Raw genomic sequence first — 55,313 nt, forward strand, 5'->3', positions numbered from 1 at the left:
CGTCGGGCTCATAACCCGAAGGTCGTAGGTTCAAATCCTGCTCCCGCAATATTGGCTCGGTAGCTCAGTTGGTAGAGCAATGGATTGAAGCTCCATGTGTCGGCGGTTCGATTCCGTCTCGCGCCATTTTTTAAAATCATACGGAAGGGTAGCGAAGAGGCTAAACGCGGCGGACTGTAAATCCGCTCCTTCGGGTTCGGGGGTTCGAATCCCTCCCCTTCCATCCTCTACGGGCATAGTTTAAAGGTAGAACTAAGGTCTCCAAAACCTTCAGTGTGGGTTCAATTCCTACTGCCCGTGTTTAATAGTATGGCGGGTGTGGTGAAGTGGTTAACACACCAGATTGTGGCTCTGGCATGCGTGGGTTCGATCCCCATCACTCGCCTATTTTATATTATTGGGGTATAGCCAAGCGGTAAGGCAAGGGACTTTGACTCCCTCATGCGTTGGTTCGAATCCAGCTACCCCAGTTACTATTTGCCGGCGTGGCGGAATTGGCAGACGCGCTGGACTCAAAATCCAGTGTCCGCAAGGACGTGCCGGTTCGACCCCGGCCGCCGGTATAGTAATAAAGACAAGGTTTTTGAACCTTGTTTTTTTATTTTTCCTCCAATTTTTCTCTCAGAGTTACTTAAAATTACTATTTTTTTAAATAATTATTTTTATCTAGTAAACATTTTTTACTTTATTTTTACTAAATCTTCAATTATTTCACATTATTTTTAACTATGATAGGTCTATACCATTTACAAATTACTTATAAAGGTTTATAATGTATTTGACATAATAAATATTAGAAAATTGTATACGGAGGTTATCATTATGCCTAAATATATTAAAGCTGATCAATTTTTCTATCCTCATGGTGTTCGTCGCGGTGGTTACTTAGAACTTATTGATGGAAAATTTGGTAAGCATGTAGATCAAGTAGCTGAAGGTGCTGAAATTATTGACTATAGTGGTTATAGTATTGCACCTGGTCTTGTGGATACTCATATTCATGGTTTTGGTGGTGTCGATGTTATGGACAATAATATTGAAGGTACGCTTCATACTATGAGTGAAGGGCTTCTTAGTACTGGTGTTACAAGCTTTTTACCAACAACTTTGACATCTTCATATGAGCAGTTATTAGCAGTAACTGAGAATATTGGGGCTCGTTACCAAGAAGCTACTGGTGCTAAGATTCGTGGTATTTATTTTGAAGGTCCTTATTTTACTGAAAAGTATAAGGGGGCTCAAAATCCAGCTTACATGAAGGATCCTCGAATGGATGAGTTTCGTGCTTGGCAGAAAGCTGCTAATGGCCTTCTTAATAAGATTGCGCTTGCTCCAGAACGTGAAGGTGTAGAAGACTTTGTTCGTACTATTACTGGAGAAGGTGTAACGGTTGCTCTTGGTCACTCTAATGCAACATTTGATGAAGCTAAAAAAGCTGTTGATGCTGGAGCAAGTGTATGGGTACATGCTTATAACGGTATGCGTGGTTTGACTCATCGTGAACTTGGGATGGTTGGTGCCATGTATGAATTGCCTCATACTTACGCAGAGTTGATTTGCGATGGTCATCATGTGGATCCTAAAGCTTGTGATATTCTTCTTAAACAAAAAGGTACTGAAAATATTGCTCTTATTACAGACTGTATGACAGCTGGTGGTTTACAAGATGGTGACTATATGTTGGGAGAATTCCCAGTTGTGGTTGCAAATGGGACTGCTCGTCTTAAATCTACAGGGAACTTGGCAGGTTCTATTCTCAAACTTAAAGACGGTTTGAAAAATGTTGTTGAATGGGGTATTGCAAATCCTCATGAAGCAGTCATGATGGCCAGTCTCAACCCAGCAAAATCAGTTCACATTGATGATGTATGTGGACAAATCCGTGAAGGTTACGATGCTGACTTTATCGTTCTTGATAAAGATTTGGAATTGGTAGCAACTTATCTTGATGGGGAAAAACGTTATCAAGCTTAGAAACATAAAGCAGTGACTGGTTTTAGTTGCTGTTTTTTTGTTAGCTGTATTTCTTGTGTGATTTCGTAAATTAGAAAGTCTTTATGGCTGTTACTGAAAACGAGCAAATTTCTTTCATTGTGCAAAAAAATTCGCTATAATATACCATACAAAGGAAATGAAACTATGTATCGAGTTATAGAAATGTATGGGGATTTTGAGCCTTGGTGGTTCATAGAAGGATGGGAAGAAGACGTCATTAGTAGTAAGAAATTCGAAAACTACTATGACGCTTTGAAGTATTATAAATCTTGCTGGTTTGAACTGGAAAAGAAAATTCCACTATATAAGAGTCGAGGAGACTTAATGACCATATTTTGGGATCCGGAGGATAAGCGTTGGTGTGAGGAATGTGATGAGTTTCTGCAACAGTATCATTCGCTAGCTTTACTGGAAGATGGTCAAGTTATACCAGACGAAAAATTCAGACCGGGTTACGAAAAACAAACTGGTTTAGAAATCCACCGAACGTGTCGCATCAAAAAAGATGGAACAACTTTTTAATGAAGTTGTTCTTTTTTTGTATTTTCTTCGAATAATAAACTGAGGAGGGAATATGGTACAAGCACTTGCACAAGAATTGATTAGTCTCGCAAAAAAGGATGGAGCTCAGGATATCTATTTTATTCCCAAGGATAAGGTTTATGAGTTGCATATGCGAATAGGAGATGAAAGGCGTTTGATTAATAGCTATGACTTTGAAAAGTTGGGAGCAGTTATTAGTCACTTTAAATTTGTTGCGGGGATGAATGTTGGAGAAAAGCGTCGTAGTCAGCTTGGGTCCTGTGATTATCAGCATGATGGCAAGGTTTCTTCACTACGCTTATCGACGGTAGGAGATTATCGTGGTCATGAGAGTTTAGTTATTCGCCTTTTGCACGATGAAGAACAAGAGTTGCGCTTCTGGTTTCAAGACCTTAAGGAACTGGAAAAGGGCTTTAGGCAACGCGGCCTTTATCTTTTTGCAGGCCCTGTAGGAAGTGGGAAAACTACCTTAATGCATGAATTAGCTAAGTCATTGTTCAAGGGTAAGCAGGTTATGTCTATTGAGGACCCAGTCGAGATTAAGCAAGAAGAGATGCTGCAATTACAACTCAATGAAGCTATTGGACTGAGCTATGAAAACTTGATAAAACTTTCTCTGCGCCACCGCCCAGATCTTTTAATCATTGGAGAAATCAGGGATAGCGAAACGGCTCGTGCTGTTGTAAGAGCGAGCTTAACGGGAGCTACAGTGTTTTCGACCATTCATGCAAAGAGTATTCGTGGGGTCTATGAGCGTCTTTTAGAACTTGGTGTCAGTGAAGATGAACTCGCAGTTGTTTTACAAGGTGTTTGCTACCAGAGACTAATCGTGGGAGGAGGAATTATTGATTTTGCAAACCAAAATTATTCAGAACACCAGGCAGAAAAGTGGAATGAGCAAATTGATCAGCTTCTTAAAGACGGACATATCACTGCCCTTCAAGCTGAAACGGAGAAAATTAGCTACCAGTAAGCAGAAGAAAATCATTACTCTCTTTAATAATTTGTTTTCGAGTGGTTTTCACTTGGTAGAAATCATTTCCTTTCTTGATAGAAGTCTTTTGTTGGAGAAGGAATATGTTTCACAGATGCGCCTAGGACTATCGAAAGGAAAATCTTTCTCGGAAATGATGGGGAATTTAGGTTTTTCGAGTGCGATTGTCACGCAACTTTCTTTGGCTGAAGTTCATGGAAATCTCCATTTGAGTTTGGGGAAAATTGAAGAATATTTGGATAATCTTGCTAAGGTGAAGAAGAAGTTAATTGAAGTTGCGACCTATCCAGTCATTTTGTTAGCTTTCTTATTGGTGATTATGTTGGGTTTGCGAAATTATCTCTTGCCCCAACTGGATAGTAGTAACATAGCTACCCTAGTGATTAGCAATCTACCACATATTTTTCTTGGACTTACTCTAGTAGTAGCACTCGCATTTTTAACAGGATTGATTTTCTACAGAAAATCTAGGAAGATACAAGTCTTTTCTTTTCTAGCTAGAATTCCTTTTATCGGTGTGTTTATTCAGTATTATCTGACGGCCTATTATGCTAGAGAATGGGGAAATATGATTGGACAAGGATTAGAATTGTCACAGATTTTCCAGATGATGCAGGAGCAGGGAAATCCACTTTTTAATGAAATTGGTTTGGATTTATCTCAGTCATTACAAAATGGTCATGAATTTTCTAAAGTTGTTCAAGATTATCCCTTCTTTAGAAGAGAGTTGGGATTAATCATTGAATATGGAGAGGTCAAATCCAAGTTGGGAAGTGAATTGGAAATCTATGCGGAAAAAACGTGGGAATCATTCTTTACCCGAGTTAATAGGACTATGAACTTAGTTCAACCACTGGTCTTTATTTTTGTAGCCCTACTTATCGTTTTATTGTATGCGGCCATGTTGCTGCCAATGTATCAAAATATGGAGGTAAATTTTTAGATGAAAAAAATGATGATGAAATTAAAAGAAGCAAAGGTAAAAGCTTTTACTCTGATCGAAATGAGGGATACTAAAATTCTTTAAATTCTCCACAAAATTTTGATACATTCTGCCGTGACCTGTACCTTGCTAATCAGTGACCGTACCACGCTTGCTTGCATCTCGTAGTCCATTTTGTAAATATCTCCTTTTTTCAGGATCCTACGCATTTCCTCTTTCTTTTCGTTGTGTTTAAGTGCAGGGTCGTTTTCCAACTCAATTTCCAACCTTGAGCGCATTTCTAGGAATTCAGCCGATTTTCCTTGTAGTTGCTCTAACGTTATGCGATTGTCAATATAAAGGTCGTTTAACCTGCTTATTTTGCCCGTCAGCTCGTTTATTTGTCTTTCGTAGGCCTTTCGGTCTATCTCGTCTTTCTTCGCCTTAAATAGCCCCTCAAAGCTCTCTTTATCGACTTGTAGCTTACTTATTTCTTGCAAGACATAAGCCTCAAGGTCATCCTTGTAGTAAAAGCCTGAGTCGCATTTTTTGTTGCCATTGTAGGTAGTGGCTCCGATTGTTTTTCTAGGGTGTCTTTGGTGGCACTCGTATTTTACAAATCTAGTGCCATCTTTCCTCTTTACACCCATTATGATTTTTAAGGGAGCTAGACAGTAGCCACATTGGCCAATACCTGAAAGCATATACTTTGCCTGGAATGGCCGAGGATTTAAGTTTTCAAGTGCCGTCCTTTGTCTGAACTTTAGTTCTTCCTGTGTCTTGTCATAGGTTTCTTTTGAAATGATAGGCTCATGATTGCCTTTGTAGATTTCTCCCATAAATTGATTATAGCCACAGTACACAGGATTATCTAATATCACTCTGACAGCTCTGTAGTTCCACGGTATCGGTTTTGGGTACTTCTCATTAAGGTCATCCCTGAGCTTAGTGATAGACCTACCTGATAGATAGCTCTCAAAGATGAATTTGATAGCTAGTGACTGGACTGGGTTGATGGTCATGGTGCCTGTTTCTTTGTGGTAATCATACCCATAGGAGGTCTTAGCCCACATCATGGATTTTCCAGCTTTAGCACGTCCTAACTTACCAAGCTGCATTCTTTCCTTGATTTGTTCACGCTCCAGTTGAGCGAACACGGCCAACAGTCCAATCATGGCTTTACCGAATGGAGTAGAAGTGTCAAAGTTTTCTTGAAGACTTAAAAACTCGATGCCATTTTTTATAAAGACTTCCTCGATTAAATAGAGTGTATCTTTCTGGCTTCGACTTAGTCGGTCTAATTTATAAACCAGAACTGTATCAAATTTCTTTTTTTGAGCATCTTTTATCAGTTGTTCGATTGCTGGACGGTTTGTATTGGAACCTGAAAAACCACCATCGGTATATACCTTGTAGACACTCCAGTCTTTGATTTTGCAGTAGGCTTCCAGTTTGTCTTTTTGTTCCTCGATTGAGTAACCTTCTTCTGCCTGGGAAGTGGTAGACACTCTGACATATATTGCCACCTTATTCGTTGTTTTCATTGCTTTTATACCCCCTTTTTGATAAAATGGGTATAGTAAAACGGGCCTTTTAATGCCTTTTACTATACATCTTGCCTCACACTCAGAGTCGCCAAACTTTGCGAGTGTGGGGCTTTTTTTAGTTGTAATAGTCATAAGTGAATTTACTGTATTTTTGAAGATAAGTCTCGATAATATCAAGATCTTCAACTAAAAGATTGTGCTTTATAAAATTAAAATCTTTTTCTGTAAGAAAAATTTTCTTCCTCAGCGATTTTATTTCTTTCTTTGCAACTTCAAATGCGTTATTATAGTCGTCTAAATCGCACTTGTCTGAGATATTCCGAAGCTCTGTAATTATAAAGCTATTCAACATTGGCTGCGTATAGATGGGATTTGGTAGGTATTCGTAGCTGTTTTTGAGGCCAGAACAATCAAATAGCATTGTTTTAATAAAATATTTTAAAGCTATTTTATATTCTTTTTGTTTTTGATATAAATCTCCTAATGCAAGGTTGTTGATTCTTACTAGTCCAAAATGTTGATCGCGTATGTTCTTTACCATATGGTCATCCAAGATTTTAATTTTAATATTATCGTATGAATCTTCAGGGAATCTCATTGAATAATCTTTATACTCTACAGCAGAGATATATTGGTCCTGATGCGCTTTTATTAGATTTTGATTTTCTAGCAATAATTGTTCGCCTAATTCTGTTAGACAGAGGGCTTGTGGTATTCTAGTTTCTAAAATATCAAAGTTATCCATAATTCTCTGGACAAGTTTATCTTTTTTACCGCTCGTTGGCAGTGATTCGTTTTTTAAGATTTCTTTTAATTCTATAACTTTTAGTTTAAATAAGCTTTTTTGTGATTTTTGAAACTCTAACATCCCCATACTAATCAGTTTGTTGCGATGCAGTTGTGGATTGATGTGATAATCATATTCAAAATATGCTGGGAAATCATCGTGAAGACTGTTTTCAATCCAGTATAAGAGGATGATATCTCCTATTTGTAATGAGTTATCATTCTCTTTTGTATTATCTATAATAGGAATGTTCACTGGTTTTTTAAAAGAATTTAGTAAATTTGTCAAAAAGCTCATACGTCACCCTTCTTTAAAATATCAATTTGTTTTATCAGTTCTCGACAGGCATGAAATTACCAACAATTTTTCCAATAATGCGAGGGTCCTCGTCGTAAGGCGCAAACCTATCTTTATATTTTGGATTAAGCGATACTAAACGCAATCCATCAAGTTCACGATAAACTTTTTTGATGTACGTTTGGCCATCCCAATCTATGGCATAAAACGCTCCGTCATAATCAAAACCAGTCTCTTTTATGAGTACAACCTCTCCGTTTTGGAACTTAGGTTCCATAGAGTCACCAAAAACCCAAGAGGCAAAATCATGATCTAAATCTTTATTATAAAAAACAGTATCATAGTTTCCGTCGTTAAAATAAGAGTAACCATTACCAGCCGCCAATTTTTCAAAAACACGGTATTCAAAAAGCTTTTCCTCAATTGTGATTACTTTATTATTTTGCTCTTTCAATTGTTCGTTAGCGTAGTTAAGAACCTTTTGTTTTCTCGGAGTTGATAGTTTGATAACCTTTTCAGTAATTTTGTGAACCAACGGGGAGGTTGGGATTTTCAATTCTTGTTGATTGTCTTCCCATCCCATCAAGTCTCCAGGTGATACATTTAATTTGTCAGCGATTTTTTTTAATACTTCAGGTCCAACCTTTTCAATATCTCCTTTTTCGTACCTAAAAATAGTAGAACGAGAGACACCTACACTTTCTGCAAGCTCGTCCGCAGACATTTTCAACGCTTTTCGACGTTGTTTTATTCTTTCTCCGACATTCATTTTTTTACCCCTTATTATATATTACACAATAATTTTACAACATTAGTCGCAAAAATGCAATATAAAAAGTTTCAAAAATGCGATTTTCTTGTTGACATTTCCTTTTTTATCAGTTATACTTAAAACAACAAGTCGCGTAAATGCGACAAACAGAAAGGAGCAGATATGGTAAATGTATCGAAATTAAAAGGAAAAATTATCGAACGCAATACTACTCAAGAGGCTTTAGCAAAAGATATTGGGATTGATAAGAGTACGTTTTATAGAAAAATGAAACAAAATGGTAGTTTCTCTATACAAGAAGTAAACTTGATTGTTTCTTCCCTCGGTCTTTCAAAAGACGAAGCTTTATCTATTTTTTTTAGCGAAACAGTCGCGTAAATGCGACAAACAGAAAGGAGAGCGTATGACAAATTTTAAAAACTTGAATGTTCAACTAATCTTTCAGAAATGCAACGGATGATTATACAGCGGTCAAGAATGATTTTTTGAGAGATCCAGAACTTGAACCTGCAACAATCGGTATATTGATGGTTATTCTCAGCAATAAAGAAAACTGGCTTGTCTATCCAGAGGAAATAGCTAAACGATTAAATGTTAGTCGTGACATGATAGACCGTCATCTAAAAAAACTAGAGGATGCTGGTTATATGCGAGTTGTCAAAAAAAGCCTCGGTAGAGGTCGAGGAGTTCAGACTTTCAGATTCTTCTCAGATATCAAAATTACCGATTTTCAATTTGAGATTATGTTGCAGAGATTGGAGGATGCTTTACAAAAGTTATCCACAGTTTGATATTTACATTTCCGACTTTTACAAATCTGTATTTTACAAATCTGTATTTTACAAATAAGTAAAATAAGGCACTAATAAATATTAACTAACAACAAGTATTAAATAACAATAAATACTAACTAACAACAAGTCCTACTTCTCTAAATAAATAAAAGAGAGGAAATTTAAAAATTTCTAATTTAGGACTTTGCAAAAATGGGAAAGGAGCAAACATGAAGCAATTAAAACTAAGTATTAAACCCAAACAAGAACCTACTGAGGGTCAATCTCTTAATTCTTCAGGTTATTCAGTAAAAATCAATGACTGGGAGCTTGGCAGAGGGGTAATTGATTTTAAACTAGAAATGCCTGCGGATAAGAAACCAAAAATCACCATCACAGCGATTCCAGATGTAATGGAAATTGATGCGACAGTGATTGCTGAAATTCAGAAATTACAATCTGAATGCGATATAGAATCCTGAGAAATCCTCCTCAAGATGTCCTGAAATTTGACCAGTTGAGATTAGTTTCTTGGCGGTATCTCTAAAATCATCTTGATCAAACTCTTCAGAACGGAAATCATGAGAAGTGCCTACTGGGACAGTCGGTTCTAGCTTAGCAAACTCTAGGATCTTATCAGCTATATTTTTATCAAATGACATTTTTAACCCTCCTTTCTGGTTTCATTATAGCAGAAAAGGGGATAGCAAAAAAGCACCTGACGGCAATCAGGCGCTCAACAAAATTATTCAAGGAAATTATAACATGAAAAATAAAAAAGAGCAATGGAAACCACAAATCGTGAATATCATGGCTGACGGTTCCGTAATTGATGACTTGACAGGGTATACAATCCCAGCAGGTCATTCATACTACAACATTATCAAGCCATTTTATGAGGGGGTGTAACCATGAAACTATTTACTAAATTTAAACTCAACCATGAGAGTTTTTTCAAGGCAATCAATCTTGACTGGAGAGCAGTCGCAATCGAGCTTATGAACGACCTAATTGAAGAGCAAAAGAGCCACTTTGCCACCAAGCAAGAAAACTACGACTTGAAGCAACGATTGGCCATCTACAAAGAAAAAGAACAATTAAACCAAAAGGGAGCACAACAACATGATTAACGTACTAAAAGCAATCAAAACGATCAAGAAAATTGAACAACTTCAGAAAACAATGCACGACTCAAGCGTGGCATTCCTGCTTATGCAAGACATCGGATTGATGCCTGAAAGCGAAAAAGGCAGAGCTAAAGCCAAATCGCTGCATGACGTGAGCCACGTTTTGAAGGATATCTTGGACGGCAAGTCACTGGATGATGCAATGGAGCGACTTTCAATCAAGATTGAAATTAACGAAGAAAGCGAAGAAGTGGAGCAAGAAGAAGATGACAATACTAGAGATTGAGAGCAAGCTCTATCCATGCGTAAACGTCAACGAACGAAAGCGCCTGAAGTGGTACAAAAAACACGACATCAAAAAGTACCTGAAGGAGATTTCTAAACTTTGGAGAAAGTACGAGGACCAATTAGATGGACGGATTTTTTAACTATGACAGGGATATGATGGAGCCACCTGAAGAACGAGAAGAACTCGACCCGAGCGAGTATGTATATATTGGTTGTGGGCAGTATCGCTATGTAGGTGACGAAATATGATCCAGGGACTACACGAAGAAATCGACAAATGGAGAGCCGAGTATATCCATCTTGGCCAAGAACTTGGGAAAATCATCAACGAACAACAAGACATAATTTTGAAATTGCAAAACAAAAACAGACGCTTGAAGCGTGAAAATTGGAATTTGAAGAAAACGAAAGGAAGAAAGAAATGAGTTACGAACAAATATCAGAGTCAACATACTATCAAAATATGAGCTACTGGAACCAAGTTGCACAAAATTATAGAGCGCTAGGTGGTCTAGGAATTTGTGACGATGAAACAGGCGAAGAGCTTTACACAATTTAAAATTTAAGGAGAAAGACAAAATGACAAACGAACTAACACAGAAGCAAGTTACATCAAATGTTGCAACACGAATCGAAGCGATGAAGGGAGAAGGGCTCCTGATTGCACCGAATTATAGCGTTAGCAATGCACTGAGTTCGGCATATTATGCTCTAAAAAACTCCAACAGTGGAAATTTGCTCCAACAATGCACTCAAGACAGCGTTTATAACGCATTATTAGAAATGGTAACCCAAGGACTAAGCCCGGCTAAAAAGCAATGTTACTTTATCAAATATGGCTCTGACGTCCAATTGAGAATGTCTTATTTTGGGACCATTAAAGTTACTAAAGATTTGCAAGAGGTGAAAGACGTTACTGCTAATGTTGTCTACGAAGGGGATACGCTAGAGGTATCAGTTGAAAACGGGCGTAAGAAGTTAGTCAAACATGAGACAGATTGGCAGAACGCAGATAATCCAATAATTGCTGCTTATTGCATCATCACTCGAACTGATGGGGAAGAGTTCTTTGAAGTCATGACTAAAAAACAAATTGACAAGTCATGGTCTAAGGCGAAAACGAAAAATGTCCAAATCGACTTCCCTGACCAGATGGCCATGCGTACGGTTATCAACCGAGCTGCCAAAATGTTTATCAACACAAGCAATGACAGCGACTTGTTCGCTGGAGCAATCAATAACACAATTGCTGACGAGTACGACAATGATCGTCAAATGAAAGAAGCTGAACCAGTGATAGAAGAGGCTGAAACATTAGATAGTATCCTTGGAGCTTCTGAAGAAGTGACTGAAAAACCAAAAAAAGAGGTTATCAACCAGGAGTTGACGACCACAGATACAAGCTACCCAGCAGATGAAGTTCCAGATTTTGATCAAGAAACGGGCGAAGTTTTGGAAGAGGTCAGCTTGTTTGAAGGCAACACCATCAATGTGAAGGAGTAGGATCCATGGAAGAACTAACACAAGAGAATTATTACCAGGACACAAGCTGGTTGACCAACTCACGGTTTAAACGGTATCAGCAATGCCAAGCGAAGGCATTTGCCCTTGATAGTGGCCAGTGGGTAGAAGAGAAGGACGAGACACCTCTCCTACTCGGTAACTACGTTCACAGTTACTTTGAAAGCCCAGAAGCGCATCAGCAGTTCATGGACGAAAATGGCGAGAAGCTACTTGCCAAGACTGGGAAAAATAAAGGAAACCTCAAATCTGACTTTGTAATCGGCGACAAGATGATTGAAAGCCTGAAAGACGATGAAGGGTTCAACCGTTTGTATCACGGTTACTCATCGGATGAAGTTCAAAAAGAATTGATTGTCTATGGCGAAATTGAAGGCGTGCCAGTCAAAGGTAAGCTTGATAGTGTAAATCTAAGTCGTGGGTACTTTGTGGATCTTAAAACCATGAAGTCCATCTACTCTGAAGAATGGAGCGCAGAACTTAAAAAACGAGTTCCCGCTGCAGTCAACAACATTTTGAATTTTGGGTATCACGGACAACTTGGTCTATATCGTGAACTCTTAAAACAAATGACAGGCAATGATTTTAGACCTTACATCGTAGCGGTCAGCAAGGAAGCCGTTCCAGACCGTGAAATCCTAAAAATCGATGATGAATGGCTGGGTGAAGGTTTGGAAAAAATCAAGTCTGAAATCGTCGAAGTTTGGGACGTGATCCAGGGCAAACAGAAGCCTAAGAAGTGCGGACATTGTGACTACTGCAGAAGCCAGAAAAAATTAGATGCAGTCGTCACTCTGAACGACCTGATTGAAATGTAAATAAATTAAACAAGCCGTGCATTCTTGTAAAACTGCGAACTAGAAAGCGTCAAAAACGGTCATGTGACCTTGGACGAGCGACTGCCCGTATTTAGCCAAACTCACAACAACAGAGGCAGTCGCATTTTTTTGAAAATAAAAGAATGAAATTTTTAGATTTATTTGCGGGCATCGGTGGATTTCGTTTAGGGATGGAGTCCGCTGGTCATGAATGTATAGGATTTTGTGAGATTGACAAATTCGCAAGAGCGAGCTATAAAGCAATCCACAACACAGAAGGAGAAATAGAGTTACATGACATCACAACAGTATCAGATGAGTTTATTCGAGGGATCGGAAGTGTGGACGTTATCTGTGGAGGATTTCCATGCCAGGCTTTCTCAATTGCGGGAGCTAGACGAGGTTTTGAAGATACACGAGGAACTTTGTTCTTTGAAATCTGCAGGTTTGCATCTATTCTCAGGCCTAAATATTTATTCCTTGAAAACGTCAGAGGACTCCTCAATCATGACGGGGGGGCTACATTTGAAACCATCATCAGAACCTTGGACGGATTGGGGTATGATGTGGAATGGCAAGTGCTTAACAGCAAGGATTTCGGAGTCCCCCAAAATCGGGAACGTGTGTTCATTATCGGACATTCTAGAAGATACCGTTCCAGATTCTTATTTCCTCTCAGTGGAGAAAATCAGCCAACTAGTAGCCAATCAGTCATGAAAATTGGCAACGTAAATCCATCTGGAAATGGCATGAATGGAGAAGTCTATCAAGCTGACGGCCTAGCTCCTACACTCACAACGAACAAGGGAGAAGGGCAGAAGATAGCCATAAAAAGCAATACTATAAAACAATTTGGGGTATTGCAACCCAATTTTAATCAATGTGGGGTGGTTTACGAAACAGATGGCATCGCGCCAACAATCAGAGCCTATCAAGGCGGAGGACTTGAACCTAAAATCATCCAACGTGGTCATGGTTATAATCAAGGCGGAGAACATGACATCGCTCCCACTCTGACAAGTAATAGCTATCATGAAAATAATGTTTTAAAAATAACAGAGGCAACCTTTCAAGGATATGCTGAAGCAGAAGTCGGAGATAGTGTAAATTTGTCACATCCTAACTCTAAAACACGCAGAGGGCGAGTAGGTAAGCAGATAGCAAATACTCTCTTAACTGGAGAGAGTCAAGGGGTAGTAGAGCCTGATTTTAGGATTAGAAAGCTAACACCTAAAGAATGCTGGAGGTTACAAGGTTTTCCTGATTGGGCTTTTGATAAGGCACAGGAGGTCAACTCTAACAGTCAATTATACAAGCAAGCTGGCAATAGCGTGACAGTCAATGTCATTGCTGCTATCGCAAAAGAATTTAGATAAACAGGAGAAAAATAAATGCTAAATAAAATCGACATACCAGGAACAAGTATCACACTAGAAATCGTAGATAAGAACATCACGATTACAAACAAAATTGAATATGATATGCAGATGCATTTCAGAAATACGGACGCAGATGCTTCTCTTGATACGAACGGCGACGTGTTCGAGCCTCTCTATTGGCTAGATATTAAGGCGACACCGAAGAAACCAACAGAATACCATTCGAGCTTAGGAGTCAAGGCAGAAAAACGCAACTTGACCGAGCTTCAGAAGTTCTTTGAGTTCATTGAAAACAACAAGCGCAATCTCTTTGACATTTGTGGAATTAAGGGAGAGCTACAATGAAATCTCTGACTTTATCGTTAGACATTTCAACTATTGCGACAGGCTGGGCCTTATTTGAAGGCTCGGACCTTGTCGAGAGTGGTGTCTTAAAGCATAAAAGCAAGTCATTCTTTGAACGTGGGCGATTCATGGCTAGCGAATTAAGAACTATTCAATCAAGAGCCTTGCAGAAATACGACTGCCATTTTGAGTCAATCGTAGTTGAGAAGAACTCGGTCATGGGTCCAAATCAACAATCAATGATCAGTATCGGAATTGTAACGGGCATCATCCTTGGACGGTTGATTGCTGACAACGTTTATTTTGGCAACGTTTCGACTTGGCGCAAGTATTGGAAGTTCAGCTACAAAGACCGTAGCAAGAAATCAATGAAGCTGCAGGCGGTTGCTAAAGTATCCGAGAACTTCGACTTGAATGTTAAAGACGACGAGGCAGATGCCATTCTGATTGGCTCTTACTTTGTCAATCAAGGTCACGGATTCGGAGACCTGGAAAGCCACAAGATAAGTTGAGAGGTAGAAATATGAGCTATACTGTCACATTATATTTTAAAGATAGGATAGACGAGACGCACTTTTTCAAAAAAGAAGGGGATGCTATTGAATGCAAGGCTCAGCTTGAGAACGCATATAAGAATAATCAGTCGTATCGAGTCAAGCTCGAAAGGGTGAAATGATAGGTATAAAAGAAAAATTACTCAAAGGTTACAAACATTCGCTGGAGCTAGCGAACCAAAGGATAGCAGAACTATCTGGACCGACTGTCAAATCATTAGCGCATACTCGTTCAGCAGAGCGTGACTTCCTCAAGAAGAGAGTTAAATATTATGAAGATAAAATAAAGGAGTTAGAAGGATGAAAATAGAAGAATTGATTGAAAAATACGAGTATTTGAACCATGACTGCTTCAGAAGGGTTGATACGTCTGAAGTTTTGAGAGATTTAAAACAACTAGACGAACCCGAAACAGGGCACGCAGACGAAGCACCACGCTATGTCAAGAATATACTAGCACGATTACGGGAATTGCCATTGCACGACCGTGAAGTTTGGTTGAAGGTTATCATAAGTGAATTTAAGCAAGATTTCAGTCACGCAAAATGGCGCGAAGGCTACGAGCAAGGTAAAGTTGAGGGCATGGTTGAACGCGATAAAGTCACAATTCCTCAGCTTATTGCGGACTGGATTGAGGAATGTAAAGCAAAAGGGAAAAGTTTGCTTGGAGCTCTATTATACACGCCAGAGGGAGTCAATAGCTGGGTGGGTAACTCAGAAAACCAAGAACTCTTCGCACTCGCTTGGATTTTCGGCTACACAATAGAGAAAGAAAAACGGTACTTTGTGAAGATTAAAGCAACAAAACACTGTTTTTCAAAAGGCGGTAACGGAAGAATATATTTTTCTCTAGCGTACAAAAGCCCTTTTACAAAAAAAGAGCTAGAGAAAGCCGGCTTTGGCTGGGTATTTAATTGTACCGGCATTGAGATCTTGGAGGTGGAAAAATGACACCGAAATTCAGAGCGTGGGATAAACGTTTTTCGGAATTTATGGAAGATTTTTTCGTAAGTGAAGATGGCAAAATCTATAAAAAATCAACAGATACAGGCTATGGGATTGCTATATCAAGGGAAACAAGTAATGAAGTTATTTTAATGCAATCAACAGGGCTCTTTGATAAAAATAACAAAGAAATTTTTGAGGGAGATATAGTTCTGGTTCTTGATAGTCCTTATACTGTTTTTTACGATACCGAAAAAGGAAGTTATCGTTTGAAACCACATGATGATCGCTGGAATGTTGATTATATGTCTAATTTTTCGCATGGTGGAAATTTTGAAATCATCGGCAACATCTACGAAAACAAGGAGCAATTATGATAATTATAAGCACGAATCCTAAAAATCAACTTTTGCAGAAAGTGGAAGAAGAACTTGATTTTTTAGGAATCAATTATGAAGTAAAAAAATCATGGACAGATGAACTCATCAAACAATGCTTTATTAATAATTTTGAATTCTGTTCCGGGCATTATATGAGCCAAATCAGAAAGTTGAATTTTAACCAGGTATTAGAACTGACACAGCAAAACCCTAAAATGTTGAGAAAGTTTATTGTCATAAATGGTAATAAAGCAATTGCAGATTTCCCGAAAGTTGGTCTTATCAGAAAACAGTTGAAAGGTTTGATGAAATGAGCGATGCAAAAAGATTTTATAATCACATAAGAAAGCAATTGGTCTATGTTCCGAACACATCAATTGCCGAAAGATTAAAAAAACATATTTTAGCACATCCAAATTTTAATAGTAGCAGAAGTTTTTTAGATTCTGTGGTTGCAAATTACTGTGTTAACAGAAAGAAAGACAAGTTACCTAGTCTTGAAGTGATTGAATGGCTAGGAAAATTTTTAGATGTAAGCTACAAAAATTCGGAACTTTTGGAGGTGGAAGAATGAACCCAGAACAAATTGACAATGTAAACAAACCGAATCACTATCAAGGTCGGTTTGGAATGGAGTCCATCGATGCTTTAAGAAATTTCATGACAGATGAACAAATGAAAGGCTTTTATCTTGGAAATGCCTTGAAGTATCTATTACGTCATCAAAAGAAAAACGGTCTTGAAGACCTGAAGAAAGCTAGAAAGAACCTTGATTGGTTGATTGAGGAAATGGAGAAAAAGAATGAGACCTAAAAAATATCCATATTCAGGAAAAAAGCAAGAAACCCCGTCGCAATTATTTCCTGCACGACCAATTTTTAACGTGGCTCCAATTGTGGAGGAGGTTAAAGTTGAGCTCGGAGTTGAAGCTAATGTTGGACGTTCATATCCAGAAATGATAATACATCTAGATGTTTCTGGATACGGAAGTGAAGTGCATTCTACGCATATCTTTCCTGGTATCTTCTTGACTGTCGGTGAGTCAATTCAACTAAAGATGCTTTTCTATAAAAGGCTTAGAGAATTTACTACAGATCGTTTCTTGACCTTTAGGGAATCTGAATGGAAGTACTTTATCCGTGACCTGGTCAGCGAATTTGTGCATTAAAAAAGCCAAGGCACTCTCTGCCTCGACAACGTTTTCAATAATATTATTATATCATAAAGGAGATAGAGAGTGAACAAAGCTAAAGAGTTACTTGATGAACTACAGAATTTGGATGAAGAGATACAGAATCGAATAGACGAGCTTGCTAATCTTGAAGCTAGTTTACTTTCTAGCCCTAAAATGAGCATGGATAAGGTTCAAGGTGGTCAGAAGGTTCGATTAGATGAACGTTACATCGATATTTTTAGCATGCAAGATTCCTTGAAAGAGTACATGAAGCAAGCAACTGCTGAAGCCATCCAGCGCAGAATTGAGCTCAGTAAATTGATTGATAAAATACCTAAGCCTGCAAGTCGAACAATTTTAAGGATGGTTTATATTCAGAAAGCAAGCGTGTATGATATGATGGATCATCTTGATTGTAGCAAGACAACTTTTTACAAAAAAAAGAAAGATGCAATCCGTGAATTGGGTGCTGTAGTTGATAAATGCGAACTAATGCAAACTAATGCGAACTAGATTTAAGTGCACTGGTCAATCAATCGTGCTATTATAGTATCATCAAGAATTAAAGCAAAGGCACCTTAGGCAAAATCCTAGAAAAGCTTCTGAAAAACTGCTGGCTTGGGTTACCAGTGGCGATAGAGTAGGATGTTTTAATATCGCAAAAAAAGGCTACAAAAAAATAAAAAAAGAAAAGGTAAGAATATAATATCGATTCTAGTCGAGGTCAGTAGTCGCCTTGCAAAAAGGTCACACATTGTGTGGCCTTTTTGATTTACAAAACGGACAAATAGGAGGTAATAGGTTGGGCAGAGCACGAGACCCGAACCGAGATAAAGCTTTTGAAATTTATAAGCAGAATAACGGAAACATCACTAACCGCAATATTGGCGACATGTTGGGCGTGCCTGAAAAAACTATCTCAGTTTGGAAGTTAAGAGATAAATGGAGTAATTGTAGTACTTCAAAAGATGAATGTAGTACTTCAAAAAGGAAACGGGGAGCGCCGAAAGGCAATAAGAATAGCAAAGGCGGAAGTATAGGTAACCAAAACGCCCTCAAACATGGGCTGTTTGCTAAGTATCTCCCTCAAGAGATATATGAGATAGCACAAGAGCTTTCAGAAAAACAGCCTATTGACATCCTATGGGAAAACATCACGCTGACTTATGCTAATCTGCTACACGCTCAGCGTATCTTGTATGTGCAAGATGTTCATGATACTACTACCATGCTTATTGCCAGTACAGCTAAAGGCAGTGAAAGCTATGAGGTTCACACGGCATGGGACAAGCAAGGAAAAGCGATGGCTGCAATAGCAAGAGCACAGGCTGAACTCAGAAGTATGATAAAAACCTATGATGAGCTTACGCAATCCCCTCTTGCGACCGAGGAACAAAGACAACGGATTGAATTGCTCAAAATCAAGATCGAGAGCAATCAAGGTTCCAAGTCCGATACATCTCTTATGGAGTCTTTGCTTGATGCAGTGAAGGGCGGTGACGAGGTTGAAGATTAAGTTTTCAAATAAACAACTCAAAATCATTCGCAGGCCATTCAACTATGAGCTTGAAGTCAACGAGGGCACACCTCGAAGCGGTAAGACAACCGCTGGTCATTTTAGATATGCCAGGTACTTGATTGAGTCACAAGATGAGAACCATTTGATAGCTGCATACAACCAAGAACAAGCCTACCGCCTTTTTATTGACGGTGACGGAACGGGGCTAATGCACATCTTCGACGGTGCTTGCAAAATCAAGCACGACGAGCACGGAGACCATCTCCTAATCGATACACCAAACGGCACTAAGCGAGTTTACTATAAAGGGGGCGGTAAAGCAAATAGTGTAGGTGCTATCACTGGTATGTCGCTAGGTTCAGTAGTCTTTTGTGAGATAAATCTATTGAATATGGATTTTATCCAGGAAGCATTCAGACGGACGTGGGCTGCTAAGCTCAGATATCATCTAGCTGATCTAAACCCTCCAGCGCCTCAGCATCCTGTTATCAAGGATGTATTTGACGTTCAAAACACCCGCTGGACCCATTGGACCATGGATGACAATCCGATTCTATCCGACGAGCGTAAGCAGTCTATTATTCAATCGCTGAAGAAAAACCCTTACCTCTACAAGAGAGACGTGCTCGGCCAACGTGTCATGCCTCAGGGCGTTATATACGGCCTTTTTGACCTTGAAAAGAACATCAAGGACAACTTGGTAGGCGAACCTATGGAAATGTATTTCAACGGTGATGGTGGGCAATCTGACGCCACCTCGATGTCTTGTAATATCGTTACTAAGCACAGAGAGGACGGAAAGACTTTCTTTAGGCTTAATCGTGTGGCTCATTACTACCATAGTGGTGCTGAAACTGGGCAAGTCAAAGCTATGTCTACCTATGCAGTCGAGCTTCGAGCGTTCATTCAATGGTGCGTTAACAAGTATCAAATGCGCTATACCGATGTCTGGATTGACCCAGCGTGTAGATCCTTACGAGAGGAATTACATAAGCTAGGGATTCAGACAAGAGGGGCTTTGAACAACGCCCATGACGTCAGCAGCAAGGCGAAGGGTATCGAGGTAGGGATTGAACGTGGCCAGAATATCATCTCTTCAGGTCAGTTCCTGCTTATCAATCATTCAGAGGAAGAGTACGACCATTACTATTTCTTGAAAGAGATTGGTCTTTATAGTCGTGACGATAACGGAAGGCCCATTGATAAAGACAACCACGCAATGGACGAATTCAGATATAGTGTCAACGTCTTTTACAAGAAATACGCTAATTTTTAACAGGAGCATAGCATAGAATGGGAATTATACAAACCATTAAAAATCTAATAAAAAGGAGTCAATACAGAATGACGACAGAAAGTCTGGCAAGTATCACAGACCATCCTAAAATCGCAATAACAAGCGCAGAGTATCGACGGATTAACGAGAACCTCAGATACTATCAAAGCAACGCTGGAACGGTTAATTACACGAACACGGACGGCATGATGAAACAGAGAGAAATGACTGTTTTGCCAATTGCTCGGACCGCTGCCAAGAAGATTGCTAGTCTGGTCTTTAATGAGCAAGCCTCGATTAAATTGGACGATAAAGAAGCAAATACATTCATTCAAGAAACATTGAAGAATGATCGCTTTAACAAGAATTTTGAGCGCTACCTTGAGAGTTGTTTAGCCCTTGGAGGTCTTGCCATGAGGCCCTATGTGGATAATGGACGAGTGAGAGTATCATTTGTACAAGCTCCAGTCTTTCTACCGCTTCAGTCTAACACGCAGGATATTTCAAGCGCTGCTATTGTTACTAAGACGATTAAGGCTTCAGGTCAGAAGAACATCTACTATACGTTGATTGAGTTTCATGAGTGGGCGAATGACGGGAAGTACGTCATTACTAATGAGCTATACAAGTCTGACAATCAGAATGTAATTGGCGACCGAGTGCCCCTTGCTGAAGTCTATGAGGATTTAGAAGAACAAGTTGAACTTGACGGTCTAACAAGACCGCTTTTTTCTTATCTCAAACCTCCAGGGATGAACAACAAGGACATCAATAGTCCTTTGGGATTGTCTATCTTCGACAATGCCAAGAGCACGATTGATTTCATTAATACGACCTATGACGAGTTCAAGTGGGAGGTCAAGATGGGCCAACGCAGAGTGGCAGTTCCTGAAAACCTCACAGAGACTCGCATGGTTAATCATGACGGGGACGTCCAACTTGTCAAACGCTTTGACACAGAGCAAAACGTCTACTTGCGTTTATCTACTAGCGACATGGACGGAGGAAGCATCACAGACCTAACAACTGCAATCAGAGCAGATGATTACATCAAGACCATTAACGAAGGCTTGAGCCTATTTGAAATGCTTTTAGGTGTGTCAGCTGGGATGTTTACATTTGATGGTCAGAGCTTGAAAACTGCGACCGAGGTTGTTTCTGAAAACTCTGATACATATCAGATGAGAAACAGTATTGTCAGCTTGGTTGAACAGTCTTTGAAAGAGTTGATTATCTCAATCTGCGAGCTTGGGAGCCTTTATGGATTATATAGCGGCCCAATTCCTCAAATGGAGAAGATTGCAATCAACCTTGACGATGGTGTCTTTACTGATAAGAACAATGAGCTTGACTATTGGACCAAGGCTTTGGCCAGTGGCATTGTCAGCAAGGCTCACGCTATCCAGAAGGCATTCAATATGTCAGAAACCGATGCTAAGAATATGATTCAAGCAATCAACCAGGAAACGATGGACACGGCCAACAGTCAGCGAAGTCAGCAAGATATTGATATTTACGGGGAGTGATTAAATGTCAAAGAAGAGACCACCGATTCAGTTCAATGACGAGCAACTGTTACTTCAAGCGAGCAATGTCGCAGACATCTATCACCAGCTGGCTTTGGATTTATTTGATAACGTGGTCGAGCGTGTGACGGAGCGTGGCACGGTCTATCTTGATAAACAACCGTACATCTGGCAACTCGAGAAGATGCAGCAGATGCACATCTTGAACGAGGAAAACCTAAAAATAATCTCTGAGCGTTCGGGTGTAGCTGAAGAACAACTACGACATATTGTCGAAAATGAAGGCTTGAAGCTCTATACGGACACAAAGCAACAACTCATTGAAGATTTAGGCCGTGGATCCCTGGGAGGTAATAACTACATTCAAGAGATTCTTGCTGATTATGCCAACCAAGCAGTCGACGAACTCCACAACCTAATCAACACAACGCTTCCTAAGGCCATCATCGGCGCTTATCAAGGCATCGTTGAACAATCTGTCGCTCGAGTGGTTACAGGCCTCTCTACGGCTGATAAAGCTATCTCTGACACGGTCATGAAGTGGCAAGAGAAAGGATTTCAAGGTTTCCAAGATAGCGCTGGTCGTAATTGGAAGATAGATAATTACGCACGGACGGTTATCAAGACGACAACTTATCGAACTTTTCGAGAAATGCGAACGAGACCAGCTGAAGAACTGGGCATTGATACCTTTTATTTTTCAAAAAAGGCGTCAGCTCGTAAGTCGTGTGCACCTTTGCAACATGAGATAGTCACGACTGGCCACGCTAGGGTCGAACATGGCGAGAAGATTTTAGCTTTGTCAGATTATGGTTACGGTCGGCCTGAAGGGTGCCTTGGTATTAACTGTGGCCACATGCTAACTCCGTTCATCCCAGGAGCGAACTACAAGCCTGATTTAGGCGAGGACGTCGATTCGGTTAGTCCAGAGCAAGCGATGGATAATGCCAACGCAGAAGCAAAGCAGAGGGCGCTAGAACGGTCTATCAGAGCGAACAAGGAAAAGCTCCACGTCGCTGAGAAATTGGGCGATAAAGAGCTGATAGACAAGTATAAGAGTAAGATAGGCACCCAAAACGCTGCTTTGAAAGACTACGTTGATAAGCACCCATTCCTGAAACGGGATGAGGCGAGGGAGAAATACTATGACGACCCATTTTCTCAAGCTCAAAAAGAAGTAAAACTCAGGAAGAAGATGTCAGAATATCACTACATCAAAGAGGATGAAATACCTGCATTTAAGAAAGTGGGCGGGAAAATCACTAAAGCAGAGCGTAAGGTTATCTATGCAGATGAAAACCCTCAAGGTTTGGGATATATTGGTACACCTCACAGTTTTGCTATCAATAAATACTTGAGAGATAAAAATGTAATGCCGCCTGAGTATCAGAATATAGTTGATACTTTGGATGGGGTCATCAAGAAAAATAGAGCTCTAAAAAATATCAAAGTCAATAGATTTGATGATGAGGGGTACTTTAATTCTATCCTTAGAAAGAACGCTAGTCTTTTGGAAAAACATGATAGCATTGAGTCTGCTCTTAATTCTGGACAAGCTACTTTTGATAATGATGGCTATACATCTACTAGTTATATTCCTAAATACAATTTCTTCCAGGGCAGACCTATTAAAACCATTATCAACATTCCTAAAAATGCTGAAATTTATTTCACTGATAACGATATAGAGAGCGAGATTATTCTTCCAAAAGGTTCAAAATATGATATAATTAACATGAAACGAAAAGAGGATAATGTTATTATTGAAATGAATCTAAGAGAGGAGTAAAATCTATGAATTTGGAAGAAGCGTTAAAACAAGTAAGCAGCTGGAATCTTAAAAAGCCTGCTCCATTAATCCCTTCTGAAATGACTGACGAGGAGCTCTCTCGATTGCGTTTTACATGGGTTTCTCCAGAAGATGAAGAACTTGTCATGAACGAACTCAAAAGACGTGGTCTAGCTTTGTAAACAATTAGCGCTTAGTACATTCTAGGCGCTTTTTTCATGCAATAAATTGCTATAAACCACTATAAACCGTATCAGATTTGATGCGGTTTTTTACTTGACTTTATCCGCAGTCGGTAAAGAACGGAAGATAATACCTAATTTTAGGAGGACAGAAGAATGCCAGAAGACATTCAAACACAAGCTGACCAGCCAGTCAATGCTGGAGAAAACACTGAGTCACAAACTCAAGAGCAACCTGTCAAGACTTTCACTCAAGATGAGGTGACTGGTCTTGTAGCTAAAGAGTCCAAGAAAGCACAAGAGAAAATCTTCAAAAGCCTAGGATTTGATGATGTCAAAAGTGCTAAAGAAGGGCTTCAGCAACTCAAAGAGTGGAAAGACTCACAGAAGAGCGAGGCTGAGAAACAGTCAGAAGCGCTTGCTGCTAAAGAGAAAGAGCTAGAAGCTGCTTTATCAAGTCAACGACTTCTTGAAGCTAAACTATCAGCTCTAACTTTGGGAGTGAATGCTGAGTCTGTGGACGACGTCATCACTCTTTCAAATCGCTTGGTATCCGACGATGTGTCTATTGAAGATGCTATCGGTCAAGTGTTACAAAAATATCCTCAATTTGGGCGCACAGAGCAACCTGAGGAGAAGAAGCCGACATTTTCAGCTGGAGGCAATCCAACGGCTGGAACGAACCAAGAAGACGCCTTTTTGAAGGCTCTAGGATTAAACAACTAACAGGAGATCTATAATGACAATTAACTATATCACTAAACATGAAGGCACTTTTGAAAAGAAATTGATGCAAGGTGCACTTACTAACATTTTGGAAACACCACAGGTAAACTGGTTAGGTGCTAAATCGTTCGAGTTGCCTACAATTTCAGTTACTGGTTACAAGGCACACACACGCTCTAAAGGCTACAACGCTGGTACAGTTTCAAACGACAAGAAAGTTTACACGCTTGGATTTGACCGTGACGTTGAATTCTTTGTGGATTCTGCAGACGTAGACGAAACAAACCAAGAACTTTCAGCTGCAAACGTATCTAATACATTCATCACTGAACACGCAACTCCAGAAGTTGATGCTTACCGTTTCTCTAAACTTGCAACAGAAGCTATCACAGGTACACACTTCAAGTCTGAAGCTGACTTGTCAGAAGTGAATATCTACTCACGCTTGAAGGCTGCCCTTTTGCCAGTTCGTAAATATGGTGCTCAGAACATCTTTGTTTATGTCTCTAGCGAAGTTATGGACTTCTTAGAACGTTCTAAAGAGTTCACACGCTCAATCGCTACTACATCACCTCAAGGCATCGATACTCGTGTCACTTCCCTCGATGGAGTTCAGCTTATCGAAGTTTGGGACGATGCACGATTCAAGACTAAATTTGATTTCACTACTGGATTTGTTAAGGCTGCAGACGGTAAAGACATCAACTTCTTGATCGTTGCTAAACCTGCAGTAATTGCCAAGGCTAAGTTCAACTCTATCTATCTTTTCGCACCTGGTCAACATACAGAAGGCGACGGATACTTGTACCAAAACCGTTTGTATCATGACCTCTTTGTCCTAGATACTAAGAAAGACGGTGTCTACGTTTCTCACAAAGCCTAATAAGGGGGTAATCCATGAAGAAATACGAAAAAGCAAACCAAGTCTACACAGTCCAAGAAGGCAGCTTGCTCGAAGCGCAGTTAGTCGCTGACGGCTTTGAAGAAGTGGTTGACGAGGCAGAGCTCAAAGAGCTACTTGCCACTCATCAACTAGCAGACCTTACTTTGGTTGAGCTGAAAGCTCTTGCTAAAGAGCGAGGGCTTGAAGGCTATTCAAACAAAACGAAAGACGAGCTTTTGGAGGTATTGAATGGCTAAGTATCAGGCAAAGCTGAACGTTTATCTAGCTAAGTCTGACCGTCATTTTGATAAAGGTCAGGTGTATGACCTGGATAAACACGAAGCGCAGGAAATCAACGCACTAGTTGATTGTTTAGAACTCGTTGAGGATCTTGACGAGGAATTAGTTGAGGTGGAGACATCCACCTTTTAAGGAGGTGATTTGATGTCTTATCTAACTAAAGAAGAGTTCACTGAGCTTGGTTTTGAGTGCGAGGGCGACTTTTACAAACTTTTGAAACGTGCTAAGCTCGCAATCGATGCATTTACAAGAGATTTCTATTTCTTGAATAGCTTTGAGAGTGACAATGAAGCACGAAAAAGGGCGGTCAAGCTCGCTACGGCTTATCAGATAGCTTATTTAGACAGTTCAGGAGTCATGACGGCAGAGGACAAGCAGTCTATTGCTAGTATGTCAGTCGGGCGGACGTCGGTTAGCTATCGTACAAGCTCACAGAACGGCTCAGGCTCGCTTTCAGTGGCTGAACGTTATAATTTATCCAAGGACACAGAAAACTGGCTTAGAATGGCTGGTTTTGGCTTTATGAGGGTTGATTATGATAGATAAAAGAATGCTACCTGATTCTGTGACTATCAAGAAGTCAATCGGAGAGGATAAGTGGGGGAAAGAAACCTATTCTGACCCCCTTTTATTATCTCCTTGTAAATTCGACAGGTCCTACTCTCATTCTGGCTCAGGTAATCATCGTAGTGAGCACAATTCCTCGACCGTGATTGTTTATCACAAATATTGCCCCGTGGAGCTCGACAAGAGCTACGTCGGTGGCATTGTCGAAGAAGACGGAGTCAGCTACGTTGTAAAAGACATCATTCCACAGTATCATCCGTTGACGAGTAGGCTTCTAGCTTATGAAATCGAGGTGATTTAGTGGGTGGTGTAAGTGTCAAGATTGACTTAAAAGGTGTTGAAAAGAAAGTATCTCCAGAGAATTTCGCTAAGGGTAAGTTGGCCATAGCTAACCAAATGCTATTGGATATGGAGCCATACGTCCCTAAAAGGAAGGGGGAATTGAGGTCTAGCGGACATGTTCGACAAGACTCGATTATCTATGAAACGCCCTACGCTAGATTGCGTTATTACGGTAAGAAGCGCAAAGGGTTCTTTTCTGAGAAACAAAGAAAGTTCTTCTTTGCGAATAAAGAGAAGCTACTGAGTCAAAAACCAAAGCCTGGAACTGGTCCAAGGTGGGATAAAAAAGCCGCAGCCCTACACTCTAAGAATTGGGCTGATGTCGGATTGAAAGCGATGGGATTGAAATGAACCAAAATAATGACTTTGCAGATGTCTTGCTTGAGCATATCGAGGGTATTGAGGGCATTCAAGAAAAAATCCCGTCTAAACTTGGCTATTTAACCGAGAAAGAGGGGTTAGTAGTCTTTCCTCTTCCTGGTGGAGAGGTTGTAGACGAGGACATGGCTGGAACTCAAACAGTCAGCTTGCCCTTTGAAATTGCTATCAAGTCACGAGATCAGGAATTAAACAATAATACATTGTGGCAGATTAACGCTGCCTTATCAAATATGGACCTAGAATTGCCAAGTAAGAATGGCTCTTACGAGTTTTTAGGTCTGAAAGTCGACAAGCCTTACTTGAATGATTTAGACGAGCAAGGCTTTTACATTTACTTGCTGGACGTAACTGCCAGCCTTGAAATTGAAAGGAAAGAATAATGCCAAAAAATAAAAACGCACTACGAAAACACTACGTTGGACCTTACAAAGAAGCTACTCCAGACACTCCGCCGACCTCAGAGGAATATCTCTGGCTTGCTAAAGGTCTGAAGTCATCTTCACCAGAGAATAACGAAGAAACAGACGATTCTGCGTACTTCGACGGCGACGGAACCAAGGAAGAAATTGTTGTTTCTAAAACAAGAGGACGCACTTTTGAAGGGCATCGTGATTACTCAGATAAGGCACAGAACTTTGTTGCTGACAAAGAAGATGAGGTCGGTGATGATCTCGTTGTTTGGTATAAGGAAGTTTCGTCTGATGGCAAAACTCAAAAAGAGGGATTGGCCCGTCTTTCTGAAATTGAAATTGGAGACGGTGAAGCGTCAGAGCTTGAAACAATCAAATTCAAGATTGCTTGGATTCGCAAACCTAAGAAATCAACTGTAGTACCAGGATAATCTAAAGGCGTGATAATTCACGCCTTTTTATTTTTGAAAAAAGGAGAAAAACAATGGTCGTAATTAAAAAGCTAAGCAATATCATCCCTGTTGATTTTGGGGAGTTTCAGTTTGAATATGTTGTGAATGACAAGGGAGCGAAGGAACTTGATAAGTTCCGCGAAGACTTATCAAAGAACTGGAAGAAAATGGAAAAGCTTTCTGACGAGGAAATTGCAGAAAAAGCAAAAGAACTTGTAGAAGAAGGTTGGACTCAATTATTTGGGACCGATGCATTTGAAAAAGCCTATAAATTCGCAGACGAAGATACAACTATCGCCTTCAATTATCTGATGCAGGCGACTCTTGGGATCCAGAAAGAATATAGAGAGCGCAATTCAGAAGCTGCAATCAAGAAATATTTAGAGGGTTAATTATGCTAGATCTATCACGAAAATTGACAGATGAGTTGGTTATTGGTGATAAGGTCTACTCTCTCAATATGTCCTTCGATAATATCATTAGACTCTTTGAAATGTGGTGTGATGAAGAAATCCCAGAAAATGTCAAACCTTTTTTTGCTTTAAAAATGCTTACTGGAGACGGATTCGGTTCATTATCAATCGAAGATGCCATGGATGTCTTTCAACAGGTCTTTGAGGAGCACATTCAGTTGAAGTCACTGAAAGATGTATCGGTTGAGTACGACTTAGCTGGAAATGTGATGAAAAAAGAACCTTCTACCAAAAGTAATGAACCGCCGGTTTACGATATTTCGCTTGACGGTGATTTCATTTATGCGAGTTTCATGCAAGCATATCGCATTGATTTGCTTGAAGAAAGAGGGAAATTGCACTGGAAGAAGTTTAATGCTCTATTGTCAGGTCTGCCAGAAGGCACTAAATTCGTTGAAGTCATCAAAATCAGGAAGTACAAGCCAAGAAAAGGCGACTCACAGGCTTACATCGATGAAATGATGAAGTTAAAGAAAGAGTACGCACTGCCTGATTCTGAAGAATACGACGATGAAGAAGATGATTATGATTACGACATGGAATAGAAAGGAGGTAGCAAAATGGCAGACGGTAAGGTTGTCATCCAGGTAGATATGGATGGCGATAAGGCTCAATCAGGAGTTGCACGTCTAAAAGGAATGGTCGGAGGGCTGTCCGAAAGCGGAGAGCGATTAGGCTCGGTCTTTAAGTCGGTTTTAGGCGCTAACATCGTTAGTGGTGCTTTGATTTCAGGGATTCAGTCTTTGGGCAGTGCTGTCAAAGGTGTATTTTCTACAGCTTTAGACGAAGGAGCCAAGCTCCAGCAATCATTCGGTGGTATTGATACGCTCTACCAGGGAGCGGAAGATACCATGAAACAATATGCTACTGCTGCGGCTGCTGCTGGTATCTCTGCTAACACATACGCAGAGCAGGCAGTTTCTTTTGGTGCAAGCTTGAAAAAAGCGCTTGGTGGTGATGCCGTGAAGGCTGCTGAGTCAGCCAATAAGGCAATCATGGCTATGGCCGACAACTCAGCTAAAATGGGTACTGACATTGGTTCAATCCAAATGGCTTATCAAGGATTTGCCAAGGGTAACTACACCATGCTTGATAATTTAAAGCTCGGTAGAAAAACCATAGCCGAGTATAAACCTAGTGAAAACGGTGAAACTCTAGCAGTCGCCTAGACAATACCGTGCTAAGCAAGATTTATTCTTGAAAGTGTAACGACTATCGAAACAGAGGAACAAAGTTTCCTTAATGGAGTAGAGTAGGCTCAAGCGAGCCGAAGCGCTAGGGTGCATTTAATGCATAAGAGATAGTCTAATCTCTATGGTGACATAGAGCAGTCTTAAAAAGACGGTTATGATCTAGCGAATCATAGCGAATACGTACCGTGTATGGTGGTACTCAACAAGAAATGCAACGGCTTCTTAAAGATGCCAGCAAACTTGAAAAAGCGATGGGTAAGAAATTTGATATCAACAACTTTGCCGATATCGTAGAAGCCATTGACCTGGTTCAACAAGAATTGGGAGTTGCGGGAGTTGCAGCAAAAGAAGCTGAAACTACTTTTAGTGGCTCATTCTCTGCAATGAAGGCTTCTGCATCTAATTTCTTGGCAAACCTCTCACTTGGCGAAGATATTGGTCCATCTCTGAAGACACTCATTTCTACTACATCAACCTTCCTTTTAGGCAATTTCGTGCCAATGGTAGGAAATATCATGCGTCAGCTTCCTAATGCGATTGAAGTAGCAATGGCAGAGGCTGGCCCTAAGATTGAAGAAGGATTTAAGTCCTTGTTCACGTCGATAGGAGTTGACGAGGGTGTATTTGATTCATTTAAGGACACTTTTCGAGCTGTTGTCGTGACAATCCAGTCACTCTTTGAAGAATTGACAAGCGAGTCCAATGGATTTGGCAATGTTATTCAAGGGGTAGGGAATGTCATTCAAACAGTGAATGTTATCATCCAAAATTTAGCTATGGCTTTTCAGTTTGCACTAGAAGCCTTTGAGAATACAGGAGCAATCAAGAACGCTTATCAAGCTTTTAAAGACTTGACAGATGCAGCTTTAGATCTTGCGACTAAATTGGGAGATGCAATTCCTTGGGATATAGTAGGCGCAGTCGCTGGTCAGGTTGTAAATGCTATTTCAGTGATTGTAAGTTGGATTTCAAAATTAACTCAATCAATTAGTGCGGACGTTTGGAAGGGGCTGATAACAGGTGTTGGAGGGGCAATCCTAGCATTTAAAGGCTTTAACTTCCTAAAAAGTTTCAATCCGTTTGGCTTATTTGCTAAAGGTGCAAAAGAAGGAGCAGACGAAGTTGTGAAGGGTGCGACAAAATCCAAAAGCGTTGTAACCCAGATTTTTAACGGATTGGCTAATATCATCAAAACAACAGGAACAGCAATCAAGACGGTTGCTACAGGGATTGGCCAAGGTATCAAAATAGCCCTCTCTGGATTAGCGCCAGTTATTAAAGCCTTTGGAGCTGCATTGAAAACTGCAGGCATGGGCAATATCCTAGCGCTTGGCGGAGCAGTTGCTATTGCAGCGGTCGGTATTGGTGCTGGTATTGCTATTATTGCTGCAGGCTTAAGTCTCATTGCTAGTCAAGGCGAAGGAGTGGCTACAATCATTAACGCAGTTGGTCAGGCATTTGTTACTGTCGCTACTGCAATCATCAGCACATTTGCTCAGGCTATCGTCACAGTTTCAGGAGTTCTTCCAAATGTAACAAGTGCCTTAGCTCAACTCTCTCCTCTTGTCGTTGCATTTGGTGAAGCTATGGGGGCTGCTGCTCCATTTATTACAGCTTTGGGAGATGCCATTTCAGGAATTGCCACGGCAGTAACTCCGATTGTTGAGATTATAAGTAATGCGTTCGTTTCAGTATCTCAAATTATTGCTGACGCTATCGTTCAAATCGTTGAAGCGATTGCTCCGTTTGCTCCAGCTATAACTGAAATGGTAGTTGCGATTGCTCCGTCAATTGCAGATATTGTTTCATCATTTAGCGATATGTTCTCTCAGATTAGTCCTATCATTGACAGTTTGACAAATTTGCTAAAAACGTTTGGCGAACAAGTCAGCTCAATCTTAGAGAGCGCTGGCGGTGTGGTCGAGTCGTTTGGTTCAGCTATCCGTAATGTGCTAGACGGTGTAGCTGGAATTTTTGATAGTATCGGTAATGCTGCTAAAAATGCAGGGCAAGGCGTGAAGTTGATGGCTGAGGGTATTCAAATCCTTGTAGGACTCAATTTAGCTGACCTTGCAGGGACTTTGACGGTTGTTTCAGCAGGCCTTGCTGCTATTGCTAACTCAGGCATCGCTACGGCTGGTCCTGGATTACAACAGGCAGGAACTGGATTGATGCTGATTGCTACATCAGCTCAATTGGCAAGCGCGGCTATGCAGTCACTACCTACTGCTCTATCATCGCTAAGTACAAGTCTTGGTACATTACCAGAAACATTAGCAAGCGCTGGAGCTTCGATGAGCACCTTTGCTACATCAGCTATGAGCTCGTTTGCAAGCCTTTCTAGAACTGTTGAGGTCGTGACATTGGTCCAAACGGCTGGAACATTGATGGCCACAAACATGCAAGCGAGCATGGCTCAAGTCCTTGTCACAGTGAACAACGGCATGACTTCAATCGTGCAAAGCGTTCGCAATAATGCGAGTCAGATGGTTGAAAGCTGGAGAGTGTCTGGACAGCAACTTGTCAGCGCTACTCAAGGATTTGTGAATTCAGCAAACAATACTCTTTCTCAAATTGGGCGAGGAGTTAACCTTTATTCAAACGGTTCAGCACTCATGGCTGGTTTGAAGTCTGGTATTGACTCAGGTTGGTCTCAGATTACTTCTAGCGTCTCGAATATGGCTCAATGGATTAAAGACCATAAAGGGCCTGTGTCATACGATAGAAGGTTACTTATCGATAACGGTTCAGCACTTATGGCTGGTTTGAATCAAGGTATTCAGACTGGTTGGAAAAATGTCATGGGCAATGTTTCTAGTATGGCAGAAACTATCCAAGATGTAATCAACGATGACTATTCAGATATTGGCTGGCAGATTGGGTTAGGCATTTCAAATGGCCTTAATTCGTCAATGGATAAAGTCACAGGCCATTTGGACGCTATTCGTGATCATGTTAATGATTTTAGCTTGAAATCGAAGAATCTTTTGACAGGTGCTACCGCTACAATGTCAAGCCAATTGAAGGTTGAGACGTTGAGAGGCAAGACACCAATCGATGAAACATCTAGCAGACAAGAAGCCTACATTGCTCACTCTACTAGTCTATTATCAGATGTGATTGATAGTTTGTCTGAGTTGAGAGAGCAAGTCGCACAAGGTCAGACGATGGTCTTGGACACAGGAGCGCTCATTGGTGGCACTGCTTATGCTTATGACGAAGCAGTAGGTAACATTCAGACATTGAAAGGACGGCATCGATTATGATTACTCAAATTAAGGAATATATCCAATTCGGTGATTTTAATAGCAAAGATGCTGGTTGGTATCTTCAAAGTAGGGACGCCCCTACTCCTGACAAAAAGGAGATTGTGGAGCAAATTCCTTATCTACAAGGTGTTTTAGACTTCTCCGATGCACTCGGAGAGGTCTTCTTTGATAGACGAGAAATCACTTATGAATTTAAGTTGCCAAACAAAGACTACCCTGACAGAAAAGTTGCTGAACGGTTCATAAAATCAAGTATGACGACTAAATCAGAAAGTCAGCTATTTGATACTCATGATAAGCGATATTATTGGATTGGAAAAATTAAAAGTATCAAAGTAACAGATGTACCTCTGAAGAAACATTTGATTGCTACAATTGTATTTATTTGTTATCCATTTGCATTTCATGTTGATAATTACTTCGACGATGTCTGGGATACATTCGACTTCGAGAACGATTTCTCAAATTGGACCAAGTGGGATATTAACGGCCGAGAAGAAATTTATTTTGTGAATGGCGGTGATACTTCTGTCAGTCCAACAGTCATCTGCAGCAGTGACATTACATTGATTGATAAAAAAGGTAAAACTTATAAATTTCAAAAAGGTGAGAATAATGACTTTGTTTTATCTATTAAACCAGGTATTAACCGTTTTACTGCCAAAGGAAATGGGACAATTTCATTAAGATTCAATGCAGAGGTGATGGCATGAGTAGTAGAGGAGGTTTTGAAGTATATTTTTGGAACTCTTTTAGAGAAATGTTATCGGATACCGATTTTACAAAAAAGAAGGTCGTTCATAGTCCATATTCTCGGAAAGGGAATAAAGTTCTTTCAGGATCTATCAAACAAGCGCAGAATGCAATCAATGAGTTCACTTTCGTTATTCCGATGCAAAATAATTTGTATCAAAAACTCACCCCTTTCCAATCGATTGTCCAGGTTGTGAATTTATATGACGAGGAAGTCGAATTTGAGGGTAGGGTTCTGAGCGTTTCAAATAAAATGACGAGTACAGGATTTGTCCAAGAGATTGTTTGTGAAGATTTCTTATCATTTCTGCACGACAGCACACAACAATATCAAAAACTAAAAAACTCTGGTGCTGAAGCATACTTGAGAGAAATCTTGAATCAGCATAATGCACAAGTAGAAGATTACAAGCGAATCCATCTTGGAACTGTCACGGTCAAGAGTTTGACAGACAAACCTTGGCGCTATCTTGGATATGAATCAACTTGGGATACAATCAGAGACCGAATTGTATCTAATATAGGCGGATATTTGACTTTAAGACGAGAGAAATCTGGGTTCTATTTGGATTGGACATCTTCTGTTGGGACAAATCAAGAATCTCCTATCCAGCTAGGTAGAAACATCAAGTCTGCATCTCGTGAAATTTCATTCGATGGGATTGCAACTCAAATCATGCCGATTGGAGCAGATGAGAAGAATAGTCAAAATCGAAGCAGTAATAACAAGGAAGAGCAAGGTCCCGATGTTACCAGGAAACAAATCGATATCTCATCGGTCAACGGTGGCAGGATATGGCTTGAAGATGCTGAACTTGTAGCCAAGTTTGGTGTTATCAGAAAGCCTGTTATTTGGACGGAAATTGATAATCCTCAAGTCTTAAAAAATAGAGGACTTCAGTATCTAAAAAATCAGAAAATCGCATTGGCCAAGTGGACGGTTTCAGCAGTCGAGAGATATCTGATTGACTCTAGATATGCGAAATTTAAGATTGGGAACACACACCCGATTTTAAATGCTCCACTTTCAGGAATCGAGCGTTTGCAAATTATCGAGAAAAAGATTGATATCCTAAATCCTCAAAGTGTGGATTTGGTTATTGGTTCTAAGTCTCAATCGCTATCTGCCTATCAACTACAATCTCAAGAAGCGGTTGAATCAATTGAACGTGTTAAAGCGAATCAAGAGATTGAGAGCAAGCGTGAGAAACTATTGGCACTAACAAGCGAACTAGAGCGCTTGAGAAATGAACGCAAGCCTGAAAATACAGAAAGAATTAGAGCGTTAGAAGCTGAAATCATTAAAATTAGAAATGAATTAGGAGGAAGTTAATGACAACAGAAGAAGCAACAGGACGTTTGAATCTATACGACGATCCTTCGCCGTTGCCTAAAACTGACAATATCAACATTCTTGTTGATGGCATCAGAAAAAAAACGAGAGGTGCTGATGTTCGAGAATCGATTGCGAAAGCACTTGAGGTAACATACGCAACAGCGACCAAAGACGGTAATGCGAATATGGAAGTAGCAAAAGCTAGAGGTGGATTTGACACACTTTCGCAAAATCTTATGAGCATAAATGCCAATGCGGATGCTGCTAATCAAAAAGCCAGCCAACTTACCAATGACAAAGTTGACAAAAATGGGGCTGCGCAAGTTACTTGGGCAATGTTAGCGCAGGATGCCAGAGAGCAGATCGCTGGAAGCAAAGTGGCAGTTGTTGGTAATAACGCTGTTAGTTCTGCTAATATTGTTAACGGCTCTGTAACAGATGCTAAATTAGATGAGCGTATGGGCTTTGGTTTAATGTTGGCCGGGCGATTGACAATTGATGCGAGAAATTCTACGATTTCACTAAATTCAGGAAGTTGGATACAAGTAGGAAAACGGAAATTTGGAGTGACTAAGAATTTAACAGCAGCCCTTCCGAAAGAGAATATCAGCCAATATGTGATATATAACGACGAAACTCAAGAATTATCTGTGAAAACCCTCGGAACTATTAGCAATATTGGGAACAGAGAAACCATTCTTGCTATTTTGTTCAGCGAAATGCTTTTGCATCCGCAATCTTCTCCTTTTGTCAAGACAATAGGATTAAAGATTGGCGAGAGAAGTGACTATATAGACGCTAACTGGGGGACAGTTATTCAAGGTCAAATTATCTTTGATCCAAAAACTCGAACGATAAAAGGCAAACGTGATGGAAATAATTTTATCATCGCTTGCGATGGTTACTTCATCGATGGTATTGATGAGTTTGAACTGACGTTTGATTCACCTTTCGGACGCTTGTTATTGTTCGATAGAGACACTAAAACATTTCAGCTTACGACCATGTATTCTTATTCAGAATACCGACAAACTGAAAAACCAAAAACAGCATCTCTAATCAAAATTGCGGAAATATATTTTGATGAAATTCGACATATATCTCACGAAAGAAATTTTGTTAACGTCAATAAGTTGGCTTCTGCTCAGTCAATAATCACATTAGAGCAGCTCAAAATCGACCTGCAGACTAAAAAAACTGTCATTGTGACTTTAGGAGATAGTACAACCGACGCACTAAGAACATCCAATTATACCGGCAACGTTCTTGAAAGTTTGGTTGAAAAACCTAACAGCTACACTGAGATTTTAAATAACATTGTAAATAATCAAAAAGGTTATTCATTCAACCATAAGTTTTACAATCGAGGGTTCTCAGGAAAAACAATTAATTGGCTTCGTCAAAATTTGGATGCCGTTCTATCTCCGATACCTGAATCAATTGATTATGCATTCATTACAATGGGTATCAATGACCTGGTATATGATGCAAGTAAGATTAAATCATTCCGTGATGATCATATCTATATTATCAATCGTTTGTTGGCAAAAGGGATTAAACCTGTACTAATGAGCACTCAAGCTGAATTTGAGAATCACAAGCGTTTTGGTTCGAAGATTAATGCTATAGCCGACAACATCAAGAAGGATTTAGCTACAGAATTAGGATTGCCATTTATTGATTATAATGCAGGTACACGAAATGTTTTGAATAATTCAGAATATAAGATTAAGGATTTAAGTCCTGATATGTGTCACTTTGGGAATCTAGGTCATCAAAAAGGGGCGGAATTCTTAGCCAGTCAATTGATACACCAGACAGCAGTGATTTCAGAATTTAGCAAAGTTGGATATCAAAACAATAAAGTTGTGTCAGATTTGAACTATTCAGATTACTTATCAGATGAGCAGGACGAAGTCAAATTTATTGGAAGGACTGATGGGTTTGATTTAGAAGGCCAACTAAACTCTACTCAAACAAAGACAATGTTTGAGGTTTCGGTTTATATTGAACGTCCATCAATTGTTCACTATTTTGGGAACAACGTGATTCTGACGTCAAACGGGCAGTCGTTATCAGACGGAGCTGTGCTTGATGTCGGATTTTATCGAATTTCAGCTAAAAACATCCCTGGAGTTGCTAGTAAATTCCGTGGCTTGAAATTTAATCTGAAAGAAGTATAGACAAAGGAGGTTGTATGCAAATCGAATTTTTCAATTTTTTAAGAAGTGTCGTCAAGACTGAGGACGGACTTGTATTGTACGCTCTAGCTTTGATTGTCTCAATGGAAATCATTGATTTCTTGACAGGGACAATTGCTGCTATTGCCAATCCTGATATTGAATACAAGAGTAAAATTGGTATCAATGGACTCCTTCGCAAGATTTTAGGAGTCCTTTTACTGATGATCCTTATCCCAATGTCCGTGCTCTTGCCTGAAAAGACAGGCTTCGCATTCTTGTACTCAATATATCTCGGATACATCGCATTTACTTTTCAATCACTGATTGAAAATTACCGCAAACTAAAAGGAAATATCACTCTTTTTCAACCTATCCTGAAAGCATTTCAACGATTGCTTGAAAAAGACGAAGATAAAAACAAAGGAGAATAACATATGCAACAAATCAATGAAATCATCATCAATGCAGCAATTAGCGTTCTTGTCGTTTTGGCTGGTATTGCAGTCAAATCAATCAAGGAATACCTGATTAAAAAAGGCGGTGAGCAATCTGTCAAAATCGTTGAGATTTTGGCAAAGAACGCTGTAAATGCAGTTGAACAGGTATCAGCTGAGACTGGGTATAAGGGTGAAGAAAAGCTAGAACAAGCTCGAATCAAAATCCGTGCTGAGCTTAACAAGTATAACATCGGCATGACCGACAAAGACTTGGATACTTTCGTTGAATCTGCTGTGAAGCAAATGAACGATGCCTGGACTGAAAAATAGATCAAGAGAACCTTTTTAGGTTCTCTTTCTTTTTTATTAGAAAGGAGGTTAGCATTTGAAAAAGGCCATTAAAAAAGATACGGACATTTGTGTCAAAGTCCGAGATGGTGCTGACAAAATAAGCGAGGAATTCTACTCGCATGATAAAAACAACGCATTTATCGAGTTGTCATTGAACAGTATCAACGCTGAGAAAGTGACCGTCTTATTCCATTTCCAGAAAACAAATCGCTTTCTGGAAGTTGTCGGAGTGGTTGAAGATAAGCACGTTTCTATTCCATTCGATACATCGATGATCACGACTGACGAAACCGTGACTGGTTTTGTCTATGCTGAAAAAGACCTGCAATCTGCAGACCTTTTCAGATTCTCGTTTGGTGTGCGTGTGTCTGAAATCGACAAGCTCGACGGTGCCCCTGTCATCGAGAAGGAAACTAAACGCATTGTGGCAGTGACTGATATTGTGACCAAGTCGGAATTAGAGGAAGCGCTGAAGCATATCAAGATTGAAGGTGCGACCTATGACGACTCGGAAGTTATTAGACGATTAGCCTTATTAGAAGCTAAGCCTGAACCTGATACAAGTCAATTCGCTACTAAAGAAGAGCTACAGAATATTTCACTGACTCCTGGTCCAAAGGGTGACAAAGGAGAACCTGGACCGCAGGGTACTCCAGGAGACGTCGGTCCTCAAGGACTTCAAGGTCTGCAAGGTCCACCAGGACCTAAAGGAGAAACTGGAGAGCGTGGTCCACAAGGCGATGTCGGACCTAAAGGGGAGGACGGTTTACAAGGTCCTCAAGGATTGCAAGGAATTCAAGGGGAGCGTGGGCGAGATGGAGAGCCTGGGCCTCGTGGAGAACGAGGAGAACAAGGCCCTGCTGGCTTACCTGGGCCCGCTGGACTTCAAGGTCCTAAAGGCGCTGACGGCGTGGGTATTCCGCAAAAATTGACCTTATCCGGAAACACGCTTATTCTTTCTGACGGTGGAGGAAGCGTAACGCTGCCAAGTCAAACGGCTACAAACGCACCCGCTGGACAAGCGAACCAGTACGAAATCCACGGCACTGGCATGCCTAATGGCAAGGTCAGCGCCCCTGTAGGCACTACCTATGTGGACACTGTAGCCACTAATGGCGCTCTTAAATGGATTAAACGCTCAGGAACTGACTCTCAGGGCTGGGAGGTGCTAACTGGAGATACTGGTTGGCGGACTCTCACTATTGTTTCAAAGCTAGGCAATTCATATCTAAAAGTACGGCGCAAAAATGATACCGTGATGTATCAGTTTGGAGGGCTAAGCTGGGGATGGTTTGGTATTGTAAGACGAGGAGGCCCCGGATATGTTATACAACCTAGTGACCGTGACCGTAACTGTTACATCTTAGGACTAAACGGGATACCTCAAGGATTTAGGTCAGAGTTTAGCTTGATTGGCGGGATCTATAATGACAAGGGAGTGCCTTATGGAACATGGTATCTTGGTGGTGTCGGAGATAGTAACATGCTGAGGTTTCAGTTTACTGATCCAGTGCCTACTGACCGTGATATTGGCGATATTCGAGTAAGTTCAATTTCTTACTTGACGAGCGAGCCTTGGCCTACAAGGCTCCCATAAAATGAAAGGAATAAAATGAGTAAAATTAATGAAATGATCCAGTTCTTTATTGAAAAAGCAGACGATGGAGCTGGTGTCGATTATGATGGCATGTACGGCTATCAATGCGCAGACTTGACGTGCATGGGTGTTTATAAGTTTTTTGGCGCACGATTATGGGGGAATGCTATCGACTTGTTACGTTCAGCAGAAGCAGCAGGATTTCAAGTCGTCTATGGCGCTCAATATCCAAAAGCTGGTTGGTTCTTCGTTAAGAACTTTGTCGCTGGCGACGGTGTGAACTACGGGCACACTGGCCTTGTCTATGAAGACTCAGACGGTTCTACCATTAAGACCATTGAGCAGAACATCGACGGCAACTGGGACTATCTCGAAGTCGGTGGACCTTGTCAATATAATGAACGCTCAGTAAACTCTATTGTCGGATATATCGTGCCACCTCAAGAAGACCAATCAGGCTGGAAGTATGACGACACTGGCTGGTGGTGGGTTCGTAAAGATGGATCTTACCCTACTTCAAAATTTGAAGCAATTGACGGCAACTGGTTCTATTTTGATGATAGTGGTTATATGTATGCTGACCAATGGCTACACCACACAGATGGTCACTGGTATTATTTCAACAAGGATGGCTACATGGCCAACACTGGCTGGAAAAAAATCAATGGAAAATGGTATTACTTCAATGCAGATGGTACCATGCAGACTGGTTGGGTGAAATACTACGAGAAATGGTATTATCTCAATTCAGAAAATGGAGATATGGTATCCAATACCTTTGTGCCATATAATGGCGGATACTACCTCATGCTTGAAGATGGCCGATTGGCTGAGCAGGCAGAATTTACAATCGAGCCTGACGGGCTCATTACTACAAAATAAAAAAATACAGAAAGGCTTTCAAAATTTAATTACATTTGACCGCTCAGTTTTTGAGCGGTCTTTTTTTGTTTGTCTGGAATGTTATTACTTAAAAGTTCGTTGCTATCAGTTTTGTTAATGTCAACAAAATTGCTCTGAAAGCACTGTCTGAATTAAAAAAATAATGATTTTTTCACTGTTTTTTATTTTTTCTCCGAATAGATAAGTAGGAGGAATAAAAATGAAGATTTTAAATATTGAATTAGCAAATGTAGAGCAGACAGACTTAGGCTTTGAACATTGGGTAGATGTTACTTACACGGTGCCGATTTTGAAAAATGAATACACGGTCAAGTTGTTGCTCTTGATGGAATGCAAGATAGAGGACCAGGAAGTCATTGAGTATCTGGTATCAACTTGGAGGTATCGTGATCTGGTGTTACATTCTGTGCAGATGTATGAGATGGAAAAAAACAATAATTTTAGTATCTTTGATTGAAATGTTAGTGGTTCTTCTTATCATTAGCGTCCTACTCTTGCTTTTTGTGCCAAATCTGACGAAGCAAAAGGATGCAGTGAATGACAAGGGGAAAGCGGCTGTCGTCAAGGTGGTAGAAAGCCAAGCCGAACTCTATACTCTAGATAAAAATGAGGATGCTAGTCTAAGTAAACTAGAGGCAGATGGACGCATCACTGCTGAGCAAGCAAAAGCCTATAAGGAATACCATGCAAAACAAAAGACAAGTCAAACAGTTGCGGATTAGGGCTTTTACTATGTTGGAAAGTTTATTGGTCTTAGGGATAGTCAGTCTGTTAGCCTTGGGTTTATCAAGTTCAGTTCAGTCCACTTTTGAGGCTGTAGAGGAGCAGATTTTCTTTATGGAGTTTGAGGAATTTTATCGGGAAACGCAGAAGCGAAGTCTGGCTAGTCAGCGAAAGATCAACTTAATGTTAGAAGAGAGAAGTATTGGAAATGGCTATCATAAATTAACCATCCCTAAAGGAATTCAACTACAGTCCAATCAGTCAATCACCTTTGACAAGGCTGGGGGGAATTCGTCTCTTGCAAGTGTGAAATTTCAAACAAGGAAAGAAGTGGTTCGCTACCAACTATATCTAGGAAATGGAAAGATTAAACGTATTCAAGAAGCAAAAAATTAAGGCGGTTATTTTACTGGAGGCATTGATTTCACTAGCTATTTTTGCCAGTATTGCAACCCTCTTGCTAGGGCAGATTCAAGAAAGTAGACGACAGGAAGCAAGACTCTTAGAACAGGAAGAAGTTTTGCGAGTAGCTCGAATGGCTCTGCAGACGGGACAAAAGCAGTTGACAGTTAATGGGTTTACGGTTGATGTTATCTCGAATGAGCGAAGTCTGGAGGTGTACTGTGGAACTGAAAAAATACTGGCGATTCAAGACAAGTAGAGTCAGAGCATTTACACTTTTAGAATCCCTGGTTGCTCTTCTTGTTATCAGTGGAAGTTTGCTCCTCTTTCAAGCCATGAGTCAACTCTTGGTTTCAGAAGTTCGCTATCAACAGAAAAGTGAGCAGAAGGAGTGGCTTTTATTTGTGGATCAGCTGGAAGCAGAGTTGAATCGAACTCAATTTGAAAAAGTGGAGAATGATAGACTTTACCTCAAACAGGATGAGAAATCTATCTCTATGGGAAAATCAAGGTCAAATGATTTCCGAAAAACAGATGCCAGTGGACGTGGTTATCAACCCATGATCTACGGTCTAAAATCAGCTCATATTTACCAAAAAGGGCAAAATGTTCATTTTTATTTTCAGTTTGAAAAGGGACTTGAGAGGGAGTTTATCTATCGTGTGGAAAAAGAAAAAAGTTAGGGCTGGAGTTCTCCTTTACGCCGTTACTATTGCTGGAATTTTTAGTCTCTTATTGCAGTTTTATCTGAATCGACAAGTGGCTCATCATCAGGATTATGCCCTTAATAAAGAAAAGCTTCTTGCATTCGCAATGGCTAAAAGAACTTATGAAAAAGCTAGTTCTGAAAGTGGAGTCCAGTCATTTGATGTCGGAAAAGCAACTTATCATACTGATGAAAAAGGCTTTTTAAAGATAGTTACAAGTGGCAAAAATCAGTTTGAATTTCGCTTTTCTCCTTTAAAAAAGGCCGGCCAAAAGTCTGAGAAAACAGAAAATAAGCCCAAAGAAGGAAATGAGGAGAAAAAAGAAGAACAGGTAAAAAAAGAAACTGCAAAGTCTTCTAAAGTTACTCCTTCAAAGAAAGATACAGAATAGCTTGGATTTTTGCTTCAGTTGTAAGGTTGAAGGCCAGTGAGTTAGGACGAGGTTTTTGTCTGAAATCATGTTATAATAGATACATATGGAGGACAGATTATGTCAAGTGTAAAATTGTATCTAGTGCGTCATGGGAAAACAATGTTTAATACGATTGGGCGTGCTCAAGGTTGGAGTGATACTCCTTTAACAGCTGAAGGTGAGCGAGGTATTCACGAATTGGGAATTGGTTTGCGTGAGTCTGGCTTAACCTTTGAGCGTGCTTATTCAAGTGACTCAGGGCGGACCATTCAGACAATGGGAATTATCCTTGAAGAACTTGGTTTGACAGGGCAAATTCCTTATCGCATGGATAAGCGAATTCGTGAATGGTGCTTTGGTAGTTTTGATGGTGCTTATGATGGGGACTTATTTATGGGGATTATTCCTCGTATCTTTAATGTCGATCATGTGCATCGTTTGTCCTATGCTGAGCTGGCTGAAGGTCTGGTAGAAGTGGATACAGCAGGCTGGGCTGAAGGCTGGGAAAAACTAAGTGGTCGTATCTGGGAAGGTTTTGAAGCCATTGCCAAGGAAATGGAAGCTAATGGGGGAGGAAATGCTCTGGTAGTTAGCCATGGAATGACAATCGGAACCATTGTCTATCTTATCAACGGCATGCATCCGCATGGTCTTGATAATGGAAGTGTGACGATTCTCGAGTACCAAGATGGTCAGTTCTCAGTTGAGATTGTTGGGGACCGTAGCTACCGTGAAATTGGACGAGCTCAATTAGACGAGCAAGATAGTTCAGAACAATAAAATTCAGTACTAAATGAAAATGATTAATAGGATGCTAATGTCTTGATTCACAAGCTTGCGAGAGCTGAGTGCTTTGACAATAGCATTCTTTTTTGTTAGAATAGCATCAACATGAAAGCATAAGAAGGGACTGACAGAGCTGTCGTTCCCTTTTGTCTATCTTATAAGGGGGAAATATGCTGTTTCAGAAAATAAAAGCCTATAAATGGCAGGCTCTGGCTTCCTTAATTATGACAGGTCTAATGGTAACGAGTTCACTCCTGCAACCACGTTATTTGCAGGAAGTTTTAGAGGCCTTGCTAGCAGGAGATAATGAAGTTATTTACAATATCGGTTTTTGGTTAATCCTGGTTGCCTTGATTGGTCTAGTCGCAGGTGGAATTAATGTTGTATTAGCAGCCTACATTGCTCAGGGAGTTTCGTCAGACTTACGGGAAGATGCCTTTCGTAAGATTCAAACTTTTTCATACGCTAATATTGAGAAGTTTAATGCAGGGAACCTCGTTGTCCGTATGACCAACGATATCAATCAGATTCAAAACGTAGTCATGATGACCTTCCAAATCCTCTTTCGATTACCGATTTTATTTATTGGTTCCTTTATATTAGCTGTTGTCACTCTGCCTTCGCTGTGGTGGGTGCTGGTTCTTATGGTCGTTTTGATCGTCGCTATGACAGGTCTTATGATGGGGATGATGGGACCACGCTTTGCAAAATTCCAGACCTTATTGGAGCGTATCAATGCCATTGCCAAAGAAAATTTACGTGGTGTGCGCGTGGTTAAGTCTTTTGTCCGAGAAAAAGATCAGTTTGATAAATTTACGCAAGTATCAGATGAATTGCTGGGAGAAAACCTTTATATCGGCTACGCCTTTTCTATCGTTCAACCTGTAATGATGCTGATTTCGTATGGGGCTGTCTTTCTTTCAATCTGGCTTGTAGCAGGTATGGCAGAGTCAGATCCGTCAGTAGTTGGTTCCATTGCTTCCTTTGTAAACTACCTGAGTCAAATTATCTTTACCATTGTCATGGTTGGATTTTTGGGGAATTCAGTTACTCGTGCCATGATATCGCTCCGTCGTATTCGTGAAATCCTTGATACAGAACCGGCTATGACCTTCAAGGATGTGGAAGATGAAGAATTGGAAGGAAGTCTCAGTTTTGAAAATGTGACCTTTACCTATCCAAATGATGATGAGCCTATCCTAAAAGATATCTCCTTTGATATCGCTCCTGGTGAGATGGTTGGGGTTGTCGGAGCAACTGGTGCAGGAAAATCAACCTTGGCTCAGTTGATTCCACGGCTGTTTGACCCTCAGCAGGGCTCGATTAAAATTGGTGGAAAGGACATTCGTACAGTTAGCGAAGGGACGCTTCGCAAGACAGTCTCTATCGTCCTACAAAGAGCCATTCTCTTTAGTGGAACAATCGCAGATAATCTCAGGCAAGGAAAGGGAGATGCGACAGTTTCAGAAATGGAACGCGCAGCTCGTATCGCCCAGGCAAGTGAATTTATTAGTCGTATGGACTTGGCCTTTGAAAGTCCGGTTGAGGAACGTGGGACTAACTTTTCCGGTGGACAAAAACAGAGAATGTCTATTGCGCGTGGGATTGTCAGCAATCCTAAGATATTGATTTTCGATGATTCAACCTCTGCCCTTGATGCCAAATCAGAACGTTTGGTCCAAGAAGCCCTCAACAAGGATTTGAAGGGGACGACTACGATTATCATCGCACAAAAAATTAGTTCTGTTGTTCATGCTGATAAAATTTTAGTGCTTGACCAAGGTCGCTTGATTGGTCAAGGTAAGCATGCTGACTTGGTCGCAACGAATCCAGTTTATCGTGAAATTTACGAGACGCAAAAAGGAAAGGAGGAGTAGGATGAAGACATTTGAATTCTTTTGGAACTATTTTAAAGTTTATAAGATATCCTTCGTCGTTGTTATTGCTATGATTATCATTGCAACGGTAGCACAAGCCCTCTTTCCAGTTTTTGCAGGTCAAACAGTCACAGAACTGGCTAATTTGGTTATAGCTTATCAAGATGGAAATCCTGATATGGTTTGGCAAAGTCTCTTGGGACTCCTTGTCAATCTTGCCTATATTTTGATTGTTTTAGTAGTTTCTAGTCTCATCTATATGGTCTTGATGAGCCGCATTATTGCTGAATCGACAAATGAGATGCGTAAGGGACTTTTTGGCAAGCTTTCTCGCTTGACAGTTTCCTTCTTTGACCGCCATCAAGATGGTGATATCCTGTCACGTTTCACCAGTGACTTGGATAATATCCTCCAGGCTTTCAACGAAAGTCTAGTGTCTGTTATGACCAACATTGCTCTTTATATTGGCTTGCTGATTGTCATGTTTGCCAAAAATATCACCTTGGCTTTGATTACGATTGCCAGCACTCCAGTTGCTATCATTATGTTGATTGTCATTTTGAAATTGGCAAGAAAATACACCAACCTCCAACAAAAGGAAGTTGGGAAGCTCAATGCTTATATGGATGAGAGTATCTCTGGGCAAAAAGCAGTTATCGTTCAAGGTATCCAAGAAGATGTGATTGCTGGTTTTGTTGAGCAAAATGAGAGGGTTCGAAAGGCTACTTTCAAGGGCAGAATGTTTTCAGGAATTCTCTTTCCTGTCATGAACGGGATGAGTTTGGTCAACACAGCAGTAGTTATTTTTGTAGGATCAGCTGTCTTACTGAATGATAAGAACATCGAGACAGCAACTGCTCTGGGTTTGATTGTCATGTTTACTCAGTTTTCGCAACAGTATTACCAGCCCATTATCCAATTAGCGGCGAGCTGGGGAAGTTTGCAACTGGCCTTTACAGGTGCAGACCGTATCCAAGAAATGTTTGATGCAGAAGAAGAAGTTCGTCCTAAAGATGCTCCAGTCTTTAACGAATTAAAAGATGGTGTGGAGATTCGTAACGTAGACTTCTCCTATCTCCCAGGGAAACCGATTCTTAAAGATGTCAGCATTTCAGCTCCAAAAGGGAAAATGATTGCGGTTGTTGGTCCGACAGGCTCGGGGAAAACAACCATCATGAACTTAATCAATCGTTTTTATGATGTGGATGCAGGTAGTATCAGCTTTGATGGAACAGATATTCGCGAGTTTGATTTAGACAGTTTGCGAAGTAAGGTAGGAATTGTCCTACAGGATTCTGTTTTGTTCAGTGGAACTATTCGGGACAATATTCGATTCGGTGTACCGGACGCTAGTCAGGAGATGGTAGAAGCAGCTGCTAAGGCTACGCATATCCATGAATATATCGAAAGTCTACCAGATAAGTACGATACTCTGATTAATGATGATCAGAGCGTATTCTCAACCGGTCAGAAGCAGTTGATTTCCATCGCCCGTACCTTGATGACAGATCCGCAGGTCTTAATCTTGGATGAGGCAACATCAAACGTTGATACTGTAACAGAAAGCAAGATTCAAAATGCTATGGAAGCTATCGTGGCAGGAAGAACTAGTTTTGTAATTGCCCATCGCTTAAAAACCATTCTCAATGCCGATCAGATCATTGTCCTTAAGGATGGTGAGGTTATCGAGCAAGGAAACCATCACGAATTACTCAAGCTTGGAGGCTTTTACTCCGAACTGTACCATAATCAATTTGTCTTTGAATAATACTCTTCGAAAATCAAATTCAAACCACGTCAGCGTCCCCTTGCCGTATATGTGTTACTGACTTCGTCAGTTCTATCCACAACCTCAAAACTGTGTTTTGAGCAACCTGCGGCTAGCTTCCTAATTTGCTCTTTGATTTTCATTGAGTATAAGCAAAAAAGTTGTCCTAATTTTGGGCAACTTTATCTTATAAAAAAAATTTATCACGGACTTAAAAAATACATATTAGACAGGAGTGGGGAAGGATGATAAGATAAGATTATCAATAGAAGACGAAAGGAAATCAGTAATGGCAAGAACAGTTGTTGGAGTTGCAGCAAATCTATGTCCTGTGGACGCAGAAGGAAAAAATATTCATTCATCAGTCTCTTGTAAATTTGCTGAGAGTATTCGTCAGGTTGGCGGACTTCCTTTGGTGATTCCGGTTGGGGATGAGTCAGTGGTCCATGACTACGTAGAAATGATTGACAAGCTTATCTTGACTGGAGGGCAAAATGTCCATCCTCAGTTTTATGGTGAAGAAAAAACGATTGATAGCGATGATTATAACCTAGCTCGTGATGAGTTTGAGCTCGCTCTTCTACAAGAAGCCTTGCGTCAGAATAAGCCAATCTTAGCCATTTGCCGTGGGGTTCAGCTTGTCAATGTTGCCTTTGGTGGTACACTCAATCAGGAGATTGAAGGTCATTGGCAAGGTCTACCCTTTGGGACTTCACATTCCATTGAGACAGTTGAGGGAAGTGTTGTGTCAAAATTGTTTGGTAAAGAAAGTCAAGTAAACTCAGTGCACCGTCAGAGCATTAAAGACTTGGCACCAAATTTCCGTGTGACGGCTGTAGATCCACGTGACCAAACTGTTGAAGCAATCGAATCTATCGATGAACACCGCATTATCGGCTTGCAGTGGCATCCAGAATTTCTGGTCAATGAAGAAGATGGCAACTTAGAATTATTTGAGTATTTATTGAATGAATTGTAACGACTAGAAATCTAGTCGTTTTTTTGTATTGCTTCTTCAAATTTTAATATTGTAACATTTTTTACGCAAACGTTTGAATTATGATAAAATTTGGAAAAATTCAGTATAAAAACTTGAAAAAATTCAAGGTAAGCGTTATGATAGAAAAGAAGAAATATTGGAGGAATACTATGTCACATATTAAATTTGATTATTCAAAAGTATTAGACAAATTTGTTGCACCACATGAAGTGGAATACATGCAAGCACAAGTTACAGCAGCAGACGAATTGATTCGTAAAGGAACTGGTGCTGGTAGCGACTTCTTGGGTTGGTTGGACCTTCCTGAAAACTATGACCGCGAAGAATTTGACCGCATCTTGAAAGCTGCTGAACAAATCAAAGCAGACAGCGATGTTTTGGTCGTTATCGGTATTGGTGGATCTTACCTTGGAGCGAAAGCAGCCATTGACTTCTTGAACCACCACTTTGCAAACTTGCAAACAAAAGAAGAACGTAAAGCACCACAAATCCTTTACGCTGGGAACTCAATCTCATCAACTTACCTTGCTGACTTGGTAGAGTACGTAGCAGACAAAGACTTCTCAGTAAACGTGATTTCTAAATCAGGTACAACAACTGAACCAGCTATCGCTTTCCGTGTCTTCAAAGAACTTTTGGTTAAGAAATACGGACAAGAAGAAGCAAACAAACGTATCTATGCAACAACTGACCGCCAAAAAGGTGCTGTTAAGGTTGAAGCAGATGCTAACGGTTGGGAAACTTTTGTGGTTCCAGATGATATCGGTGGACGCTTCTCAGTATTGACTGCAGTTGGATTGCTTCCAATCGCTGCATCAGGTGCAGACATCAAAGCCCTTATGGAAGGTGCGAATGCTGCCCGTAAAGACTACACTTCAGACAAACTTTCAGAAAACGAAGCTTACCAATATGCAGCTGTTCGTAACATCCTTTACCGTAAAGGTTATGCAACTGAAATCTTGGTAAACTACGAGCCATCACTTCAATACTTCTCAGAGTGGTGGAAACAATTGGCTGGTGAATCAGAAGGAAAAGACCAAAAAGGTATTTACCCAACTTCAGCTAACTTCTCAACAGACTTGCACTCATTGGGTCAATTTATCCAAGAAGGAACTCGTATCATGTTTGAAACAGTTGTCCGCGTTGACAAGCCTCGTAAGAACGTGATCATCCCTACTTTGGAAGAAGACCTTGACGGACTTGGATACCTCCAAGGAAAAGACGTTGACTTCGTTAACAAAAAAGCGACTGATGGTGTTCTTCTTGCCCACACTGACGGTGATGTACCAAATATGTACGTGACTCTTCCTGAGCAAGATGCCTTCACTCTTGGTTACACTATCTACTTCTTCGAATTGGCAATCGCCCTTTCAGGTTACTTGAATGCCATCAACCCATTTGACCAACCGGGTGTTGAAGCTTACAAACGCAACATGTTTGCCCTTCTTGGTAAACCAGGATTTGAAGAATTGAGCAAAGAACTCAACGCTCGTCTATAATAGAGCTGAAAAGAGTGGTTTTACCACTCTTTTTGCTTTTTCTTGAAAAGAGAAATTGGACTCTGGCAAGACTTGTGATATAATATAGAGAGCAAAAAGGCAGATGCCTAGAGACTTTACAGGAGAAACTATGTCAAAAGATATTCGTGTGCGTTATGCACCAAGTCCAACAGGACTATTACACATCGGTAATGCCCGTACAGCATTGTTTAACTACTTGTATGCACGCCACCATGGTGGAACTTTTATCATCCGTATCGAAGATACTGACCGCAAACGTCATGTCGAAGACGGAGAGCGTTCACAGCTTGAAAACCTTCGTTGGTTAGGCATGGACTGGGATGAAAGTCCAGAGACGCATGAAAACTACCGCCAGTCTGAGCGTTTGGAACTTTATCAAAAATACATCGACCAACTCTTAGCTGAAGGAAAAGCCTACAAATCTTACGTTACAGAAGAAGAATTGGCAGCAGAACGTGAACGTCAAGAAGCAGCAGGTGAAACGCCTCGCTACATTAACGAATACCTTGGTATGAGCGAAGAAGAAAAAACAGCTTACGTTGCAGAACGTGAAGCAGCGGGGATTATCCCGACGGTTCGTTTGGCAGTGAATGAGTCTGGTATTTACAAGTGGCATGACATGGTCAAAGGTGATATCGAATTTGAAGGTGGAAATATCGGTGGGGACTGGGTTATCCAAAAGAAAGATGGTTACCCAACATACAACTTTGCCGTTGTCATCGATGACCACGATATGCAAATCTCTCACGTTATCCGTGGAGATGACCACATTGCTAATACACCAAAACAGCTTATGGTTTATGAAGCACTTGGATGGGATGCACCTGAGTTTGGTCACATGACCTTGATTATCAACTCTGAAACGGGTAAGAAGTTATCTAAACGTGATACTAATACCCTTCAATTTATCGAAGATTACCGCAAGAAAGGTTACCTTCCAGAAGCAGTCTTTAACTTCATCGCTCTTCTTGGATGGAATCCTGGTGGGGAAGATGAAATCTTCTCTCGTCAAGAACTCATCAACCTCTTTGATGAAAACCGTCTCAGCAAGTCTCCAGCAGCTTTCGACCAAAAGAAAATGGACTGGATGAGCAATGAGTATATCAAGAATGCGGATCTTGCGACTATCTTTGAAATGGCCAAACCATTCCTCGAAGAAGCAGGTCGTTTGACAGACAAGGCTGAGAAATTGGTGGAACTCTACAAACCACAAATGAAGTCAGTGGACGAAATCGTTCCGTTGACAGACCTTTTCTTTTCAGACTTCCCAGAATTGACAGAAGCTGAGCGAGAAGTCATGGCTGGTGAAACCGTTCCGACTGTACTTGAGGCCTTTAAGGCAAAACTTGAAGCCATGTCAGACGATGAGTTTGTGGCAGAAAATATCTTCCCACAAATCAAAGCGGTTCAAAAAGAAACTGGGATCAAAGGGAAAAATCTCTTCATGCCAATCCGTATTGCCGTTTCAGGTGAAATGCATGGTCCTGAATTGCCAGATACCATCTACTTGCTTGGACGTGAAAAATCCATCCAACACATCGAAAAAATGTTGGCAGAAATTGCGAAGTAGCATAAAAAAAGAGCTCGAATATTGAGCTCTTTTTATATGCATGCTTATTTGAAAATGCAAAGATTTTAGTGTATAATATGAATTGACAGGGCAAGGAAATAAGTTGGTGAGATGGTATTTTTACAACTAGACTCGGCTTAGTCTAACATTATTCCTAATGTTGGTCAGTCTACTTATTTTTTCTTTGCGTTTTGCTGAATAGAAGCTGAAATTCTTTTGTTCATGCAGTTACCATCCCTTACAATGACTTTGTTTTCGATCACCAGAGTTTCTCTACAAAGATTTTGGTCCAATTTGTCCAGCTTTTTAGAGAAGTATATCTACTCTTTCTTCTCCAAAAATAGAAAGAAATCGACTTTGCTCTGTTACCTTGCGTTAAGCAAGGTTTTTTTGTGGAATAGTACTGGGAAATTTACGATTTCGTTTTAGAGTGGTATAATATTAACTATCCTGATGAATAGAGGAACTCGAATGAAAGAATTTAACAAATCAATAAAATTAGAGCATGTGGCTTATGATATCCGTGGTCCAGTTTTGGAAGAAGCTATGCGCATGCGCGCAAATGGAGAAAAAATTCTTCGTTTGAATACAGGGAACCCAGCTGAGTTTGGCTTTACAGCTCCAGATGAGGTTATCCACGACTTGATTATGAATGCCCGTGATAGTGAAGGTTATTCAGATTCAAAAGGAATCTTTTCAGCTCGTAAGGCAATTATGCAATATTGCCAACTGAAAAACTTTCCAAATGTAGGTATCGATGACATCTACCTTGGAAATGGAGTTAGTGAGCTAATCGTTATGTCCATGCAAGGGCTTTTGGACAACGGCGATGAAGTCTTGGTTCCTATGCCTGACTATCCTCTTTGGACGGCTGCAGTCAGCTTGGCTGGGGGAAATGCCGTGCACTATGTCTGTGATGAAGAAGCTGAATGGTATCCAGACCTAGATGATATTAAGTCTAAGATTAGTTCCAATACCAAGGCCATTGTTTTGATCAATCCTAATAATCCAACGGGGGCCCTCTATCCCAAAGAACTCTTGTTAGATATTATTGAAATTGCTCGCCAAAATGACTTGATTATTTTTGCGGATGAAATCTACGACCGTATGGTTATGGATGGGAATGTCCACACACCAGTAGCCAGTTTGGCTCCAGACCTTTTCTGCGTCAGCATGAATGGTTTGTCAAAATCTCACCGTATCGCTGGATTCCGTGTGGGTTGGATGGTCTTGTCTGGGCCTAAACATCATGTAAAAGGCTACATTGAAGGTCTCAATATGCTTTCAAACATGCGTCTCTGTTCGAATGTGCTTGCCCAGCAGGTAGTTCAAACTTCACTAGGTGGTCACCAGTCAGTGGATGAATTGCTCTTGCCAGGTGGTCGCATCTACGAGCAAAGAAACTTTATTTATAATGCTATTCAAGATATTCCAGGTTTGTCAGCTGTTAAGCCAAAAGCAGGTCTTTATATCTTCCCTAAAATCGATCGCAATATGTATCGTATCGACGATGATGAACAATTTGTCCTTAATTTCTTGAAACAAGAAAAGGTTCTCTTGGTACATGGACGTGGCTTTAACTGGAAAGAACCAGATCACTTCCGTATCGTTTATCTTCCACGTGTCGATGAGTTGGCCCAAATACAGGAAAAGATGACTCGCTTCTTGAAGCAGTATCGTAGATAAGGCTTTCATAGCAAAAAAGCTGGAAACATTTGTCAGAGCTATTGACAAATAAGTAAGAATCAGATAGAATAGTAAAGTATGTTTAGTAACTGATCACTTTATAGCCGGCTAAACGAATACAAAATCTATGAGGAGGTATTCATCGTGAAACGTACTTATCAACCAAGTAAACTTCGTCGTGCGCGCAAACACGGATTCCGTAACCGTATGTCAACTAAAAACGGTCGTCGCGTATTGGCAGCTCGTCGTCGTAAAGGACGCAAAGTTTTGGCTGCATAATCCAAACAAATGAAACAAAGAAGTCAGTAGGAACTCGAGCCTACTGATTTTTCTTTTATCTAAAAAGAGAGTTTTCTAAAGTTATTGGTTGAGAATAAACATTTTAGAAGACGTCTTGAAAGAATCACATATAGAAAAAGCTCAAAATCAGAAGGTGAATTTCTGATTTTGAGCTTTTCTTTATTCTTTCAAATGATAAGAGTAGCTGGCAACGACGACATCTTCGTGCCATCTGAGAGCATATTTTAATTTGAGGCTCATTTGATTGTGTAGGATATTTTGCCAAGGTTTATTAGGGATAAACTGGGGAACTAGAACTGTAACCGTGTAGTTCTTTTTCTTGGCTTCTTGAGAGATTTTTCGGACATATCGAACTGTAGGAGTGATGATATCGCGATAGCTAGTATTAATGTTTTTTAGAGTGATATTTGGGAAGTAGTCGGCAAATTCTTGGAGGATTTCTTGGTCTTTTTCCTCCGTTTCCTTGGTGGAAATGTGCATAGCCAAAACCTCATCTCCTATGCTTTGAGCGTAATTAATCGCTCCGACGCTGACTCGAGTCACATTTCCCACTAAGACAAGGACGACATTGCCATCGTAGGTTTTCTTTTGAACTCCTTCATAAAGTCGAAGTTGTTTGGCCACCTTTTGGTAATGACTGTGGATGGACAAGAAGAGGAAGGTTAAGACTAGGATAATTGGGAAGAAGGGCCAGATATCTCCAAGTCTGAAGAAGAGTAGAATAAGAACGATAGCGTAACAAATGATAGCACCGAGGATGTTTGCAAAGGCAGATTTTAAGAAATGAGAGCCTTTTTCTTTTTTCCAATGGCGAATCATCCCTGTTTGAGAAAGTGCAAAAGGAACGAAAACTCCGATAGTATAGAGAGGAATCAAGCGTTCTGTATTTCCGTTAAAAATGAGCAGAAGAATCATAGCGCCAAAGGCTAGTGTTAAGATACCGTTTGAGTAACCTAGGCGATCTCCCTTCTCCATAAAGAGATGGGGCATGTACTTGTTCTTGGCCATGTTGTAGGCCAGCATCGGAAAGGCCGAAAAACCAGTATTTGCAGCTACGGCTAGGATGAGAGCTGTTGAAAATTGGAAGAGATAATAAACAACCTGACCGAGAGCTGAATCCCCTAAAATTCCTTTAGCCATTTGTGAGAGGATTGTTTCTCCGTGTTGAGGAGTAATCCCCATCCAGTAGTTTAGGAAGGTAATTCCTGCAAAGAGAAATCCAAGAATCAGAGACATGATGGTCAGTGTTTGAGCTGCGTTCTTTTCTTTAGGGGTCTTGAAAAATGGAACAGCATTTGAGATAGCTTCAACTCCAGTTAGTGAAGCCGAACCGCTGGTGAAGGCTCTTAAAATGAGAACAATTGAGAGACTTGGGACAGTTTGACCAATTGCAGAAGTTGCATGATAGCTGAGAGAACCTGTCAATAGTTGGAAGATACCAAACAATAAGAGGAAGACCGTGCTAAAGATAAAGAGATAGACAGGGATCATCAGAGAGCTTGCGGATTCCTTTAGTCCTCGTAGATTTAAAAGCATGAGCAAACATACTAGAAAAATGGAGATGTGGAGGTTATAAGGATGGAGGACAGGAAGTGCAGCTGTGATCGCATCAGCACCTGCAGCTACCGATACGGCTACTGTCAGCATGTAGTCAACAAGTAGACTTCCTCCAGCAATCAAACCTAACTCAGGGGAGAGGTTTTCTCGAGTAACCATATAGGCACCTCCACCTTGAGGGTAGGCATGAATGATTTGTCGGTAAGAAATGGTTAGACTAGCAAGTAGCAAGAGGACAAAAATGCCGATAGGGAGACTCCACCAAATAGCAAGCGGAGATAGGCTAGCCAAGACAAGGACGACCTGCTCAGGTCCATAGGCGATAGATGAAAGGGCATCGCTTGAGAGCATTGCAAGTGCCTGTGTTTTTCCAAGTAGCCCTCCTTCGCCTTCAGTTAAGGACTTGAGAGGACGACCGATAAAGGTATATTTAAGTTTTGTAAACATTTTCTTTCCTTTTTTGAAATTTTCAACAAGAGCTATTATACTGCTATGAAAAAATACCGTCAAGGGAAAATCATTGATTTCAAAATATTTTTTTCCTATAAGGATGCGACTAGTTTTTTGGTATAATAGAAAGTAGAAAAAACGAGGAAATATAAATGATTTTTGATACACATACCCACTTGAATGTGGAAGAATTTTCAGGAAGAGAAGCAGAAGAAATAGCCTTAGCAGCTGAGATGGGTGTGTCTCGGATGAATATCGTTGGTTTTGACAAGCCGACGATTGAGCGTGCCTTAGAGTTGGTGGAAGAATATGACCAACTCTATGCGACTATTGGATGGCATCCTACAGAAGCAGGGACTTATACAGAAGACGTTGAGAAATACCTATTGGAGAAGCTAAAACATCCTAAAGTGGTAGCCTTGGGTGAAATTGGTTTGGACTATCACTGGATGACAGCCCCTAAAGAAGTGCAGGAGCAAGTTTTCCGTCGTCAGATTCAGCTATCTAAGAAACTGGGCTTACCTTTTGTGGTTCACACACGTGATG

At 40.5% G+C, this 55,313-nt stretch carries 70 protein-coding genes and 6 tRNA genes (1 of these 76 running past the window's edge); 71 read left to right on the top strand and 5 right to left on the bottom strand.

The features are described from left to right. The first annotated feature begins 53 nt into the window (after positions 1–53). From QM810_RS06115 to comGB, 10 genes are all read left to right on the top strand, one after another. Positions 54–126 (top strand) — tRNA-Phe (locus tag QM810_RS06115). 16 nt (positions 127–142) lie between these two features. Further along, positions 143–223 (top strand) — tRNA-Tyr (locus tag QM810_RS06120). A 6-nt stretch (positions 224–229) separates the two neighbouring features. Then, a tRNA-Trp gene (locus QM810_RS06125) sits at positions 230–300 on the top strand. 12 nt (positions 301–312) lie between these two features. Further along, positions 313–385 (top strand) — tRNA-His (locus tag QM810_RS06130). Positions 386–398: 13 nt separating this feature from the next. Beyond that, a tRNA-Gln gene (locus QM810_RS06135) sits at positions 399–470 on the top strand. 9 nt (positions 471–479) lie between these two features. Then, positions 480–563 (top strand) — tRNA-Leu (locus QM810_RS06140). Positions 564–822: 259 nt separating this feature from the next. After that, positions 823–1,974 (top strand): N-acetylglucosamine-6-phosphate deacetylase, encoded by a 1,152-nt coding sequence (nagA, locus tag QM810_RS06145; protein WP_178895509.1) that lies wholly within the window; start codon positions 823–825, stop codon positions 1,972–1,974. A gap of 165 nt (positions 1,975–2,139) precedes the next feature. Beyond that, entirely contained in the window at positions 2,140–2,517 is a 378-nt protein-coding gene (locus QM810_RS06150; RefSeq protein WP_006155378.1) for a DUF1033 family protein, read from the top strand. 52 nt (positions 2,518–2,569) lie between these two features. After that, a complete protein-coding gene (gene comGA / locus QM810_RS06155) occupies positions 2,570–3,511 on the top strand; it encodes a competence type IV pilus ATPase ComGA (protein ID WP_414254207.1) in 942 nt (313 codons plus the stop codon). Beyond that, positions 3,432–4,475: a competence type IV pilus assembly protein ComGB gene (gene comGB, locus QM810_RS06160; RefSeq protein WP_414254208.1), complete on the top strand. Its 1,044-nt coding sequence runs from the start codon at positions 3,432–3,434 to the stop codon at positions 4,473–4,475. Before comGA ends, comGB begins: the two co-directional genes overlap by 80 nt. Positions 4,476–4,555: 80 nt before the next feature. On the opposite strand, the gene QM810_RS06165 is transcribed toward comGB, so the two are convergent. From QM810_RS06165 to QM810_RS06175, 3 genes are all read right to left on the bottom strand, one after another. After that, positions 4,556–5,998, bottom strand: a complete 1,443-nt coding sequence (locus QM810_RS06165) for a recombinase family protein (protein WP_414254209.1) — start codon at positions 5,996–5,998, stop codon at positions 4,556–4,558. Between the two features lie 118 nt (positions 5,999–6,116). Then, complete coding sequence (locus QM810_RS06170; protein ID WP_414254210.1) at positions 6,117–7,085, bottom strand: SAP domain-containing protein; 969 nt, start codon at positions 7,083–7,085, stop codon at positions 6,117–6,119. A gap of 34 nt (positions 7,086–7,119) precedes the next feature. Beyond that, the gene (locus tag QM810_RS06175; RefSeq protein ID WP_414254211.1) at positions 7,120–7,854 is read right to left on the bottom strand and encodes an XRE family transcriptional regulator; all 735 of its coding nucleotides are present in this window, start codon (positions 7,852–7,854) and stop codon (positions 7,120–7,122) included. A 165-nt stretch (positions 7,855–8,019) separates the two neighbouring features. On the opposite strand from QM810_RS06175, the gene QM810_RS06180 reads away from it, so the two are divergent. From QM810_RS06180 to QM810_RS06190, 3 genes are all read left to right on the top strand, one after another. Then, entirely contained in the window at positions 8,020–8,235 is a 216-nt protein-coding gene (locus QM810_RS06180) for a helix-turn-helix domain-containing protein (RefSeq protein ID WP_000248658.1), read from the top strand. A gap of 107 nt (positions 8,236–8,342) precedes the next feature. Beyond that, positions 8,343–8,648: a helix-turn-helix domain-containing protein gene (locus QM810_RS06185; protein WP_414254212.1), complete on the top strand. Its 306-nt coding sequence runs from the start codon at positions 8,343–8,345 to the stop codon at positions 8,646–8,648. A gap of 212 nt (positions 8,649–8,860) precedes the next feature. Continuing rightward, positions 8,861–9,112, top strand: coding sequence for a hypothetical protein (locus QM810_RS06190; RefSeq protein WP_414254213.1), 252 nt, complete (start codon positions 8,861–8,863; stop codon positions 9,110–9,112). Here the strand turns inward: QM810_RS06190 and QM810_RS06195 are convergent. After that, positions 9,083–9,292: a hypothetical protein gene (locus QM810_RS06195; protein ID WP_414254214.1), complete on the bottom strand. Its 210-nt coding sequence runs from the start codon at positions 9,290–9,292 to the stop codon at positions 9,083–9,085. The two genes, QM810_RS06190 and QM810_RS06195, sit on opposite strands and share 30 nt — an antisense overlap. Before the next feature lie 103 nt (positions 9,293–9,395). On the opposite strand from QM810_RS06195, the gene QM810_RS06200 reads away from it, so the two are divergent. The 57 genes from QM810_RS06200 to rpmH all read left to right on the top strand — a co-directional run bounded on the left by QM810_RS06200 (position 9,396) and on the right by rpmH (position 52,739). Beyond that, positions 9,396–9,539, top strand: coding sequence for a BOW99_gp33 family protein (locus tag QM810_RS06200; protein ID WP_414254215.1), 144 nt, complete (start codon positions 9,396–9,398; stop codon positions 9,537–9,539). Between the two features lie 2 nt (positions 9,540–9,541). Further along, positions 9,542–9,760 carry a hypothetical protein gene (locus QM810_RS06205; protein WP_414254216.1) on the top strand — a complete coding sequence of 73 codons (219 nt, stop codon included), beginning with the start codon at positions 9,542–9,544 and terminating at the stop codon, positions 9,758–9,760. Continuing rightward, positions 9,753–10,043, top strand: coding sequence for a hypothetical protein (locus QM810_RS06210; protein WP_414254217.1), 291 nt, complete (start codon positions 9,753–9,755; stop codon positions 10,041–10,043). Before QM810_RS06205 ends, QM810_RS06210 begins: the two co-directional genes overlap by 8 nt. A gap of 247 nt (positions 10,044–10,290) precedes the next feature. Next, positions 10,291–10,470, top strand: coding sequence for a hypothetical protein (locus QM810_RS06215; protein ID WP_414254218.1), 180 nt, complete (start codon positions 10,291–10,293; stop codon positions 10,468–10,470). Then, positions 10,467–10,604 carry a hypothetical protein gene (locus tag QM810_RS06220; protein ID WP_164497107.1) on the top strand — a complete coding sequence of 46 codons (138 nt, stop codon included), beginning with the start codon at positions 10,467–10,469 and terminating at the stop codon, positions 10,602–10,604. The genes QM810_RS06215 and QM810_RS06220 overlap by 4 nt, the downstream gene beginning before the upstream one ends. 20 nt (positions 10,605–10,624) lie before the next feature. Then, positions 10,625–11,548, top strand: coding sequence for a recombinase RecT (locus QM810_RS06225; RefSeq protein ID WP_414254219.1), 924 nt, complete (start codon positions 10,625–10,627; stop codon positions 11,546–11,548). A gap of 5 nt (positions 11,549–11,553) precedes the next feature. Then, positions 11,554–12,384 (top strand): PD-(D/E)XK nuclease-like domain-containing protein, encoded by an 831-nt coding sequence (locus QM810_RS06230; protein ID WP_414254220.1) that lies wholly within the window; start codon positions 11,554–11,556, stop codon positions 12,382–12,384. Positions 12,385–12,527: 143 nt separating this feature from the next. Next, entirely contained in the window at positions 12,528–13,760 is a 1,233-nt protein-coding gene (locus tag QM810_RS06235; protein ID WP_414254221.1) for a DNA cytosine methyltransferase, read from the top strand. A gap of 15 nt (positions 13,761–13,775) precedes the next feature. Next, complete coding sequence (locus QM810_RS06240) at positions 13,776–14,108, top strand: hypothetical protein (RefSeq protein ID WP_414254222.1); 333 nt, start codon at positions 13,776–13,778, stop codon at positions 14,106–14,108. Continuing rightward, entirely contained in the window at positions 14,105–14,620 is a 516-nt protein-coding gene (locus QM810_RS06245; RefSeq protein WP_414254223.1) for a hypothetical protein, read from the top strand. The genes QM810_RS06240 and QM810_RS06245 overlap by 4 nt, the downstream gene beginning before the upstream one ends. 160 nt (positions 14,621–14,780) lie before the next feature. Then, complete coding sequence (locus QM810_RS06250) at positions 14,781–14,966, top strand: hypothetical protein (RefSeq protein ID WP_414254224.1); 186 nt, start codon at positions 14,781–14,783, stop codon at positions 14,964–14,966. Further along, a complete protein-coding gene (locus QM810_RS06255; RefSeq protein ID WP_414254225.1) occupies positions 14,963–15,613 on the top strand; it encodes a DUF1642 domain-containing protein in 651 nt (216 codons plus the stop codon). The genes QM810_RS06250 and QM810_RS06255 overlap by 4 nt, the downstream gene beginning before the upstream one ends. Continuing rightward, a complete protein-coding gene (locus tag QM810_RS06260) occupies positions 15,610–15,984 on the top strand; it encodes a YopX family protein (protein WP_414254226.1) in 375 nt (124 codons plus the stop codon). The genes QM810_RS06255 and QM810_RS06260 overlap by 4 nt, the downstream gene beginning before the upstream one ends. Further along, positions 15,981–16,301: a hypothetical protein gene (locus QM810_RS06265; RefSeq protein WP_414254227.1), complete on the top strand. Its 321-nt coding sequence runs from the start codon at positions 15,981–15,983 to the stop codon at positions 16,299–16,301. The genes QM810_RS06260 and QM810_RS06265 overlap by 4 nt, the downstream gene beginning before the upstream one ends. Continuing rightward, positions 16,298–16,561 carry a hypothetical protein gene (locus QM810_RS06270; protein WP_414254228.1) on the top strand — a complete coding sequence of 88 codons (264 nt, stop codon included), beginning with the start codon at positions 16,298–16,300 and terminating at the stop codon, positions 16,559–16,561. Before QM810_RS06265 ends, QM810_RS06270 begins: the two co-directional genes overlap by 4 nt. Further along, the gene (locus QM810_RS06275; protein ID WP_414254229.1) at positions 16,558–16,800 is read left to right on the top strand and encodes a DUF3310 domain-containing protein; all 243 of its coding nucleotides are present in this window, start codon (positions 16,558–16,560) and stop codon (positions 16,798–16,800) included. Before QM810_RS06270 ends, QM810_RS06275 begins: the two co-directional genes overlap by 4 nt. Then, positions 16,790–17,155 carry a hypothetical protein gene (locus tag QM810_RS06280; protein ID WP_414254230.1) on the top strand — a complete coding sequence of 122 codons (366 nt, stop codon included), beginning with the start codon at positions 16,790–16,792 and terminating at the stop codon, positions 17,153–17,155. The genes QM810_RS06275 and QM810_RS06280 overlap by 11 nt, the downstream gene beginning before the upstream one ends. Positions 17,156–17,224: 69 nt before the next feature. Further along, positions 17,225–17,674: a DUF1492 domain-containing protein gene (locus QM810_RS06285; protein WP_414254231.1), complete on the top strand. Its 450-nt coding sequence runs from the start codon at positions 17,225–17,227 to the stop codon at positions 17,672–17,674. Positions 17,675–17,963: 289 nt separating this feature from the next. After that, a complete protein-coding gene (gene terS, locus QM810_RS06290) occupies positions 17,964–18,677 on the top strand; it encodes a phage terminase small subunit (RefSeq protein WP_213952405.1) in 714 nt (237 codons plus the stop codon). Further along, entirely contained in the window at positions 18,667–19,956 is a 1,290-nt protein-coding gene (locus tag QM810_RS06295) for a PBSX family phage terminase large subunit (RefSeq protein ID WP_414254232.1), read from the top strand. The genes terS and QM810_RS06295 overlap by 11 nt, the downstream gene beginning before the upstream one ends. Before the next feature lie 17 nt (positions 19,957–19,973). Beyond that, positions 19,974–21,482: a phage portal protein gene (locus QM810_RS06300; RefSeq protein WP_414254233.1), complete on the top strand. Its 1,509-nt coding sequence runs from the start codon at positions 19,974–19,976 to the stop codon at positions 21,480–21,482. Positions 21,483–21,486: 4 nt separating this feature from the next. Then, entirely contained in the window at positions 21,487–23,271 is a 1,785-nt protein-coding gene (locus QM810_RS06305) for a phage minor capsid protein (protein ID WP_414254234.1), read from the top strand. A gap of 5 nt (positions 23,272–23,276) precedes the next feature. Further along, positions 23,277–23,453: a hypothetical protein gene (locus QM810_RS06310; protein WP_414254235.1), complete on the top strand. Its 177-nt coding sequence runs from the start codon at positions 23,277–23,279 to the stop codon at positions 23,451–23,453. A 156-nt stretch (positions 23,454–23,609) separates the two neighbouring features. Continuing rightward, positions 23,610–24,179 (top strand): hypothetical protein, encoded by a 570-nt coding sequence (locus QM810_RS06315; protein WP_414254236.1) that lies wholly within the window; start codon positions 23,610–23,612, stop codon positions 24,177–24,179. A 13-nt stretch (positions 24,180–24,192) separates the two neighbouring features. Continuing rightward, a complete protein-coding gene (locus tag QM810_RS06320) occupies positions 24,193–25,062 on the top strand; it encodes a hypothetical protein (RefSeq protein WP_414254237.1) in 870 nt (289 codons plus the stop codon). 14 nt (positions 25,063–25,076) lie between these two features. Then, positions 25,077–25,319, top strand: coding sequence for a Rho termination factor N-terminal domain-containing protein (locus QM810_RS06325; protein WP_414254238.1), 243 nt, complete (start codon positions 25,077–25,079; stop codon positions 25,317–25,319). Then, positions 25,312–25,494, top strand: a complete 183-nt coding sequence (locus QM810_RS06330) for a hypothetical protein (protein WP_414254239.1) — start codon at positions 25,312–25,314, stop codon at positions 25,492–25,494. The genes QM810_RS06325 and QM810_RS06330 overlap by 8 nt, the downstream gene beginning before the upstream one ends. A 12-nt stretch (positions 25,495–25,506) precedes the next feature. Beyond that, complete coding sequence (locus QM810_RS06335) at positions 25,507–25,908, top strand: hypothetical protein (RefSeq protein ID WP_414254240.1); 402 nt, start codon at positions 25,507–25,509, stop codon at positions 25,906–25,908. A 4-nt stretch (positions 25,909–25,912) separates the two neighbouring features. Further along, on the top strand, positions 25,913–26,230 hold the full coding sequence (locus QM810_RS06340; RefSeq protein ID WP_414254503.1) for a putative minor capsid protein: 318 nt from the start codon (positions 25,913–25,915) through the stop codon (positions 26,228–26,230). Beyond that, complete coding sequence (locus QM810_RS06345) at positions 26,230–26,622, top strand: minor capsid protein (protein WP_414254241.1); 393 nt, start codon at positions 26,230–26,232, stop codon at positions 26,620–26,622. Before QM810_RS06340 ends, QM810_RS06345 begins: the two co-directional genes overlap by 1 nt. Beyond that, on the top strand, positions 26,619–27,032 hold the full coding sequence (locus QM810_RS06350; RefSeq protein WP_414254242.1) for a minor capsid protein: 414 nt from the start codon (positions 26,619–26,621) through the stop codon (positions 27,030–27,032). Before QM810_RS06345 ends, QM810_RS06350 begins: the two co-directional genes overlap by 4 nt. Continuing rightward, on the top strand, positions 27,032–27,493 hold the full coding sequence (locus QM810_RS06355; protein WP_414254243.1) for a phage tail tube protein: 462 nt from the start codon (positions 27,032–27,034) through the stop codon (positions 27,491–27,493). Before QM810_RS06350 ends, QM810_RS06355 begins: the two co-directional genes overlap by 1 nt. Before the next feature lie 53 nt (positions 27,494–27,546). After that, positions 27,547–27,906 (top strand): hypothetical protein, encoded by a 360-nt coding sequence (locus QM810_RS06360; protein WP_414254244.1) that lies wholly within the window; start codon positions 27,547–27,549, stop codon positions 27,904–27,906. A gap of 2 nt (positions 27,907–27,908) precedes the next feature. After that, positions 27,909–28,532 (top strand): Gp15 family bacteriophage protein, encoded by a 624-nt coding sequence (locus QM810_RS06365; RefSeq protein WP_414254245.1) that lies wholly within the window; start codon positions 27,909–27,911, stop codon positions 28,530–28,532. A gap of 15 nt (positions 28,533–28,547) precedes the next feature. Beyond that, positions 28,548–29,156, top strand: coding sequence for a hypothetical protein (locus tag QM810_RS06370; protein ID WP_414254246.1), 609 nt, complete (start codon positions 28,548–28,550; stop codon positions 29,154–29,156). Positions 29,157–29,389: 233 nt separating this feature from the next. Then, positions 29,390–32,446, top strand: coding sequence for a phage tail protein (locus QM810_RS06375; RefSeq protein WP_414254247.1), 3,057 nt, complete (start codon positions 29,390–29,392; stop codon positions 32,444–32,446). Next, positions 32,443–33,162, top strand: a complete 720-nt coding sequence (locus QM810_RS06380; RefSeq protein ID WP_414254248.1) for a hypothetical protein — start codon at positions 32,443–32,445, stop codon at positions 33,160–33,162. Before QM810_RS06375 ends, QM810_RS06380 begins: the two co-directional genes overlap by 4 nt. Then, the gene (locus tag QM810_RS06385) at positions 33,159–34,535 is read left to right on the top strand and encodes a phage tail protein (protein ID WP_414254249.1); all 1,377 of its coding nucleotides are present in this window, start codon (positions 33,159–33,161) and stop codon (positions 34,533–34,535) included. The genes QM810_RS06380 and QM810_RS06385 overlap by 4 nt, the downstream gene beginning before the upstream one ends. Next, a complete protein-coding gene (locus QM810_RS06390; protein WP_414254250.1) occupies positions 34,535–36,721 on the top strand; it encodes an SGNH/GDSL hydrolase family protein in 2,187 nt (728 codons plus the stop codon). Before QM810_RS06385 ends, QM810_RS06390 begins: the two co-directional genes overlap by 1 nt. 14 nt (positions 36,722–36,735) lie before the next feature. Beyond that, positions 36,736–37,152, top strand: coding sequence for a phage holin family protein (locus tag QM810_RS06395; protein WP_414254251.1), 417 nt, complete (start codon positions 36,736–36,738; stop codon positions 37,150–37,152). 3 nt (positions 37,153–37,155) lie between these two features. Beyond that, entirely contained in the window at positions 37,156–37,488 is a 333-nt protein-coding gene (locus tag QM810_RS06400; protein WP_414254252.1) for a phage holin, read from the top strand. 55 nt (positions 37,489–37,543) lie between these two features. After that, positions 37,544–39,106, top strand: a complete 1,563-nt coding sequence (locus tag QM810_RS06405) for a collagen-like protein (protein WP_414254253.1) — start codon at positions 37,544–37,546, stop codon at positions 39,104–39,106. 15 nt (positions 39,107–39,121) lie between these two features. Then, positions 39,122–39,988, top strand: coding sequence for a CHAP domain-containing protein (locus QM810_RS06410; protein ID WP_414254254.1), 867 nt, complete (start codon positions 39,122–39,124; stop codon positions 39,986–39,988). Between the two features lie 220 nt (positions 39,989–40,208). Beyond that, entirely contained in the window at positions 40,209–40,466 is a 258-nt protein-coding gene (locus QM810_RS06415; RefSeq protein WP_414254255.1) for a hypothetical protein, read from the top strand. After that, positions 40,426–40,731 (top strand): competence type IV pilus major pilin ComGC, encoded by a 306-nt coding sequence (comGC, locus tag QM810_RS06420; protein WP_414254256.1) that lies wholly within the window; start codon positions 40,426–40,428, stop codon positions 40,729–40,731. The genes QM810_RS06415 and comGC overlap by 41 nt, the downstream gene beginning before the upstream one ends. Next, positions 40,694–41,128, top strand: coding sequence for a competence type IV pilus minor pilin ComGD (gene comGD / locus QM810_RS06425; protein ID WP_414254257.1), 435 nt, complete (start codon positions 40,694–40,696; stop codon positions 41,126–41,128). The genes comGC and comGD overlap by 38 nt, the downstream gene beginning before the upstream one ends. Next, on the top strand, positions 41,091–41,393 hold the full coding sequence (gene comGE / locus QM810_RS06430; protein ID WP_414254258.1) for a competence type IV pilus minor pilin ComGE: 303 nt from the start codon (positions 41,091–41,093) through the stop codon (positions 41,391–41,393). The genes comGD and comGE overlap by 38 nt, the downstream gene beginning before the upstream one ends. Further along, positions 41,332–41,817 (top strand): competence type IV pilus minor pilin ComGF, encoded by a 486-nt coding sequence (comGF, locus tag QM810_RS06435; protein WP_414254259.1) that lies wholly within the window; start codon positions 41,332–41,334, stop codon positions 41,815–41,817. Before comGE ends, comGF begins: the two co-directional genes overlap by 62 nt. Next, positions 41,795–42,232 (top strand): competence type IV pilus minor pilin ComGG, encoded by a 438-nt coding sequence (gene comGG, locus QM810_RS06440; RefSeq protein WP_414254260.1) that lies wholly within the window; start codon positions 41,795–41,797, stop codon positions 42,230–42,232. The genes comGF and comGG overlap by 23 nt, the downstream gene beginning before the upstream one ends. 99 nt (positions 42,233–42,331) lie before the next feature. Continuing rightward, positions 42,332–43,033 (top strand): histidine phosphatase family protein, encoded by a 702-nt coding sequence (locus tag QM810_RS06445; RefSeq protein WP_414254261.1) that lies wholly within the window; start codon positions 42,332–42,334, stop codon positions 43,031–43,033. A 176-nt stretch (positions 43,034–43,209) separates the two neighbouring features. Continuing rightward, positions 43,210–44,916, top strand: coding sequence for an ABC transporter ATP-binding protein (locus QM810_RS06450; RefSeq protein WP_414254262.1), 1,707 nt, complete (start codon positions 43,210–43,212; stop codon positions 44,914–44,916). Between the two features lies 1 nt (position 44,917). Then, a complete protein-coding gene (locus QM810_RS06455; RefSeq protein WP_414254263.1) occupies positions 44,918–46,684 on the top strand; it encodes an ABC transporter ATP-binding protein in 1,767 nt (588 codons plus the stop codon). Positions 46,685–46,973: 289 nt separating this feature from the next. Further along, complete coding sequence (locus tag QM810_RS06460; RefSeq protein WP_049528328.1) at positions 46,974–47,663, top strand: gamma-glutamyl-gamma-aminobutyrate hydrolase family protein; 690 nt, start codon at positions 46,974–46,976, stop codon at positions 47,661–47,663. A 170-nt stretch (positions 47,664–47,833) separates the two neighbouring features. Next, complete coding sequence (locus QM810_RS06465; protein ID WP_061564458.1) at positions 47,834–49,183, top strand: glucose-6-phosphate isomerase; 1,350 nt, start codon at positions 47,834–47,836, stop codon at positions 49,181–49,183. A 130-nt stretch (positions 49,184–49,313) separates the two neighbouring features. Further along, positions 49,314–50,774 carry a glutamate--tRNA ligase gene (gene gltX / locus QM810_RS06470; RefSeq protein ID WP_414254264.1) on the top strand — a complete coding sequence of 487 codons (1,461 nt, stop codon included), beginning with the start codon at positions 49,314–49,316 and terminating at the stop codon, positions 50,772–50,774. Positions 50,775–51,245: 471 nt separating this feature from the next. Then, positions 51,246–52,460 carry a pyridoxal phosphate-dependent aminotransferase gene (locus QM810_RS06475; protein WP_049494525.1) on the top strand — a complete coding sequence of 405 codons (1,215 nt, stop codon included), beginning with the start codon at positions 51,246–51,248 and terminating at the stop codon, positions 52,458–52,460. A 144-nt stretch (positions 52,461–52,604) separates the two neighbouring features. Next, positions 52,605–52,739, top strand: coding sequence for a 50S ribosomal protein L34 (gene rpmH / locus QM810_RS06480; protein ID WP_000831905.1), 135 nt, complete (start codon positions 52,605–52,607; stop codon positions 52,737–52,739). A 180-nt stretch (positions 52,740–52,919) separates the two neighbouring features. Here rpmH and QM810_RS06485 read toward each other — a convergent pair whose 3' ends face one another. Next, positions 52,920–54,764: an APC family permease gene (locus tag QM810_RS06485; RefSeq protein ID WP_414254265.1), complete on the bottom strand. Its 1,845-nt coding sequence runs from the start codon at positions 54,762–54,764 to the stop codon at positions 52,920–52,922. A gap of 155 nt (positions 54,765–54,919) precedes the next feature. On the opposite strand from QM810_RS06485, the gene QM810_RS06490 reads away from it, so the two are divergent. Next, a protein-coding gene (locus QM810_RS06490; RefSeq protein WP_263394078.1) for a TatD family hydrolase crosses the window boundary here: on the top strand, positions 54,920–55,313 show its 5' portion. It continues 383 nt past the right edge of the window; 394 of the gene's 777 nt are visible here — the first part of the coding sequence; it begins with the start codon at positions 54,920–54,922; the stop codon falls past the right edge of the window.

The organism is Streptococcus infantis (assembly GCF_047464155.1).
Lineage (GTDB): Bacteria > Bacillota > Bacilli > Lactobacillales > Streptococcaceae > Streptococcus > Streptococcus infantis_U.

Bases quoted from the DNA above. Each gene is read 5' to 3' on its own strand.
- nagA (WP_178895509.1), top strand. From the start codon at position 823: ATGCCTAAATATATTAAAGCTGATCAATTTTTCTATCCTCATGGTGTT.
- QM810_RS06150 (WP_006155378.1), top strand. From the start codon at position 2,140: ATGTATCGAGTTATAGAAATGTATGGGGATTTTGAGCCTTGGTGGTTC.
- comGA (WP_414254207.1), top strand. From the start codon at position 2,570: ATGGTACAAGCACTTGCACAAGAATTGATTAGTCTCGCAAAAAAGGAT.
- comGB (WP_414254208.1), top strand. From the start codon at position 3,432: ATGAGCAAATTGATCAGCTTCTTAAAGACGGACATATCACTGCCCTTC.
- QM810_RS06165 (WP_414254209.1), bottom strand. From the start codon at position 5,998: ATGAAAACAACGAATAAGGTGGCAATATATGTCAGAGTGTCTACCACT.
- QM810_RS06170 (WP_414254210.1), bottom strand. From the start codon at position 7,085: ATGAGCTTTTTGACAAATTTACTAAATTCTTTTAAAAAACCAGTGAAC.
- QM810_RS06175 (WP_414254211.1), bottom strand. From the start codon at position 7,854: ATGAATGTCGGAGAAAGAATAAAACAACGTCGAAAAGCGTTGAAAATG.
- QM810_RS06180 (WP_000248658.1), top strand. From the start codon at position 8,020: ATGGTAAATGTATCGAAATTAAAAGGAAAAATTATCGAACGCAATACT.
- QM810_RS06190 (WP_414254213.1), top strand. From the start codon at position 8,861: ATGAAGCAATTAAAACTAAGTATTAAACCCAAACAAGAACCTACTGAG.
- QM810_RS06195 (WP_414254214.1), bottom strand. From the start codon at position 9,292: ATGTCATTTGATAAAAATATAGCTGATAAGATCCTAGAGTTTGCTAAG.
- QM810_RS06200 (WP_414254215.1), top strand. From the start codon at position 9,396: ATGAAAAATAAAAAAGAGCAATGGAAACCACAAATCGTGAATATCATG.
- QM810_RS06205 (WP_414254216.1), top strand. From the start codon at position 9,542: ATGAAACTATTTACTAAATTTAAACTCAACCATGAGAGTTTTTTCAAG.
- QM810_RS06210 (WP_414254217.1), top strand. From the start codon at position 9,753: ATGATTAACGTACTAAAAGCAATCAAAACGATCAAGAAAATTGAACAA.
- QM810_RS06215 (WP_414254218.1), top strand. From the start codon at position 10,291: ATGATCCAGGGACTACACGAAGAAATCGACAAATGGAGAGCCGAGTAT.
- QM810_RS06220 (WP_164497107.1), top strand. From the start codon at position 10,467: ATGAGTTACGAACAAATATCAGAGTCAACATACTATCAAAATATGAGC.
- QM810_RS06225 (WP_414254219.1), top strand. From the start codon at position 10,625: ATGACAAACGAACTAACACAGAAGCAAGTTACATCAAATGTTGCAACA.
- QM810_RS06230 (WP_414254220.1), top strand. From the start codon at position 11,554: ATGGAAGAACTAACACAAGAGAATTATTACCAGGACACAAGCTGGTTG.
- QM810_RS06235 (WP_414254221.1), top strand. From the start codon at position 12,528: ATGAAATTTTTAGATTTATTTGCGGGCATCGGTGGATTTCGTTTAGGG.
- QM810_RS06240 (WP_414254222.1), top strand. From the start codon at position 13,776: ATGCTAAATAAAATCGACATACCAGGAACAAGTATCACACTAGAAATC.
- QM810_RS06245 (WP_414254223.1), top strand. From the start codon at position 14,105: ATGAAATCTCTGACTTTATCGTTAGACATTTCAACTATTGCGACAGGC.
- QM810_RS06250 (WP_414254224.1), top strand. From the start codon at position 14,781: ATGATAGGTATAAAAGAAAAATTACTCAAAGGTTACAAACATTCGCTG.
- QM810_RS06255 (WP_414254225.1), top strand. From the start codon at position 14,963: ATGAAAATAGAAGAATTGATTGAAAAATACGAGTATTTGAACCATGAC.
- QM810_RS06260 (WP_414254226.1), top strand. From the start codon at position 15,610: ATGACACCGAAATTCAGAGCGTGGGATAAACGTTTTTCGGAATTTATG.
- QM810_RS06265 (WP_414254227.1), top strand. From the start codon at position 15,981: ATGATAATTATAAGCACGAATCCTAAAAATCAACTTTTGCAGAAAGTG.
- QM810_RS06270 (WP_414254228.1), top strand. From the start codon at position 16,298: ATGAGCGATGCAAAAAGATTTTATAATCACATAAGAAAGCAATTGGTC.
- QM810_RS06275 (WP_414254229.1), top strand. From the start codon at position 16,558: ATGAACCCAGAACAAATTGACAATGTAAACAAACCGAATCACTATCAA.
- QM810_RS06280 (WP_414254230.1), top strand. From the start codon at position 16,790: ATGAGACCTAAAAAATATCCATATTCAGGAAAAAAGCAAGAAACCCCG.
- QM810_RS06300 (WP_414254233.1), top strand. From the start codon at position 19,974: ATGGGAATTATACAAACCATTAAAAATCTAATAAAAAGGAGTCAATAC.
- QM810_RS06305 (WP_414254234.1), top strand. From the start codon at position 21,487: ATGTCAAAGAAGAGACCACCGATTCAGTTCAATGACGAGCAACTGTTA.
- QM810_RS06310 (WP_414254235.1), top strand. From the start codon at position 23,277: ATGAATTTGGAAGAAGCGTTAAAACAAGTAAGCAGCTGGAATCTTAAA.
- QM810_RS06315 (WP_414254236.1), top strand. From the start codon at position 23,610: ATGCCAGAAGACATTCAAACACAAGCTGACCAGCCAGTCAATGCTGGA.
- QM810_RS06320 (WP_414254237.1), top strand. From the start codon at position 24,193: ATGACAATTAACTATATCACTAAACATGAAGGCACTTTTGAAAAGAAA.
- QM810_RS06325 (WP_414254238.1), top strand. From the start codon at position 25,077: ATGAAGAAATACGAAAAAGCAAACCAAGTCTACACAGTCCAAGAAGGC.
- QM810_RS06330 (WP_414254239.1), top strand. From the start codon at position 25,312: ATGGCTAAGTATCAGGCAAAGCTGAACGTTTATCTAGCTAAGTCTGAC.
- QM810_RS06335 (WP_414254240.1), top strand. From the start codon at position 25,507: ATGTCTTATCTAACTAAAGAAGAGTTCACTGAGCTTGGTTTTGAGTGC.
- QM810_RS06340 (WP_414254503.1), top strand. From the start codon at position 25,913: ATGCTACCTGATTCTGTGACTATCAAGAAGTCAATCGGAGAGGATAAG.
- QM810_RS06350 (WP_414254242.1), top strand. From the start codon at position 26,619: ATGAACCAAAATAATGACTTTGCAGATGTCTTGCTTGAGCATATCGAG.
- QM810_RS06355 (WP_414254243.1), top strand. From the start codon at position 27,032: ATGCCAAAAAATAAAAACGCACTACGAAAACACTACGTTGGACCTTAC.
- QM810_RS06360 (WP_414254244.1), top strand. From the start codon at position 27,547: ATGGTCGTAATTAAAAAGCTAAGCAATATCATCCCTGTTGATTTTGGG.
- QM810_RS06365 (WP_414254245.1), top strand. From the start codon at position 27,909: ATGCTAGATCTATCACGAAAATTGACAGATGAGTTGGTTATTGGTGAT.
- QM810_RS06370 (WP_414254246.1), top strand. From the start codon at position 28,548: ATGGCAGACGGTAAGGTTGTCATCCAGGTAGATATGGATGGCGATAAG.
- QM810_RS06375 (WP_414254247.1), top strand. From the start codon at position 29,390: ATGCAACGGCTTCTTAAAGATGCCAGCAAACTTGAAAAAGCGATGGGT.
- QM810_RS06380 (WP_414254248.1), top strand. From the start codon at position 32,443: ATGATTACTCAAATTAAGGAATATATCCAATTCGGTGATTTTAATAGC.
- QM810_RS06385 (WP_414254249.1), top strand. From the start codon at position 33,159: ATGAGTAGTAGAGGAGGTTTTGAAGTATATTTTTGGAACTCTTTTAGA.
- QM810_RS06390 (WP_414254250.1), top strand. From the start codon at position 34,535: ATGACAACAGAAGAAGCAACAGGACGTTTGAATCTATACGACGATCCT.
- QM810_RS06395 (WP_414254251.1), top strand. From the start codon at position 36,736: ATGCAAATCGAATTTTTCAATTTTTTAAGAAGTGTCGTCAAGACTGAG.
- QM810_RS06400 (WP_414254252.1), top strand. From the start codon at position 37,156: ATGCAACAAATCAATGAAATCATCATCAATGCAGCAATTAGCGTTCTT.
- QM810_RS06410 (WP_414254254.1), top strand. From the start codon at position 39,122: ATGAGTAAAATTAATGAAATGATCCAGTTCTTTATTGAAAAAGCAGAC.
- QM810_RS06415 (WP_414254255.1), top strand. From the start codon at position 40,209: ATGAAGATTTTAAATATTGAATTAGCAAATGTAGAGCAGACAGACTTA.
- comGC (WP_414254256.1), top strand. From the start codon at position 40,426: ATGAGATGGAAAAAAACAATAATTTTAGTATCTTTGATTGAAATGTTA.
- comGD (WP_414254257.1), top strand. From the start codon at position 40,694: ATGCAAAACAAAAGACAAGTCAAACAGTTGCGGATTAGGGCTTTTACT.
- comGE (WP_414254258.1), top strand. From the start codon at position 41,091: ATGGAAAGATTAAACGTATTCAAGAAGCAAAAAATTAAGGCGGTTATT.
- comGF (WP_414254259.1), top strand. From the start codon at position 41,332: ATGAGCGAAGTCTGGAGGTGTACTGTGGAACTGAAAAAATACTGGCGA.
- QM810_RS06445 (WP_414254261.1), top strand. From the start codon at position 42,332: ATGTCAAGTGTAAAATTGTATCTAGTGCGTCATGGGAAAACAATGTTT.
- QM810_RS06450 (WP_414254262.1), top strand. From the start codon at position 43,210: ATGCTGTTTCAGAAAATAAAAGCCTATAAATGGCAGGCTCTGGCTTCC.
- QM810_RS06455 (WP_414254263.1), top strand. From the start codon at position 44,918: ATGAAGACATTTGAATTCTTTTGGAACTATTTTAAAGTTTATAAGATA.
- QM810_RS06460 (WP_049528328.1), top strand. From the start codon at position 46,974: ATGGCAAGAACAGTTGTTGGAGTTGCAGCAAATCTATGTCCTGTGGAC.
- QM810_RS06465 (WP_061564458.1), top strand. From the start codon at position 47,834: ATGTCACATATTAAATTTGATTATTCAAAAGTATTAGACAAATTTGTT.
- gltX (WP_414254264.1), top strand. From the start codon at position 49,314: ATGTCAAAAGATATTCGTGTGCGTTATGCACCAAGTCCAACAGGACTA.
- QM810_RS06475 (WP_049494525.1), top strand. From the start codon at position 51,246: ATGAAAGAATTTAACAAATCAATAAAATTAGAGCATGTGGCTTATGAT.
- QM810_RS06485 (WP_414254265.1), bottom strand. From the start codon at position 54,764: ATGTTTACAAAACTTAAATATACCTTTATCGGTCGTCCTCTCAAGTCC.